Here is a 56,959-nt window from a genome sequence, read left to right as displayed (position 1 = left end):
CGTCTGACCCGCCCCGTACGGCGCCCGGGTGGGGTGGGGGGCGGATCCGGGAAACCGGCTCGCCCTGGTCCGCCCTGGTCCGCCCTGGTCCGCCCTGGTCCGCCCTGGTCCGCTCTGGTCCGCTCTGGTCCAGCTGGAGCCCTGCGGCGGCTTGCGGCGGCTTGCCGGCTCTGGTGTCGGATGGGGCGGCTAGGGTCTGGGGGTCAAGGGTCGGGGCGGTGGAGGGCGGGGGGACGTGGGGGGCATGGGGGACGCGGGGTGTGCGCGGGTGGCGGCGGACGGGTTGCCGAGTGGGGTGGTGCATCCGGGGAGCCGGGAGTTCCTGATCCGGGAGGGGCTGCCGCTCTCGGGGGCGTTCCTGGACTTCGGGGTGCTCGGCGGCGGGGCGTTGGCGGCACTGCCGGAGACGGAGCGGCTGTTCGTCCTGGGCGAGACGGAGTACTGCGCGCCGTTCGCCGCGGCCGGCGGCCTGGTGCTGCTCGACGGAACGACCGGCGAGGTGTTCCTCGGCGAACCCGGCCCGCGGCGGGACCTGCTGGCCTCCGGTCTGCCCGCGCTGGCCGGGCTGGTGCGGGAGGTGGAGGCGGTCGCCGAGTCGGCCCGGCGGGCGGACGCGCTGGACGGGCGGCGCGGCCCCGCGGTGGTCGCCGAGGTGACGGCCGGGGCCGAACGGCGGATGCGGGAGATCGACCCCGGGCTGTTCGGGCGGTCCGCGACGCCGCCCGCACACTGGGGCACGGCGCTGCTCGTGCGAGCACTGGGCTGGGGCGCGCTGCCGGGCGGTCCGGGCGGTCCGGCGTACGAGGTCGGCCCGGAGCTGGTGGCGGAGCTCGCCGCGCTGACGGGCGAGGAGGGCGGTGCGGGCCTGGTGCACCGCTACCGGGCGCAGGAACTGCCCGCCGGGCTGGTGCACGAGCCGACCCGGCGGCTGCTGACCGAGATCGGACTGCCGCTGGGCGGGGCGATGTTCGGGGTCTGCGAGGAACCGCTGGTCACGATGGCGGAGGCGTACCCGGAGTACTTCGACGGCGAGGAGGAGCGCCCGTACCAGCGGGAGTTCCTGGCCCTCGGGGACTGGCCGACGGATCTGACGATCGCCCTGGACGGTGTCACCGGCCGCCTGGAGCTGCCGGACTGGTACGACGACGGCCAGCCGGAGGCCTACCTCAACCGCGACCTGTCCGCCCTGCTGTACGCGCTGTGGACGTACGAGCGGCTGCGCGCCGAGTGGGAGCGCTGGGACTGCGGGCGGGCCCGGGACACCTGGGCGGTGTTCGACCCGCAGTCGCTGCTGAGCACCGTGGTGGACCGGCTCGTCGAGGCCGTCGACCCGGAGGCGTTCGCCTCGCCAGGGTGCTCGTGGCGGCTGCTCGCCGAGGACGCGCACATGGGCGGCCTGCTCGGGTGATCACGGGGCGCCCCGGCTGGGGCGCCGGTACGCTGCCCCGGTGACGAACATCCGTACGGCGACCGGGCGACGGCGGGCGGTGCTACTCACCTTCGGCGCCGTCCTGTCCCTCGCGGCGGCGGGCTCGCTGTACGGGCTGCTGTACGTGCGGTCACTGGACTTCGGCGAGCGCTGCGAGCAGGGCCTGGTACCCGGCGGCGGACGGCTGCTGGAGACGGGCGCGTCCTGGCTGCCGCCGGACGCGTGGTGCCGGTTCGAGGACGGGAGCATGTCCACCACGCCGTTCTGGGCGCTGCTGCTGTTCTACGCCCTGCTGACCCTGGTCGTCTGGTCGGTGACCGCGCTGCTGCGGATCCACCGCCCGCGCCCGCACCTGGGGCTGGACTGGCAGCCGGGGCACGGGCCGGGCTGGTAGGTCTCAGGCCTGTCGGGGCTGCGCGGGGAGCTGGGTGGGAGTCTGCGCGGGGACGGGGCCTTCGGAGGCTTCGGCTTCGGCTTCGGCTTCGGCTTCGGGGAGCCGGCGGCGGGTGCGGATCGGGGAGAGGAAGACCGGCAGGAAGGCCACCGCGAGGACGGCTCCGCCGCACCAGAGGGTGGCCCGCAGGCCGACGAGTTCGCCGAGCAGCCCGGACAGCGCGGAGCCGATCGCGAGCGCGCCGGTGAGCAGGAAGCGGAAGGTGGCGTTCATCCGGCCGAGGAGCGCGTCCGGGGTCATCCGCTGGCGCAGGCTCACCCCGAGGACGTTGTCCATCCCGGTCTTGAGCGAGACCAGCAGCCAGCCCGCCCCCGCCGCGAACAGCCAGGGGCCGTGCCCGATCAGCGGCACCAGCAGCCCGGCGGGCGCCACGCAGACGCCGGCCAGGCCAAGCGTACGTCCGTAGCCGAGTCGGGCGGCGATCGGGCGGGCGCAGCGCGAGCCGAGCAGGATGCCGACCCCGCCGACCGCCCAGAACAGGCCCAACGCCCCGGCGGAAAGGCCCAGTTCCCGCACGAACAGCACCGGGAGCAGCGTGTTGACGAGTTGGAAGCCCAGGTTGGTGAGGGCCGCGGTGAGGGCGAGCGCGCGCAGTTCCCGGTTGCCGAGGACGTGCCGCAGCCCCTCGGCGATCTGCGCTCCGAGCCCGCCGCCCTCGCCCCTGCCCTTGCCCTTGCCCTTGCCCCTGTCGGCGTCCCCGTCCCCGCCCTCGCCCCTGCCCCTGTCGGCGATCGGTTCGGAGGCGGGGGTGCGGCGCAGCCCGATCAGGCGAAGCGCCGAGCCGAGGTGGCTGAGCGCGGTCGCGACGATCGCGAACGGCGCGGTGAGCAGTTGGACCAGCAGGCCGCCCGCGCCGCGCCCGGCGACGTTGCCGACCGCCATCAGGCCGACGACGGCGGCGTTCGCCTGCACCAGGTGCCCGCGACCGACCAACCGGGGCAGCACGCTCTGCGAGCCGACGTCGAAGAAGACCGTCGCGCAGCCGGTGAGCAGCGCGACCGTGTACAGCTGCCAGAGGGTGAGCCCGCCCAGCCACCAGGCGAGCGGGATGGAGGCGTACAGCGCGGCCTTCACCAGGTCGGCGACGATCAGCACGCGGCGGTGGCGCATCCGGTCCACCCAGGCGCCGGCGGGCAGGCCGATGAGCAGGAAGGCGAGGGTGCTCAGGGTGGCGAGGACGCCGACCTGCCCCGGGCCCGCGTCGAGCGCCTCGACGGCGATCAGTGGGACGGCGACGTAGCCGACGTTGGTGCCGAGTTGGGCGAGGGCGGTCGCGGTGAAGAGGGTGCGGAAGTCGGCGGTTCGCCAGAGGGAGTGGGGGTGCATGGTCCGTTCAGTCGCGGGAAGCGGTGGGGGTCGACACGAGGGCGGGGGCCTGGGCCCTGTGATGTTTCGTCAGGAAAACACCGGCGAGTACGACGATCATTCCGGCAACGGTCCGGATCGTCAGCTCCTCGCCGAGGACGAGCGCGCCGAGCGCGGTGGAGACCACCGGCAGCAGATAGCCGACGGTGGCCGCACTGGTGGGGCCCTCCGTGGCGATGAGGCGGTAGTTGAGGTGGAACGTGAGCCCGGTGCAGGCGACGCCGAGGACGGCGACGGCGACGAGTCCGAGCGGATCGGCGCCCGCGACCGGGTCGAGCGAGCCGCCGACCGGGAGCGCGAGCGTGCTCAGCCCGGCCGCGGCGGTGAGCTGGGCGGCGGAGAGGGCCAACGGGGCCGCTCCCGTGCCGGTGAGGGCACGGGCCATGTAGGCGAAGGCGATGGCGTAGCTGGCCGCCGCACCGAGCAGGGCGAGTGCGGGCAGGGCGGGGAGGCCACCGCCGTCCCGCCACGGGGAGAAGATCAGCAGCACGCCCGCGAAGCCGAGCACCAGACCACCCGACCGCAGCGGGCCGCGGGCGCGTTCGGTGCCGAGGGCGAGACCGACCAGCAGGGACCAGAGCGGGGTGGTCGCGTGCAGCACCCCGGCCAGGCCGGAACCTACGCCGCGCTCGCCGTACGCGGTCAGGAGGAACGGCAGCGCGTTGCAGAGCAGCGCCGCCAGCGTGAGCCGGCGCCAGACGGCGGCACCGCGCGGCAGGCGCTGCCGGGCGGAACGGGCGAGCAGCAGCAGGACGGCGGCGCCGAGGACCGAGCGGAGCACGGTGATCTGCACGGGGGTGAGCCCGTGCTGGAGCGCGAGCCGGATCCAGAGGAAGCCCGAGCCCCAGAACAGGGCGAGAACGGCCATCCGCAGCACGGGCGGTGCTCCTTCTGTCGAGGTGACGGTGTCGGGTGTGTCGATGTCGGGTGTCGGGGGGCGGGTGTCGGGGGGCGGGTGTCAGGGGGCGGGTGTCAGGGGGCGGGTGTCAGGGGGTGTCGGGGCGTTCGACGACGGTCCCGCGACGGGATCCGGTAGCACAAGCGAAATGTTCTTCACCACCTTTAAGCTGAGCTACATGAATGAGGTGCTCGACGTCCGACGGATGCAGGTCCTGCGGGCCGTGGTCGACCACGGCTCGGTGAGCGCGGCGGCCGGCGCGCTCGGCTACACCCCGTCCGCCGTCAGCCAGCAGGTGGCGGCGCTGGAGCGGGAGACCGGGACGGCCCTGCTGGAACGCGTCGGGCGCGGCGTGCGGCCGACCGCCGCCGGACTGCTGCTCGCCGGGCACGCCGCCGTCATCGAGCGGCAGGTCGCGGAGGCCGGCGCGGCGCTGGCCGACCTACGGGCCGGGCGCAGCGGCAGCCTCACCGTGCGCTACTTCGCCACGGCCGGCGCCGCGTTGGTGGCCCCGGCGGTGGCCGCGTTCCGCCGGACGCACCCGGGCGTACGACTCGACCTCGGCATGACCGACCCGGAGGACCCGCTCACCGAGGTGCTGGACGGCCGGGCCGACCTCGCGGTGGTGGTCCGGTCCGACGGCGCCGCGCACCCGGGCCTGCGGCTGGTCCACCTGCGCGACGACCCGTACCGGGCGGTGCTGCCCAAGGGCCACCGGCTCGCCGCGAAACGCGTCCTGGACCTCGCCGAGCTCGCGGACGAGCCCTGGGTGGGGGCCGAGCCGCCCGGCCCGTGCCGGGAGGTCGTCCGGGGGGCCTGCGACGCGGCCGGGTTCGGGCCGTCCGTCGCGGTGGACAGCGCCGACTACGCGACGGCGCAGGGCTTCGTCGCGGCCGGACTGGGCGTCGCCCTGGTCCCCGCCCTCGGGCTCGCCCAGCGCCACCCGGGCGTCACCGTGCGCCGGCTCCGCGGCCCGGAGCCGGTCCGTGCGCTGCACGCCGCAGTGCGCGAGGGCGCCTGGGGACAGCCGGCGCTCGGCGCGCTGGTGTCCGCGCTGCGGGCGGCGGCGCAGCCGTAGGACCACCGGCCCGACCGGAAAGGCACGGACAAGGCTGTGCCAATTCGTTGAAGAGAGCTGAAGAGAGCTGAAGAGAGTCGAAGAGAAAGGAAGTACGGAACGTGGACAGTGCTATCGGGGACCTCTACCGGGCCTTCGCGGAGCGGGAGGCGCGCGGCAACTCGGCGAGCTACCAGGGCCTCGCCGAACGCGCCGCCGGGGACGATGAGTTGTGCGCCCTGCTGGACGGGCTGCCGGCCGCGAAGCGGCAGCCGAACCTGCTGTTCGGCTCGGTCCGCCACCTCGGCGGACCGGTGACGGCCGGCTATCCGGCCTTCCGCACCTGGGTGTCGGCGCACTGGGACGAGGTTGCGGCGACGATGCTGCGACGGCGGACGCAGACCAACGAGGCCGGCCGGTGCGCCACCCTGCTGCCGCTGCTGGCGGCGCTGCCGCAGCCGCTCGCGCTGATCGAGGTGGGGGCCTCGGCGGGGCTCTGCCTCTACCCGGACCGGTATCGGTACCGATACACGGTTGAGGTGGGCGAAGTAAGCGAAGCGGGCGAAGCAGGCGGCCCGGCGATCGAGTTCGGCGCCCAGGAGAGCCCGGTGACGCTGGAGTGCGCGGTGCGCGGGCCGGTACCGCTGTCGGCGTCGTTGCGGGAGCGGCTGCCCGAGGTGGTGTGGCGCGCCGGAATCGACCTCAACCCGCTGGACGTCCGGGACGAGGAGGACATGCGCTGGCTGGAGTCGCTGGTCTGGCCCGAGCAGGCCCACCGGCTGGAGCGGCTGCGCGGCGCCGTCCAGGTCGCCCGGGCCGAGCCGCCGCACCTGGTGCGCGGCGACCTCAACACGACGGTGAGGGAGTTGGTGGCACAGGTGCCCGCCGGTGCCACGCCGGTGGTGTTCCACAGCGCGGTGCTCGCCTACCTACCCCCGGAGGCGCGGGAGGAGTTCGCGGTGACCATGCGCGGCCTGCCCGGGCACTGGATCTCCAACGAGGCCGTCTCGGTGCTGCCGACCGTCGAGCGACGTCTCCCCCACCCCGCGCCCGTCGGATCCGGGCTGTTCGCGCTCGCCCTGGACGAGCGGCCGGTGGCCTTCACCGGACCGCACGGGCAGTCCCTCGACTGGTTCCAGCCCCGGGACGGTCTCGGGGCTTGAAGCTGCCGCAGCGTCAGCTTCTACCGTCGTGACCAGGGCCGGAGGAACCGGCCCTGGCCCAAGCGAACGTGAACGAGGGAGACGGCGCATGGCAGCGGCCTGGCCGATCGCGGAAGTCGTCCGGATGTCGGGCGTGACCGCCCGGACCCTGCGGCACTACGACGAGATCGGACTGCTGCCACCGGCCTGGATCGGCTCCAACGGCCACCGCTACTACGAGGAACGGCAGTTGCTCCAGCTGCAACAGATCCTCGTACTGCGGGCGCTGGGGGTCGGGCTGACCGAGATCGCCCGGATCCTGGGCGACCAGGTGGACGAGCTGGAGGCCCTGCGGGACCACCGGCACCGGCTGCTCGCCGAGCGCGACCGGCTGGACACCCTGGCCGCCACCGTCTCCCGCACGATCGCCGACCTGGAACGTTCCCGAGAGGACGGCACACCCATGACCAGCATCAACCGACCGGAGAACCTGTTCGAGGGCATCCAGCCCGGCGACGTCGAGGAGAGCCTGCGGGACTTCCCCGAGCACGCCGAGGCGGCGCGGCGCGCCACCGCCGCGATGAGCCAGGCCGACGTCGAGGCCGGACAGCGCGAGCGGACGGCGCGGATGATCCGCCTGGCGGAGCTGCTGACGGCCGGCCACCCGGCGGACGCCGAGCCCGTGCAGAACCACATCGACGCCGAGTACCGGGCGCTCAGCGCGCTCCGGACGGTCTCCGTCGAGGAGTTCCGCGCGATCGCGCGCTCCTGCACGGAGAACGCCCAGTGGAGCGCCGCGTACGAGGCCATCACCCCGGGCCTGGCCGCGTACCAGCGGGCCGCCTTGGAGGCGTACGCGGCGGCACGGCTGGTCTGAGTCACCGGCGGAGCGGGCCTTCCCTACCGCCCCGCCCCGCCGTCACTCGGTGCGCAGCGCCGTGACCGTCCGGGTGCGGGCGGTCCAGGCGGCGGGGAGGAGGGCGCCGAGCAGCGCCAGCACCAGGCCGCCGAGTATCAGCGGCCCCACCACCGAGGGGTGGAACACGGTGAGGTCCGCCTCCGGCACCCCGACCCCGGCGGCGCGGGCCATCGCCGGCATCACCTGGTGGTGCAGCAGGATCCCGATCGGTACCCCGATCAGCCCGGCCGTCAGCCCGCTGCCGCAGACCGAGGTGAGCACCATGCCGACCGTCTGCCGGGGCGACATCCCCAGCGCCTTGAGCACCCCGAGGTCGTGCACCCGCTCCCGGGTGTCCAGCAGCACCGTGTTGAGCACGCCCAGGCCGGCCACCACGGCCAGCAGCAGGGTGAGCGTCCCGGCGAGGGTGTTCATGGCCAGCATCACGATGCTGATCTGCTGCCCGCCCGCTTCGGCGCTCAGGCCCAGCGGCCGGACGGCGTCGTCGAGCCCGTCCGCGTACGCCTTCGCGTCCGTGCCCGGGGTGAGGTCGATCTGGAAGGCGACCGCGTCGGCCTGGACGGCGGTGCCGAGCGGGGCCAGTGCGGCCCGGTCGACGAACACCTGGTCGCTGGTGGTCAGGACCTCACCGCTGATCCGCACCGGGGTGCTGCGCCCGTGGTCGGTGAGGGTGACGGTGTCGCCGACGCGCACCTGGTTGGCGCGCAGGAAGGCGGTGGCGACGACCACTTCGCCGGGGCCCTGGAACCACCGGCCGGAGATCAGCTGGTAGCCGCCCCAGGAGGCGTCCCCGGTGAAGGCGATCACCGCGGTGCGCCCGGTGTTCCCGGCCACGGCGACCGGCGTCGGAGCGGTGCTGTACCAGGCCCGGGTACCGGGGCGGCCGGTGATCGCCCTGGTCGCGGCGGCCTCGTCCACGTGGTCGGGGGCCTTCGTCGAGCTCTCGATCGGGGTCTGGAGCACGACCTTGCCGGAGCGCCCGGCCTGGAGGCCGTCCTGGAAGGAGCCGAGCGAGAGCGTCAGGCCGACGCACAGGGTGACTCCGGCCGTGCCGAGCACCACCGCGGCGGCCGTGGTCGCCGAGCGGCCCGGCCGGGTGAGCGGGGTCGCCAGCCCGAGGCTCAGGGCGCGCGGCACCGGTAGGCGGCCGATGAGCTGCTGGATCCTGGCGGCCGGACCCGACGCCCCGGCCGGACCCGGGCCGCCGCGGGAGGCTGCCCGCCGGGCGCCCGGCGCCGTCCGGCCGACCGCGAGCGCCTCCACCGTGCGCAGCCGGCCGGCCCGCAGCGCGGGCACCAGGGCGGTGCCCGCCACGGCCGCCAGGGCCACCGCCGAAACGGCGACGTCCACCCAGAGCGGGATGCCGAGCAGGCCGCCGCGCAGGGCCTTGTGCGCCATCCCGAGGACGGGCACGGACAACAGGTTTCCGCCGAGCACGCCGAGCGCCGTGCCGACCCCGGCCGGGATCAGTGCCTGGCCGACGTAGGCGCGCGCCACCTGGGACGGGGTGAAGCCGAGGGATTTGAGGATGCCGATCCGCCGGGTGGCGGCGCTGACGGCGCCGCTGACCACGACGCCGATGATCAGCACCGACATGGCCAGGCCGAGCACCCCGAAGGCCGTCACGAACGGGACGAAGGTCGCGGCCGTCCGGTTGGCCTCCGCCTGGGCCGGCCGGTACGAGGTGGCCCTGGCGAGGGCGCCGCCCGGCACCGCGGCGGCGAGCGCGGCGCGGTCCGCCTCCACCTCGGCGTCGGTGTCGGCGTGGGCGAAGCGGTAGAGGTACTGGGCGGCGGGCGCCGCACCGGGCGCGGTGAGCCCGGCGACCTGTTCGGGGGCGATCCAGCCGTCCGCGCTCCAGGAGGGGGAGGCGGCCAGGCCGACGACCTTGAGGACCGGGTGCCCGGGGAGGTCGGGGAACTGCATGCTGTCGCCGACGCCCAGCGGCGAGTGGCCGTCCAGGAACACCACCTCGCCGGGGCCGGCGAGCCAGCGGCCCATGGTGATCCGCAGACCGTCCAGCGGGCCGTCCTTCGCCCGGCCGACCAGCGTCACGGGCGGGAGCAGGCTGCCGGCCGGCGGGATCCGCAGCTCGTCACCGGCGCGCGGCTGGACGGTGAGCGCCGGGTAGGGGCCGGCCGAGGCCGTCACGCCGGGGGCGTGCGCGGTCGCGGCGAGTTGGGCGGGGCTCGCCCTGGCCGGGTCGTACAGCGCGTTGAGGTGCGCGCCGCGCTGGTCGGCGAAGGTGCGCTGGTACGGGCCCTGGGAGGCGACCAGCAGGCCCGTGGCGAGGATGCACGCCGTCACGGCCGCCATCGTGGTGAGCACCATGACCAGGGTCTGCACCCGCTTGCGGCCGACGCCGGCGCGAACCACCTTGCCCAGTACGCTCATGCGCCCGCCTCCCTTCGCCCGGCGGGGGCGTTCGCCCGCACGCGCCCTCCCGTGATCCGCTCTCCCCCAGCCTCCGGCCGGGGGCACCCCCACCACTCGCTCATCGCGCACCGCTCGCTCATCGCGCACCGCCGGGGGCCGGCACGGCCGCCGTGTCCCGGACCAGCCGGCCGTCGAGCAGTTCGATGGTCCGGTCGGCGCAGGCCTCGGCGAGCGCGGTGTCGTGGGTGACCAGCAGGATCGTCTGGCCCTCCGCGTTGAGCCCCCGGAGCAGGTCGCGGACGTCGGCGGCCGAGGCGGTGTCCAGCGCCCCGGTCGGCTCGTCGGCGAGCAGCAGCGGCGGGCGGTTCATCAAGGCCCGCGCCACCGCGACGCGTTGGCGCTCGCCGCCGGAGAGCCGACCGGGGAAGGCCTTGGCGTGCCGGGCCACCCCGAGCCGCTCCAGCAGCTCGCCGGCCCGGACCCGGGCCGGCTCCCGCCGCATCCCGGCGAGCTGGGCCGGGAGCAGCACGTTGTCCTCGACGTTCAGGTCGTCCAGCAGGTTGAAGAACTGGAACACCATGCCGATCCGCTTCCGCCGGTACTCGGCCAGGGCGGCCTCGCCGAGCTCGTGGACGGCCACGCCGTCCACCTCGACGGCGCCCTCGCTCGGGCGGTCGAGGCCGGCGACCAGGTTCAGCAGGGTGGACTTGCCGCTGCCCGAGCGGCCGAGCACGGCCAGCGCCTCGCCGGCCCGGACCTCCAGGTCGAGCCCGGCCAGCGCGGGGTGGGCGGCGTCGGATCGGTCGTACGTCTTGCTGACGCCGCGGATCCGGATGATCGGCGCGTTCACGGGCCCTCCACGATTCGAGGTCCGGCGCCGGAAGTCCGGGCCGGCTGACGGGACATGACGCTACGAATCCGGGGCGGGGCGCGGACAGCCGTCTGGACGGCCTCTCGGGGGTGTATCCAGGTACACCCCGGATTGGGGGCGCAGACCTAGAGCGCCGCACGTCACGGCGCGGCAGACTGACGCCGGATGATCAACCGGGGCCGCGGGGCCACCGACCGGAGGGGAGGCGCGGGATGAGGACGAGCGCAGTGTCCAGGGCCGTCGCGCAGCTGGAGGGGGCCGTCGTGGCCGGCGTGCGGGCGCTCTACATGGTCACGTTGGCCGTCACGGGGCTGATGGCGCTGCTGGCCGGGCCGGTCCTGCTGGCCGCCGCCCTGCTCGGCCCCGACGACACCGAGCCATTCGCCCACGGTCCGGGCGGGCCGCTGATCCTGCTGGTGCCGCTGGCGCCGGTCGCCCTCTGGGCGCTCTGCTGGGCCACCGGGGGCGGCGGCCGGGCGGCCGGGGCCGTCCTGTTCGCGCCGGGCTCGCTCGCGCTGATGGCCACCGACCTCTACGGCGGCGCCCCGCCCGGCGGCCGGTCCGGATCCCTCTGCCTGGGGCCGGCGATGCTGGTGCTCGGCCTGCTCGGCACGCGCTGGATCGCGACGGAGAACCGGCGGATCGTCGGCCGGTGGAGCGGCCGGCCGATCCCGGTGCCGTACCACCGCGTCGACGCCGGGCCGTGGCAGCGACTGCGCGCCGGCGGCTGGCTGACCGATCCGGCGACGTGGCGGGACCTCCTCTGGGTGCTCGTCTCCGGCTGCGCCATCCCGATCACCGCCGTGATCGTCGTGCTGACCCCGATCGCCCTCCAGGTGCTCGGCCGGAACGGGCCGTTCCTCCCGCTGGGGCCCCTCTACCTGATGGGGCTCTACATCTCCCCGCTGGCCGCCCTGTGGGCCGCGCCGCCGGTCCTGCGGGTGCACGAGCGGGCCGCCCGCGCCCTGCTCGGCCCGTCCCGACGGAGCGAACTCGCCCGCCAGGTCAGTCATCTGGCCCGGACCAGGGCGGACACCATCGACGCCGGGGCGGCCGAACTGCGCCGGATCGAGCGGGACCTGCACGACGGGGCGCAGGCCCGGCTGGTCGCCCTGGGCATGCTGCTGACCGTGGCCGAGCAGGTGAAGGACGACCCGAAGGCCCTGCAACCCCTGCTGGTCGAGGCCCGGATGTCCTCGGTCAAGGCCCTGAGCGAGCTGCGCGACCTGGTCCGGGGCATCCATCCGCCGGTGCTCGCCGACCGAGGCCTGGCCGACGCGGTCGAGGCGACCGCGCTGGACCTCCCGCTGCCGGTCACCTTCACCGGCGGGTTGCCCGGCCGGGCGCCCGCTCCGGTGGAGTCCGCCGTCTACTTCGCGGTGAGCGAGCTGCTGGCCAACGTGGTGAAACACGCCGGCGCCTCGCACGTGTGGATCGAGATAGGGCACAGTGGCGGGCTGCTGCGGATATCGGTCACCGATGACGGGCGCGGTGGCGCCAACCCGTCCCGGGGGACCGGCCTCAGCGGAACCGAACGCCGACTGGCCGCCTTCGACGGGGTGCTCGCGATCAGCAGCCCATCCGGTGGCCCGACCATTGTGAACCTGGAGATCCCGTGCGCGTTGTCATCGCCGAAGACCTCTTCCTCCTCCGGGACGGCCTGACTCGGCTGCTGGAGGCCAGCGGCATGGAGGTCACCGCGGCGGTCGAGACCGGCGACGAACTGCTCGCCGCAGTGGCCGCCGACCGGCCGGACATCGCCGTGGTCGACGTCCGGCTGCCGCCCGGCTTCACCGACGAGGGGCTGCGGGCGGCGCTGGCCGCCCGCCAGGCGCACCCCGGGCTGCCCGTCCTGGTGCTGTCGCAGTTCGTGGAGCAGTTGTACGCGCGCGAGCTGCTGGCCGGCAGCACCGGCGGGATCGGCTACCTGCTGAAGGACCGGGTGCTGGACGGCGCCCAGTTCATCGACGCGGTGCAGCGGGTCTCCCGGGGCGGCACCGTGATGGACCCGGAGGTGATCACCCGGCTGCTCGCCCACAACTCCTCGGCCGGCCCGGTCTCCACCCTCTCCCCGCGCGAGCGGCAGGTGCTGGCGCTGATGGCCGAGGGGCGCTCCAACGCGGCGATCGCCCAGCAGTTGGTGATCACCGAGCGGGCCGTCGCCAAGCACACCGCGTCGATCTTCGTCCGGCTCGACCTCCAGCCCTCCGACGACGACAACCGCCGCGTCCTGGCCGTGCTGGCCTACCTCAACAACGGCTGAGAGGGGCGACACACGAAGGCTTTCCACCCTTGAAGGGCCACTGCCAAGTGAGAGGCAGCCCTCCGCCGCAGGGGGCTCGCCCGCTCCGGTCAAGGTCATCTACGCTGGTGACGTGCTCATCCTTGTTCGCCGTCGCCACGTGGACCTGCTCCGCGTGACAAGCATGTCCTGTCGACGCTCCAGCTGAACCTCGCGCCACCACCCTCAAGGGCAGCCTCCACCCGGCCGCCTCCGCCTCCCGGCTCCCGGAGCACCCGCCGCACCAGGCGGCCACTCCGGCCATCCCCCGGTCGATCACCGGGACCGGCCGGGACGAGACCAGCGGATGTCACACATGTCGCAGCAGTACACCCCCATATCCGACTCACTCCCGGTGATCGACCTCTCGCTCGCCGACGGCGGCCCGGACGACCGCCGCCGGCTGCACGACGAACTCCGTGCCGCGGCCACCGACGTCGGGTTCTTCCAGCTCGTCGGCCACGGCATCACCCCGGAGGAGACGGCCGCGCTCACCGACGCGATGCGCGCCTTCTTCGCCCTCCCCGAGGCCGACCGGCTCGCCGTGAGCAACCTCAACTCCCCCCACTACCGCGGCTACACCCGCACCGGCGACGAGCGCACCGGCGGCAGCCAGGACTGGCGCGACCAGCTGGACATCGGCGCCGAGCTGCCCCCGCACGTCCCCGGCACCGACGAGCCCCCGTACTGGTGGCTGGAGGGCCCCAACCAGTGGCCCGCTGCGCTCCCCGAGCTGCGCACCGCCGCGCTCGGCTGGATCGACCACCTCAGCGGCACCGCCCGCCGACTGCTGCACGAGCTCCTCACCGCGATCGGCGCCCGCCCCGACTTCTACGACGAGGCCTTCGCCGGCCACCCCCACCTGCGGCTCAAGCTGGTCCGCTACCCCGGTACCGCTCCGAACGGCGCCGGCCAGGGCGTCGGTGCCCACAAGGACTACGGCTTCATCACGCTGCTGCTCCAGGACACCGTCGGCGGCCTCCAGGTCGAGCGCCCGGACGGCACCTTCCTGGAGGTCCCGCCGATGCCGGGCGCCTTCGTCGTCAACCTCGGCGAGCTGCTGGAGGTGGCCACCGACGGCTACCTCAAGGCCACCAACCACCGCGTGGTCAGCCCGGTCGGCGCCCGCGAGCGCTTCTCCGTCCCGTTCTTCTACAACCCCCGTCTCGACGCCCACATCGAGCCGCTGGACTTCCCGTTCGCCCGGCACGCCCCCGGCGCCACCGAGGATCCGGACAACCCGCTGTTCGCCGAGTTCGGCCTCAACGAGTGGAAGGGCTACACGAGGGCCCATCCCGAGGTCACCCGCCGCCACCACGCCGACCTGGCCGACGCCGCCTCCCGGTAGCCCCACGCCGCGGAGGCCGGGACCAGTCGCGCCGCAGCGCAGGAGCAGCGCCGGTCAGAGCAGGCTCCGGCCAGAAGCGGCGCCGCCAGAGTCACCGGCACCCCGAGTCCGCCCCCGCCGCTCCCCAGCGGCGGGGGCGGACTCACGTGCGCGGCGGGCCGTCGTCGCCGGTGGAACAGCCGGTGGACCAGGGGGACGGGCACTGTCACACTGCTGCTGTCACAGTGGAAGTGTGCCAGTGCAGGAGGCGGCAGATGGGGGAGCGCGGGGCCGTGGGAGACGGGGGCGGTGTGCGGCTGACGGTCGACGAACTGGCGGCGCGGGCCGGGGTGACGGTCCGGACGGTGCGGTTCTACGGGACGAAGGGCCTGCTGCCACCACCGGAGTTGGGGCCGCGCCGGGTCGGGCTGTACGGGGCGGCGCACCTGGACCGGCTGGAGCTGATCGAGGAGTTGCAGCGCCAGGGGCTGACGTTGGCCGCGATCGAGCGGTACCTGTCCCGGCTGCCGGAGGACAGCACGCCGCTGGACCTGGCGATCCACCGGGCGCTGGTGGCGTCCTGGACGCCCGAGGCGGCGGAGGAACTGGGCCGGGCGCAGTTGGAGCGGCGGGCCGGGCGGGGGCTGTCGGAGGAACAGGTGCAACGCCTGGTCGCGATGGGGGCGTTGGAGCGGACGGCCGATCCGGAGCTGTTCCGGGTGGATCCGGGCCTGCTGCCGCTGGGGGTGCGGATCCTGGACGTGCCGATCCCGCTGGAGACGCTGCTGGCCGCGCGGGCGGTGGTGCTGGAGCACAGCCGGGCGACGGCCCGGGAGTTGCAGCGGCTGTTCCGGGAGACGGTGTGGCGGCCTTACCGGGAGAGCGAGCCGGCGCCGGACGAGCTCGCCCGGATGAGGGCGCTGACGGACCACATCCAGCCGATGGTGGCGCAGGCACTGGTCACGGCGTTCCAGCGCTCGCTGCGGGAGGAACTCGGCGAGGAACTGCGGGAGGACTCGGCGGGGAGCTGAGCGGGAAGCTGAGCAAGGAACTCGGCGAGGAGCTGGGCAGGGACCTGGGCGGGCAACCGCAGGAGGAGCCGGGTGGGGCCGTCCGGCACCCGGCCCCACCCGCTCAGGCCTGACGGTCAGTCGGTGAAGGTGCGCCCCTCCGCCGCGATCCGCTCCAGCAGCGCCGGCGGCGCGAACCGTTCGCCGTAGGCGGCGGCGAGTTCGCGGGCCCGGGCCGCGAAGCCGACCGGGCCGCCCTCGTACCCGTTGATGTACTGGAACACGCCGCCCGTCCAGGCCGGGAAGCCGATGCCCAGGATGGAGCCCACGTTGGCGTCGGCGACCGAGGTCAGCACGCCCTCCTCCAGGCAGCGCACCGAGTCCAGCGCCTCGCTGAACAGCATCCGCTCCTTGAGGTCCTCGAAGAGGAGGTCCTCGAAGGGGACGTCCGCGGCCGGCTCGCCGAAGTGCTCGCGCAGCCCCGGCCAGAGCCGCCCGCGCTTGCCGTCCTCGCCGTACTCGTAGAAGCCGGCGCCGCCGCTGCGCCCGGGGCGGCCGAACTCGTCGACCATCCGGTCGACCACCGCGTCGGCCGGGTGGGGCGTCCAGCCGCCGCCGGCGGCCTCGACCGCGCGCCGGTACTCGTCGCGGATCTTGCGCGGCAGGGTGAGGGTGAGCTCGTCCATCAGCGAGAGCACCTTGGCCGGGTAGCCGGCCTGGGCGGCGGCCTGCTCGATGCTGGCCGGGGGGACGCCCTCGCCGACCATGGCGACGCCCTCGTTGAGGAACTGGCCGATGACCCGTGAGGTGAAGAAGCCGCGCGAGTCGTTGACCACGATCGGGGTCCGGTCGATCTGCCGGACCAGGTCGAAGGCGCGGGCGAGGGCCTCGTCGCCGGTCTGCGGGCCGCGGATGATCTCGACCAGGCGCATCTTGTCGACCGGGGAGAAGAAGTGCAGCCCGATGAAGTCCGCGGTGCGCTCGACGCCTTCGGCGAGCAGCCCGATCGGCAGGGTGGAGGTGTTGGAGCAGAGCAGCGCGTCGGGGGCGAGGACGCCCTCGACCTCCTGGAACACCTTGTGCTTGAGCTCGGTGTTCTCGAAGACGGCCTCGATCACCGCGTCGCAGCCGGCCAGGTCCGCGGCCTCGGCGGTGGGGGTGATCCGGGCGAGCAGCGCGTCCCGCTTGGCCTCGGTGGAGCGGCCGCGGGCGATCGCCTTGTCCAGCAGCCCGGCGGAGTAGGCCTTGCCGCGTTCGGCGGCGGCCATGCTCACGTCCTTGAGCACGACCTCGATGCCGGCCTTGGCGCAGGTGTAGGCGATGCCCGCGCCCATCATCCCGGCGCCGAGCACGGCGACCTTGCGGACGAGTCGCTTCTCGACGCCCTGGGGGCGGCCGGCGCCGGAGTTGACCGCCTGGAGGTCGAAGAACAGCGCCTGGATCATGTTCTTGCTGGTCTGTCCGCAGGCGAGCTCGGTGAAGTAGCGGGCCTCGATCGCCATCGCGGTGTCGATGTCGACCTGGGCGCTCTCCACGGCGGCGGCCAGGATGTTGCGCGGGGCCGGGTAGGGCGCGCCGTTCAGCTGCTTGCGCAGGTTGGCCGGGAAGGCGGGCAGGTTGGCGGCGAACGCCGGGTTCGCCGGGGTGCCGCCGGGGATCTTGTGGCCCTTGACGTCCCAGGGCTGGACGGCGGTCGGGTTGGCCTCGATCCAGGCCCGCGCCCGGGCGGTCAACTCCTCCGGGGTGGCCACGAGTTCGTGGACCAGCCCGTGTTCCAGGGCCTGCGCCGGGCGGTACTGGCGGCCCTCCAGGAGGAACTTCAGCAGGGCGTCGGTGATGCCGAACAGCCGTACCGTGCGGACCACTCCGCCGCCGCCCGGCAGCAGGCCGAGGGTGACCTCGGGCAGGCCGAGCCGGCTGGCGGGGTTGTCCAGGGCGATCCGGTGGTGGCAGGCGAGGGCGATCTCCAGGCCGCCGCCGAGCGCGCTGCCGTTGACGGCGGCGACGACCGGCTTGCCGAGGGTCTCCAGCCTGCGCAGCGCGCGCTTGATCCGCTGGGACTTCTCGAAGACGGCGGCGGCGTCCTCGGGGCGGGCGGCGGAGAGCAGCCGGAGGTCTCCCCCGGCGAAGAAGGTCTTCTTCCCGGAGGTGACGACGACGCCGCGCAGCCCGTCGGCGGCGGCGAGGCCGGCCAGCCGGTCGACGACGGCATCGAGGTCGGCGGTGAAGGCCTCGTTCATGGTGTTGACGGACTGGGTCGGGTCGTCGAGGACGAGGGTGACCACGCCGTCCTGGTCCTGCTCCCAGCGGATGGTGGTGGTGTCGCTCATGAGTTCAGGGTCTCCGAGGGGATCCGAGGGACAGTGGGTCAGATGCGCTCGACGATGGTGGCGACGCCCATGCCGCCGCCCACGCAGAGGGTGATCAGGCCGTAGCGCAGGTCGCGCCGCTCCAACTCGTCGATCACGGTGCCGAGCAGCATCGCGCCGGTGGCGCCGAGCGGGTGGCCGAGGGCGATCGCGCCGCCGTTGACGTTGACCTGCTCGGGCCGGAAGCCCAGTTCGCGGATGAAGCGCAGGGCGACCGCCGCGAAGGCCTCGTTGATCTCGACCAGGTCGATGTCGGCGGCGGTGAGCCCGGCCTTGGCGAGCGCCTTGCGGGTGGCCGGGGCGGGGCCGGTGAGCATGATGGTGGGCTCGGAGCCGGAGACGGCGGCGGAGACGATCCGGGCGCGCGGGCGCAGCCCGTACCGCTCGCCGATCTCCCGGCTGCCGATGGCGACGAGCGCGGCGCCGTCGACGATGCCGGAGGAGTTGCCGGCGTGGTGGACGTGGTCGATGGCCTCGACCCAGTGGTACTTCTGCAGGGCGACGGCGTCGAAGCCGCCGGCCTCGCCGATGCCGGCGAAGGAGGGCTTGAGGCCGGCCAGGGTCTCGACGGTGGTGCCGGGACGGATGAACTCGTCGCGCTCCAGCACGACCAGGCCGTTGCGGTCGCGGACCGGGACCACCGAGCGGTCGAACAGGCCGTCCGCCTGCGCCTTGGCGGCGCGGGCCTGGGATTCGGCGGCGAAGGCGTCCACGTCGGTGCGGGAGAAGCCCTCGATGGTGGCGATCAGGTCGGCGCCGATGCCCTGCGGGACGAAGTTGGTCTCGTACGCGGTCATCGGGTCCGCGAACCAGGCGCCACCGTCGGAGGCCATCTTGACCCGGGACATCGACTCGACGCCGCCGGCCAGGATGAGGTCCTCCCAGCCCGAACGGACCTTGGCGGCGGCCAGGTTGACGGCCTCCAGGCCAGAGGCGCAGAAGCGGTTCTCCTGGACGCCGGCCACCGTGTCGGGCAGGCCGGCCGCGATGGCCGCGATCCGGGCGATGTCGGAGCCCTGGTCACCGACCGGGCTGACCACGCCGAGCACGATGTCGTCGATCGCCGCCGGGTCCAACTCCGGGTGCCGGTTGCGCAGTTCGTGGATCAGGCCGACGACGAGGTCGATCGGCTTGGTGCCGTGCAGCGAGCCGGTGGCCTTGCCCCGGCCGCGCGGGGTGCGGATCGCGTCGTAGACGTACGCTTCGGTGGTCACGGTCAAACGCCTTTCGGGGCAGGGGGTTTCGCGGGAGGTCTCAGCCGAGGACGGACCGGCCGACGATCTCCTTCATGATCTCGGTGGTGCCGCCGTAGATGGTCTGGATCCGGCCGTCGGTGAACGCCCGGGCGACCGGGAACTCGCTCATGTACCCGTACCCGCCGTGCAGCTGGAGGCAGCGGTCGGCGGTGCGCTTCTGCAGTTCGGTGGCCCACCACTTGGCCATCGAGGCGTCCACCGGGGTGAGCGCGTAGCGGTTGTGCTCGGTGATGCAGCGGTCGACGAAGGCCCGGGTGACGGCGCACTCGGTGGCGAGTTCGGCGATCTCGAAACGCACGTGCTGGAGCTTGGCCAGCGGGCGGCCGAAGGCCTCGCGCTGCTTGACGTAGTCGGTGGTGATCTCGACCAGGTACTCGGCGCCGGCGATCGCCGCGGCCGCGATGGTCAGCCGCTCCTGGGCGAGGTTCTGCATCAGGTGGACGAAGCCGCCGTTGAGCTCGCCGAGCAGGTTCGCCTTCGGCACCCTGACGTCCTCGAAGAACAACTCGGCGGTGTCCTGGGCCTTCTGGCCGATCTTGTCCAGGTTGCGGCCGCGCTCGAAGCCGGGCGTGCCGCGCTCGACCACCAGCAGGCTCAGCCCGTGCGCGCCGCCCTCGGGGGTGGTGCGGGCGACCACGACCACCAGGTCGGCGAGGATGCCGTTGGAGATGAAGGTCTTGGCGCCGTTGAGCAGGTAGTGGTCGCCCCGGTCGACGGCCTGGGTGCGGATGCCCTGGAGGTCGGAGCCGGTGCCGGGCTCGGTCATCGCGATCGCGGTGATCAGCTCGCCGCTGCAGAAGCCGGGCAGCCAGCGGCGCTTCTGCTCCTCGGTGGCGAGCGAGGTGAGGTAGGGGCCGATGATGTCGTTGTGCAGGCCGACGGCCAGCCCGGAGGCGCCGGCCCGGGCGAACTCCTCGGCCAACACGGCGGCGTAGCGGAAGTCCGGGGCGCCCCCGCCGCCGTACTCCTCGGGGACGGCCATCCCGAGCAGGCCCTGGCGGCCGGCCGCCAGCCAGGCGGAGCGGTCGACGATGCCGGCCTTCTCCCAGCGGTCGTAGTGCGGCAGCACCTCCTTGGCGAGGAAGGCCCGCACGGCGGCCCGGAAGTCCTCGTGCTGCTCGGTGAAGATCTCGCGCTGCAACGCTACGCTCCTTGTCCTGCATCGGAGTTGAGGGATGGGACGGCCCAGTCGCGGGCCACTTCGGCGGTGTCCGCGCCCGGCCGGGCCGGCGGGCGGCGCAGCGTGCCGGGGGTGGCGGAGAAGCGCGGGGCCGGGGCGGGCTGGGTGACGCCGCCCGCCTCGACATAGGTGCCGCGCGCCAACAGGTGTTCCTCCCGGGCTGCCTGACGCAGCGTCAACACCGGTTCCACGCAGGCGTCGGACCCGGCGAAGACGGCCTCCCACTCGGCCCTGGTCCGGGTGGCGAAGCGGTCGGCGATCAGGGCCCGCAGTTCGGGCCAGCGGGCCAGGTCGTACTGCCCGGGTGCCTGCGGGCCGAGGTCCAGCAGGCGGGCGAACTCGGCGTAGAACTGCGGTTCCAGCGCCCCCACGGCCAGGTGTCCGCCGTCGGCCGCCCGGTAGACCGCGTAGAACGGCGCGCCGCCGTCCAGCAGGTTGGCGCCCCGGCGGTCCTGCCAGTGGCCGGCCGCGAGCAGCCCCCACAGCATGCTGGACAGGTGCGCCGCGCCGTCCACGATCGCGGCGTCGACGACCTGGCCGGCGCCGGTGCTCCTGGCGTGCTGCAGCCCGGCGAGCAGGCCGACGACCAGGTAGAGCGAGCCGCCCGCGTAGTCGCCCAGCAGGTTGGCCGGGATGCCGGGCGCCTCCTCGGGCCCGCCCGGCCCCGCGACCAGGCCGAGTACCCCGGCCACCGCCGCGTACCCGAGGTCGTGCCCGGCGCTGGCGGCGCGCGGGCCCTGCTGCCCCCACCCGGTCATCCGCCCGTACACCAGCGCCGGGTTGCGGGCCAGGCAGTCCTGCGGCCCGACCCCGAGCCGCTCCGCGACCCCGGGCCGGTAGCCCTCGATCAGCAGGTCCGCCCGCTCGACCAGGTCCAGCACCAGGCCGGGCCCCGCCGGGGACTTGAGGTCGACCAGCACCGACCGCTTGTTCCGGTTGGTCACGTCGTACGCCGGGTCGATGCCCAGCGGCGACGGATCCGGCCGGTCCACCCGCACCACGTCGGCGCCCAGGTCGGCCAGCAGCATCGCCGCGAACGGCCCCGGCCCGATCCCCGCGAGCTCGACCACCCGCACCCCCGCCAACGGGCCGGGGCCGGCGGCCGTGGCGCCCGGCGGACTGCTCGTGTCACGCACTGGCTGCAGAACCCTTCTGGGTTTGACAGTAAAGCTGTAACACCCGTGATGATAGGGAAGCGACCCGCCGGTAACAAGACCTCCTCCCCCATCCACCCGCCGTGCGACCGCGAACACGGAGGGTGCGTCAGTGCACTGACGGAGGGCCCCTGTACCGTCGTCATGCCACAGGGGGGATTGACCCCTTCTCGACGAGAAGGAGTTGCACACACATGGTTAGCCCGTACTTCACCACCGGGCCGGTCTCGCCGGCCTCGGCTCCGGCACCCGGCTCGGCCAGGACCGCGCCGTACGCCCCACCCGTCCAGTCCGGTGGCGGCAACGTGCCCGCGCCCGTCCTCGCCCCGGGTCTGGTGACCACCCGGCTGGACGTCCCGCACGAACTCAACGCCTCGGCCGGGATGGCCCGACAGATCGCCACCGACCTCGACAACGCGAACGGCAAGGCCGGGCCCGGCGCACACGGCCTCACCGAGTACGCGAGCACCGCGGCGACCAGGATCCGCGGCTTCTCCTTCGGCGGCGCCCTCACCGGCTGCACCGAGCGCTGGATGCAGCAGTGCAAGGCCCTGCACGACACGCTCGGCAAGGCCGCCGGCAACCTCGACAGGACCGAGCAGTCCTACAGCGCCAACGAAGCCGCGACCGCCGCCGACCTCCGCGCGGGCCGCTAGGCCCTGTTTGGCCCTGTTTGGCCCCAGAAGAACAGCAGTTGGAAGACCAGAAGGGGGAGCCCGGACACATGGTGTCCTTCAAGGAACTGCACGAGGCCGACTTCTCCGGGATCACCGACGCCGCCGAAGCCTGGGCCGGCGTCGCCAAGGCCCTCACCGCCCTGGACGGCCGGGTCGCCAAGGACCTCACCAGCACCGCGCAGCGGGCCGGTTGGAAGGGCGCGGCGGCCGACGACGCGACCAAGGTGCTCCAGACCGTCGACGGCGACTTCAAGCAGGCCTCGACCGTCGCCACCGCCCTCGCCGCGATCATGAAGACCGCCGCCGAGGACTTCGCCGCCGCCCGCCGCGACCTCGACACGGCGATCCACGACGCCCAGAGCGACAACATGACCGTCGCCGCGGACGGCCAGGTCAACTGGACCCTGCCGAAGGAGACGCGGAACGACCCCGACGGCGAGAAGCTGGCTCAGACGCTCGCGGCCAAGGCCGAGGCCATCGCGGCCCGGCTGACGAAGGCCGTCGAGAAGGCCGACTCCGCCGACCAGCGGGCCACCGCCGCACTCCAGGGCGACATCGGCACCAGCACCACGGCCTTCAACCCCACGCCCTACGGCGGCGGCCCGATCGCCGACGCCAACCGGGCCAAGGACCTGATGGCCAAGGCCGGCAGCCTCAGCGATCCGCAGCTGAAGCAGTTGCAGGACATCATGGCCGCCAACGCGGGCAACAAGGACTTCTCCACCACGCTGCTCAACGGCCTCGACTACGGCGGGAAGACCGGCCCGGACGCCCTGCTGGAGTACAGCAAGGTCTACGACGGCCTCGCCCACGGCAACCACAACGCCAAGGGCTACCAGGACGTCTACGGCAACCTGTCGGTGGTGCTCGCCACGGCCACCCATGACGGAGGAATGGGCAAGGCCTGGGAGGACGGCCTGCTGGCCGCCGCCCGCCGCCCGGGAGGCTCTGCGGCGGGGTTCAACGACAACTACCCGGCGCTGACGGCGCTGATGGGGGCGAAGGGGACGTACGACAAGGCGTTCCTGCTCAAGGTCGGCAACGACCTGGTCGACTACGAGCGCACCAGCAAGACCAAGGGCGAGGACCTCTGGGGCCGCAACTGGGAGACCCTGGCCGACCAGACCGACCCCATGGGCGGTCTGATGAAGGCTCTGAGCCGCACCCCCGATGCCTCGAAGGACTTCTTCGACCCCGGGAAGAGCAAGAACCTGGACTACCTCCTGCACGACCGGAAGTGGCCCTTCCAGGGAAACGAGCAGAACGTTCCCGCCGACTTCACTCCCTCCCGTAGCGCATTCGGCTATGCCCTGGAGGCGGCCACGACCGGTCGGGACCCACACAGCGACCAACCGGTCGTCCGCCCGCACGACAAGGTCATGTCGCAGATCATGGACGAGACGATGAAGTCGTTCGCGGGCGCCGGCCCCGGGGACAAGACGTCCCTTCCGGCCGGACTCCGTCGGCCGATGGCCGACATGATCGCCGACTACGCTGCGGACACGCACGAGATCCTCGGCAAGGACCTGTACGGCGCGTCCCAGCCGGACGGGCTCACCGTCAACCGCGAGCAGCTGTTGCGCCTGATCCGAGGCACCGTCGAGGACCCGGCGGCATTCGCCGTCATCCAGCACGCCGAGACCCAGGAGATCGCCCGCCGCCTGGACGGGTACGGCCCCGACGCGGTGAAGCCCGATGCGACGGGTGGTGTGAACCACGGACTGGATGCCCTCGTCCACGAGTCCGGCAGGACGCTCGGCGCGCTCGACGCGGTGTACGCCGACTCCGTCGTCGACCACGCGGACTCCGCCAAGTCTGCCCAGGACTGGCAGGCGAAGATGAATTACCACCTGCTCGGCACACCCCTGAACTTGATTCCGGGTGTGGGCGACATCGCGCAGCGCTACGCCGATATCGGGACGGCCACCTACGCCGACGCCGCCAAGGCCAAGATCGACAGCAAGCTCCAGGACAACCTGAGCTCCCACTTCTCGGCAGGACAGCAGCAGCTGAAGGCGATGATCGACTACAAGCTGATCATGTCCGGAGTCGACCATCAGACCATGGACCTCGACGGGGGCGTGCCACAGCAGCTCCAGAGGACCGCGGGATCCGCCTACAACAACGGAATCGACACCACCTATCGCACCGTGTTCGGCAGGGCGTGAGGACTATGGAGACCAAGAGCAAGAGCAAGAGCGGGCGTCCCGACGACGCCGTAGGGCTGGCCGGCAGGGTCGACGCGGCACTCAATCGGCGCGGGTTCACCACGCGCGCCCTGCGGGTGCGGTTGACGGCGGTGCTGTTGGCATTCTCCCTCGCCCTGGCAGGGGCGGCGGGCTTCGCGCTGTACCGGCTGACGAACATCGGCGGGCCCGACAGCGTGTGCGACGGAGCGGCCACAGCGGAGCAGGTGCACGACCTGCTGGGGTCCGGACCGATGAGTGAGAACAAGAAGGGCTACTCGGCGACGAAGAACTCCACCGGGAACAGCTGCTCCGCCACGGTCAGCTCCGGCTTGTTCGAGACCTCCAAGAAGGTCGTGCGGTTCACCATCGTCCTCAACACCGCTGACGGCCCGGGCGCATTGGCCGCGTCGGATGCCCGGCTGTTCTCCGGCGAATCGGCCGGCTCGGTCACCCCGGGCGCCGCGTGGGCCGTGCTCCCCGAGGCGTGCCAGAAGGGCGTACGTGCCGAGGTGAGCACCAGCGAGGCGGGCCATGACGAGGCCAGGGCCCGCCTGGCCGTGGCCTTCGCCAACAGTGTGGCCAAGGCCCGCTCGTGCGCGGACCGGACACTTCCGGCACCGAAGAGCCTGTCGGCGAAGGCGGCCCAGACGGAACCGGACTGGGCCAACCTCTGCGGCCTGCCCGGGTTCGCACCCGCGAAGAACCCCGAGGCCCAGTGGCCCATGCCGCAGCAGGTCACCACCGCGTCCAACCCGATCTGGTCCTGCACGATCGGCGAGGACCCGAGACACGACAGTCGGTCACAGGAATTCACGATCACCACCGAGCCGCGGGTCACCGCCCTAGCCCAGAAGGACGGCAAGGAGCCGTCCGAGTTCGGGCGAGCCAGCTGGGTCGCCGGCGGGACGCTCGTCGCCACCTGTCAGGGCAAGGACGTCTTCTTCACCGTCGGCGGCGGGTACGAACACAGCCTCGAAAGGCCCTTCCTGTTCCCCGACCAGAAGGACCTGATGCGCCAGTTCCTGACCGCCGGGGGCAAGGCCATCGGGTGTGAGCCGATCCTGTAGCCGGGGCGGGTGGACGGAAATGGTCGGGCGACTGTCGGGGTAATGGCCTATGGTGCGGTAGACCTATTACGCATGACACGGGGGAAGCGCCATGACCACCACCGGACCCGCCACCGGACCCGCCACCCGCACGATCGTCACCGCCTCCGAGCGGCTGGTCCTCGGCCGGCCCCAGGAGGGGGACGTGGAGGCGGTGTTCGCGATCCACGGGGATCCGGAGACCAACCGCTACAACCCCAACGGACCCCACCGCGACCGGGCGGCGAGCCGGGAGATGCTGGACGGCTTCGTCGCCGACTGGGCGCGGGACGGGGTGGGGTACTGCACCGTGTCCACCCGGGAGGAGCCGGAGGCGGTCATCGGGTTCGCCGGGCTCTACCTGCACACGCTGGACGGCGAGCGGGTGTTCAACCTCTACTACCGCTTCCGGCCGTCCGCCTGGGGCCTGGGCTACGCCGCCGAGGCGGCCCGGGCGGCGATGGCGGAGGCGCTGCCGCGCTTCCCCGGCGTGCCGGTGGTCGCCCTGATCCACCCGGACAACGTGCCGTCCCGCCGGCTCGCCGAGCGGCTCGGGCTGCTGCCGGACCCGGACGGCCGCACCGACGACGAGGACCGGCTGATCCACCGGACGGCCTGAGCCCAGGGGCCGGGCCGGGAGGCCGGGGGGCCGGGCGAGCGGGCGAGCGGGCGAGCGAGAGGCCAGAGGGCGGCCCTCAGAACCAGGGGGCGGCGGCCGAGGTCAGGGCCCGCAGGGCCTCGGTGAGGGCCGCCGCGGCCCCGAGGGCGCCGGTGAGCGTGAAGACGGCGCGCCTGACTCGGCCGCCGTCCGGCTGCCGGCCCTCAGGGGCGGCAGCCGCCAGCTCGTCGAGCGCCTGCCCGGCCACCTCCGCGGCGGCGGGCGGCAGTTCGTCCGGGGCGAGCGCCCGCAGCCGCTCGCGCAGCGCGTCCGCCGCCGCGAGCAGGGCGCGCAGTTCGGGTGCCTCGCCCGGGGTGGGGGCGGTCTGCTGGTGGGTGTACTCGGCGCGGGCGTGGCTGCCGCTCTGCACGATGCCCGTGACGTTCCCGGTGATGCTGATCCCGTGGCCGTCGTCGTTCACGCTGTTCCCCTGTTCCTGGTGCCGTTCAGTCCTGCCGGGTGCCGCCGACGCGCGGCGCCGGGGTGGTGAGCGTCCGGTACGAGGCGTTGGCCGCGTCCCCGGTCTGCACGACGCCGTGGACGTCGCCGTGCACCTGCACGCCGTTGTTGATCACCACGTGCTGCAACTGCTCCGCCCCGTCCGTCCGGTAGCCGTGGTCCCGCAGGCAGTCGTGGACGGCCGACACGATCCGGGCCCTGACGCACTTCACGTACCGCTGGACGTCCATCTCCTGGAACAGCTGCTGGTACGCGCGCTCCGCTCCCAGCTCCCGGACGGACAGCGTGGGGCCGTGGTCGACCAGCCGGTTCTCCCGGCACATCCGGGCGTAGCGGAGCGCGTTGCGCCCGACGGCGCGCCGGCTGCGCGCGGCGCGGCGCAGCACGCCGACCGAGCCCGCCACCAGAGCGGGCAGCGCCGCGAGGGACGCCGCGCAGAGGCCGAGCCAGTCGCCGAGATCGGCGGGCGGGGCCGCGGTGTCGATCGCGTGGTAGGCCCGCGCGATCGGCGGCAGCACGAAGGCCCTGCTCTCCAGGAACAGCTGCCCGCCCTGGAGTTGGGCCCGCACGAACACGGTGACGACGATCTCCTCGCGCCAGCCCGCGACCCGCACCGCCAGGTAGTGCCGCAGCCGTTCCTCGGCGGCGAGGTCGACGCTCTCCACCCACCAGTGCTCCGGGTCCGGCCCGCCCCCGTTCAGCGCGGCGGCGCAGTGGGCCGCGTACGGGGCGAGGGCGGCGAACGCGGTGCCGGGGCCGTGGCCGCACCAGTCGGCGGCGGGGCCGAGGCGTTTGCCGCTCTTGAACACGAGGTCGTGCACGGCGATCCCGTGCAGGCGGTCGCCCGGGTAGGCGGGTGTGTCGGCGGCGCCGAGGCGGGCGAGTTCGGTGCGCAGCCGGGCGTGGACGGCCGGAACGGTCAACGCCTGTGCGGTGGCCGCTGGTTCGGCCTGGGCCTCGGGCAGCGGGTCGTCGGGCAGCAGGTCGTCGGCGAAGGACCAGTGGTCGATCTCGATCCCGGCGCCGACGAAGGGCGCGTAGTCGCTGTAGACGACGTCGGGGTCGGCCTGCTGCCGCGCGAGCCGCCGGTACAGGTTCTTGCGGAGGGGGTCCTCGGGGGCGGCGGCCCGGCCGGTGCCGAGCTCGTACAGCGTCTGTTCGAGCCGCCGCCGGCCGGCCAGGGACACCGCGAACCAGACGGCCAGCAGGGCGGCGATCCAGTGCCACCCGAGCACCTCGACCGCGCCGAGCAGGCAGCCGACGGCCAGCCAGTTGCCGGTCCGGCGGCGCCGGGGCCGGTCGGACCGGATCAGCCAGGCCGCCACGAACACCAGGGGGACGGTCAGTTGCAGCAGCCAGAACCGCAGCAGCACATCGAGCGCGTGCGGCACGTCGGCCTGACCGGACGCCATGAGGGAGACGGCGCCGCACACCGCGAGCACGGGCAGCACGGCCGCGGTCAGCAGGACCAGCACCGCCCGCCCCACCGCCTGCCGCCGCGCCGCGTAGCACTCCTTGAGCACCGCCGCCAGGTCGACCCCGGGGGTCGGCGGCGGTACCCGGTACGGGTGTTCGGCGAGTTCCTCGATCACCGCGTCCCGGAAGGCCGGGTCGAGGTGCGCTCCCGCCCGCAGGTAGGCGGTGGCGTCGCCGCGCGGCGCGCCGGTCTGGGCCTGGATGAGCTGCTGCAGCGGGTCGGGCACCGTCGGGGCGACCGGTGGCAGGGGCGGGTGCGGGTGCGGGTACCGGGGCGGCGGTACCGGTACGGACGGTTCGGCCATGGCGGTGTCCTCTCCCGTCCACCTGCGTGTCTCGTGAGGCGTGTGTCCGGGTCAACGACGCTCCCCCGGCCCGGGAGGAGGGTCGCAGGGCAAGATCCCCCTGGAGGGGGAGGGGGACCGTTCGCCGGGTTGACGCGTCGGCCCGGGGGGCGGCGGGACCGTGGACGGCATGAGGATCAGGGAGGACGCGCGGCGCCGGCCCGGGCTACTGCCGGCCCCGTCGGCGGGCGCGGTGGCGCCGACCGGACGGACGGCCGCGGGCCGCGCACCCGCTGACGTAGGGTCACCCGGGTGAACACGGGGGCGGGCGGCCGGATGCGGCGGGCGGCGGGGGCGCTGCTGGGGCGGCGGGCCCGGCTGCCCTGGGTGCACCTGGTGCTGGGCGGCGCGCTGCTGATGCCGTACTGGCTGCTCTCGGTGGTGATGCTCGGGGCGCTCGACCCGGACCAGGGGCAACTGCGCCAGACGCTCCTACAGCTCACCGCGCTGTTCACCTCCCTGCCGATGGCCGCCGCCACCGCGCTGGTGCCGACCGTACGGGCGCTGGAGGGGGCCGCGGCCCGGGCGCTGTGCGGGGATCTCGCGAGGTACCGGGAGGGCCGCTTCCCCGGCTGGATGCTCACCGGCCCGGCGCTGGGCCTCGCCCTCCTGCTGCTGATCGTCGCCACCAGCGCCGGCTGCGGCGCCCTGCTGGCCCGCTGGGCGCCGGCCCTGCTCGGCCCGACCCCGGAGGAGCGGCTGGCCGCCGCCGAACGCCGGACCACCGTGCTCGCCCAGCGCAACCGGCTGGCCCGCGAACTGCACGACTCGGTCGGGCACGCGCTCAGCGCGGTCGGCATCCAGGCCTCGGCGGCCGCCCGGGTGCTGCGCACCGACCCGGACTTCGCCGCCGAGGCACTCCAGGCGATCGAGCGGACCACGCGAGCGGCCGTCGCCGAACTGGACGCCGTGCTCGGGCTGTTGCGCGAGGAGGAGGCCGACGCCGACCGGCCCGCCGGGCCGACGCTCGGCGGGCTGGACGACCTGCTGCGCCAACTCGCCCGCACCGGTGTGACGGTGGACGCCGAGCTGGCCCCGGGCCTGGCCCGGCTGCCCGCCGGGGTCTCCCGGGAGGCGTACCGGATCGTGCAGGAGGGCCTGGCCAACGTGCTGCGGTACGCCGGGCCCGCGCCGGCCGGACTGCGGGTCGTCCTGGCCGGGGGCCGGTTGGAGATCGAACTCACCAACCCGCTGGGCCCCGCCCGCCCGAGCCGCCCTGGCGGCGGGCGCGGGCTGCGCGGGATCGGGGAGCGCGCGACCGCCCTGCGCGGCGGGAGCACGGCGGGGCCGAGCGAGGACGGGACGACGTGGCGGCTGGCCGTCTGGCTGCCGGGGGGGGAGGGACACGATGAACGAGGACGACCACGGCGGGAGCGCGCACGGCGAAAGCGTGCACGGCGAGAGCCGCGACGGGGCCCGCGACGGCATCCGCGTGGTGATCGCGGCGTACGAGTCGGGCTTCGTCCTGCCGAGTTGAGCCGAGGGGGGCTCAGGGACCGACGGGGCCGTTGGAGTCCAGCCGGGCTGCGGAGTCCGGCGGGTCCAGTCCCGAGCAGGACCGTTTCTTCCGTCCCCCCGCTACCTGCGAGTAGAGTGCGGCGTTCCCCCTTAGCCGTCCGATACCTCCCGTATCGCCTGAAACGAACTGGTGGCCGCATGACAGTCCGGACCCGCCCCGCGCTGTGGTGGCGCATGGGCATCGTGCTCTCGGCGGGCCTCGGCCTGACCCTCGGAACCGCGCCGCTGGTGTTCTTCACCGTGCAGAGCAACGTCATCGTGCTCGGCTACTTCATCGGCGCCGTGTACTGGATGCTCAAGCGCGACACCGTGGACGCGCCCGCGCCCCGGCTGCGCGGCGCCGCCACCCTGTACATACTGATCACCGGGCTGGTCTCGCACGTCCTGCTCCAGCACGGCGCCAACCCGCTGCCCGGGCTGGTCAGCGGGCCGGACAAGCTCGCGCACTGGTCGTCGTTCTTCCTGCACTACGTGACGCCGGTGATGGTGATCGCCGACTGGCTGGTGCTGAAGCCGCGCAACGCGGCGGCCTGGAAGGACATCCCGCTCTGGCTGGCCTTCCCACTCGGCTACGCGGCGATCGTGCTCGCCCGGAACGCGCTGTTCGACGACTACCCGACGCCCTACCCCTACTTCTTCTTCGACCCCACCACCAAGGGCTACGGCTACGTCTGGGGCCAGATAGCCCTGCTGACGGTCGAGTTCGTGGTGCTGGCCGCCGCCGTGGTCGGCCTGGACCGGCTGGGAACGCTGGTCGCGGGCAAGCTGAGGTCCGCCAAGTCCTGAATGCCCGGGCGCAGATGGCGCCCTTCCCGGGGTCGCCCTCTCCCGGGGGCTCCCTTCCCGGGTGACCGTCCGCGCGGCGGCCGGCCTCAGATCCGCCAGGAGCGGATCCGGTCGGCCGCCGCGAACACGTCCGCCCCGCCCGCCGCGATGTCGCGGGCCAGCTCGACCAGCGCCCCGTACGGCGGGTCGATGCCCTCCTTGGCCGCGTGCATGTACGCGGCCGTCGTCATGCAGGCGTACAGGTTGTTGCGCACCGGCAAGGGGCGCAGCAGCACGATGGTGTGCATCAGGGTGGCCGCGCACCAGGCGGCGTCGGCGTCGTGGCCGAGTTGCGCGGTGTTCACCCGGTGCCGGGCGACGGCGGCCTGGAGCGCGGAGTAGTCCCGCACGCTGAGGTCCTCCGGCGAGGCCAGCTCCTGCACGTCGAGCAGCCAGCGCAGGTCGACGTGGAGCGGCATCATCCCCGCACCCCCGCCGCGCCGTTCACGCCGCCGGCGCGTCCTCCGGGAACGCGGCGTCGAACTCCGCCCGGTGCGACTTCCAGAACGCCACCGCGTGGTCCACGAACACCCGCCGCTGCTGCTCCCGCACGCTCAGGTCGTGGATGTACGCCTTGATGCTCTTGCCGTCCGCGGCGGCGGCCTCGCGGATCGCGGCGAGCTCGTGCTCCGTGTACTCGATGTTGAGCGCAGGCATGGCGCCGATGGTACTGGAGCGCACCGGAGTTGGGACCACCGACGGAGGATTTTCACCCACCGTCAAAAGGGTTTGCTGTCGATACCCCCACGGAGTGGTTTCGGCGGAGCCGCGGGTAGCCCCGAAGTCGGGCGGGGGTCGGGCGCGCGGGATGACGCCGGGGCGGTGGGGGCCGCCGTAGCGTCGGGGGCAAGGCGGCGGAGCGGTTCCGCGGGGGAGGCCGGGCGGTTCGACGGAGGCCGGAGATGACGCGCAGGGCAGTGGGCAGGGCCGCAGCGAGCAGGACGACGCCGAGCCGGGCGACGGCGAGCGGGGCGGCAGTGGGCAGAGCGGCGGTCGGCAGGGCGGTGGCGGCCACGGCGGTGGCGCTCGCGACGACGGTCACGGTGGCGGCGCCGGGGGTGGCCGCGACGCGGGCCGACGGCCAGGACAGGCGGGGCGGGTCCCTCCAGGGGGTCTGGCAGATGGACGGGTACGGCCTGGTGGCCGTGGTCTCCGGGAGCAGCCTGGCCACCTACGACGTGACGACGCACAGCTGCGTGCCGGGGTGGGTCACCGGGACGCAGGACGGCGCCCCCGGCCGGGACGGCACCGTCCGGTACGTCCTGGGCGACAACGCCCTCACCCTCACCCCGCAGCCGGGCGGGCGCCGGGCGATCGACGTCGAGGAGGGCGGGACGGGCACCAAGACACTGCGTCGTCTGGACGCGCTGCCGGCGCTGTGCACCCGGCCCGCCCCCAACGACCCGCTCGCGGTCTTCGACCGGTTCTGGGAGACCTTCGAGGAGAACTACCCCTTCTTCGCCGCCAAGGGGATCGACTGGCACGCGGCCCGCGACGAGCAGCGCGCGAAGATCACTCCGGCGACCACCACCGACCAGCTCCAGCAGATCTTCATCGACCTGCTGACCCCGCTCAAGGACGCGCACACCAGTCTGGCCCGGGTGACCGGCACCGGCCCGACCGGCGTCTACTCCGGCCGGCGCGACGGCTCGCTGAAGTCGACGCCCGCCCTGCGGGACGCGGCCCGCAGGGCCGTCGACGCACAACTGACCGGCCCCGAACAGGAGTTCGCCGTCAACGCGCAGGGGGTGAGTCGGCTGGGCGTGGGCCGGCTCCCGGACGGCGTCGGCTACCTGCGGGTGAGCGGCTTCGACGGTTACGCGACCGGCGGATTCGCCGCCCAGGCCAAGGAGCTCGACCGGGCCCTGGACGCCCTGCTCGCCGACCCCGACCGGCTCAACGGCCTGGTGATCGACGTCCGGCTGAACGGCGGCGGCTCGGACGCGCTCGGGCAGCAGATCGCCGCCCGGCTCACCGACCGCCCGTACGTCGCCTACCGCAAGGTGGCCCGCGACGACCCGGCCGACCCCACGAAGTTCACCCGGCCGCAGCCGGTCGTGGTGCGGCCCGCGCGCACCGAGCACTTCACCGGCCCCGTCGCCCTGCTCACCTCCTCGCTGTCGATCAGCGCCGCCGAGACCTTCACCCAGACCCTGATGGGCCGCTCCCCGCACGTCGTCCGGATCGGCGAGAACACCCAGGGCGTCTTCTCCGACGTGCTGATCAAGACCCTCTCGCCGGACTTCATGGTGGTGCTGCCGAACGAGAAGTACCTCACGCCCGACGGCAGCACCTTCGACGGCCCCGGCATCCCGCCGGACATCCGCACACCGGTGTTCACCGATGAGGAGTTGGCCGGGCTCAAGGACTCCGCCCTGAGCACGGCCCGCCGCGTCCTCGGCGAGCAGTAGCGGCCGCGTCGCGGGCGGGGCCGCCCGCGCCGTACCGGTCCCCCTACATCGGATCCACCCCCCGCAGTTCGCCGTCCAGCTCCAGCCACCGGGTGAGGCCCAGGCCGCGCAGGAACGGCACGTCGTGGCTGGCCACGATCAGCGCGCCCTGGTAGGCGGCGAGCGCCTGGGTGAGCTGGCGGACGCTGGCGAGGTCCAGATTGTTGGTCGGCTCGTCGAGCAGCAGCAACTGCGGCGGCGGGTCGGCCAGCAGCAGCGCGGCCAGGGTGGCCCGGAACCGCTCGCCGCCGGAGAGGGTGGCGGCGGGCTGGTCGGCCCGGCCGCCGCGGAACAGGAAGCGGGCCAGCCGGGCACGGATCGCGTTGTCCCCGGCGGCGGGGGCGAACAGCTTGACGTTCTCCGCCACGGTCAGCTTGTCGTCCAGCAGGTCGAGCCGCTGCGGCAGGTGGCGCAACGGCACCGGCGTGCTGACCTCGCCCTCCAGCGGGGCGAGTTCGCCCGCGATGGTGCGCAGCAGGGTGGTCTTGCCGGAGCCGTTGCGGCCGACCAGGGCGATCCGCTCGGGGCCGCGCAGGTCGAGGTCGGCGGTGGTGCCGTAGGGCAGCCGGACCTTCTGCAGGGTGAGCACGGTGCGCCCGACCGGGACGGCCGTGCGCGGCAGGTCGATCCGGATCTCGGCGTCGTCGCGCACCGCCTCCTCGGCGGCGGTGAGCCGCTGCCGGGCCTCCTCCAGCCGCTCGGTGTGCATGCCCTGGAGCCGCCCGGCCGTCTCCTGGCCCTGGCGTTTGAGCTTGCCCGCGAAGATGTGCGGGTCGTTGCGGGTGACCGAGCGCTTCTTGCCGTAGCTGGCGCTGCGGTCCAGCCGGGTGCGGGCCTCGGTCAAGTCCCGTTTCTGGCGCTCGACGTCGGCCTCGGCGTTGCGCAGCAGCCGCTCGGCGGTCTCCTGCTGGGCGGCGAGGGTGCGCTCGTACTCGGCGAAGTTGCCGCCGTACCAGGTGACCGCGCCGTCCCGCAGGTCGGCGATCTGGTCGACGTGCTGGAGCAGTTCGCGGTCGTGGCTGACGATCAGCATGACGCCGTGCCAGCCTGCGACCGTCTCGTAGAGCCGCTCCCGGGCCGTCCGGTCCAGGTTGTTGGTGGGCTCGTCGAGCAGCAGGACGTCGGGGCGGCGCAGTAGCAGGGCGGCGAGGCGCAGCAGGACGGCCTCGCCGCCGGAGAGCTCCCCGGTGGTGCGGTCGAGGCCGAGGCGGTGCAGGCCGAGCCGGTCGAGGGTGGCGCGGGCGCGCTCCTCGACGTCCCAGTCGTCGCCGACGGCGTCGAAGTGGCGCTGGTCGGAGTCCCCGGACTCGATGGCGTGCAGGGCCTCACGGGTGGCCCGGATGCCGAGCGCCTCGTCCACCCGCACGGTGGTGTCCAGCGTCAACCCCTGGGGCAGGTAGCCGAGTTCGCCGTCGACCCGGACGGTGCCGCCGGTCGGGGTCAGCTCGCCGGCGATCAGCCGCAGCAGGGTGGACTTGCCGGCGCCGTTGAGCCCGATCAGGCCGGTGCGGCCGGGGCCGACGGCGAGGTGGAAGCCGTCCAGGACGGGCTTGCCGTCGGGCCACTCGAAGGTGAGATCGGTGCAGAGGACGGCGGTGGTGGGTTGTGCCATGGAGGGCCTCCCGGGTGGTTGCCGAAGGAAACGATGAGCAACACGGGGAGACACCGCGGGTGCGGGCCGGTACGGCCGGGGGAGGGCGGGGCGGATCCGGATCAGCCGGATCGGGCTCGCCACGGGGCCGTGACTGAGGTCGCACACTCGCACACCGCGCGGCGAAGGGCCTGCGCGGCGGGGGCGGTGTCTCGGGACCTCAGTAGAGCAACGGCCTTCTCCTTGTCTGGCGGGTGACTCCGTCCACGCTACGCACGGCGCCGGACCCGGGCAACCGAATTTCGGCGCGCCGGGAAGCACCCCTGGACACGCGTCGGGAAGCGGCTCGCCCGACCGGATTCCGGGCGCCCGGAGGAGGGCGGGTGCCGGTCCGGTGCCGATCCGGTGACGGCCCCGCCCCAGTCCGGGGGCGTGCGTAAGAGGCCTTTATCCGCATGGCAGACTCCTCCCCTGCCACGCCTGCGGCTCCCCGGAGCCGTACCCGAGGAAGGGGTCGCGTGGCGGTTATTCACAGGGGGATTTGAACTCATGTCACCGATGTACCGGCCGAACCGTGCCGTCCTGGGCGCCTCCGTCGCCGCGCTGACCGTGCTGGCCGCGACCGCGTGCGGCCCGGACAACAGCGACCCGGTCACGGCCCGGACCACGGCTCCGACGGTCGCGGCCGGCGCCACCGGCAAGCCGGGCGCGGCGCCGATCAAGCTGCCGACCGCCGAAGAGCTGAAGACCTGGAAGTTCGAGGACTGGGACAAGTGGGCCCAGCAGAACGTGATCACTCCGGCGGTCAAGGGCTACTGGACCCTGCAGCGGATCCTGAACGCCAAGCCCAAGCCGATGCCGCAGCCGCAGCCCGACCCGACGCAGCCGCCGGCCCAGCCGACCTCGAAGCCGGCCGCCCCGGCCCCGGCGCAGCCCACCACCGCCCAGCCCCCGAGCACCGGCGACGCACTGCCCACCGTCATCGAGGCCAAGCCGACCCAGCACCCGTTCGCGAAGAACCTGCACGTCAACGGCAAGCTCTTCTTCAAGGACGGGAACGAGGACTACGTGTGCTCCGGCACCGTCGTCTCCGACCCGGCCAACCCCGGCAAGAGCAACCTGGTCTGGACCGCCAGCCACTGCCTGAACGGCGGCAAGGGCGGCACGTACTACACCAACATCTCCTTCGCCCCGGCCTACAACAGCAACGGCCTGCTGAGCGGCGGCAAGCAGGCCAACGAGACCGCCGCCGAGCCGTACGGCGAGTGGGGCGCGACCGCCGGCATGGTCTCGCCGCAGTGGTCGGCCGAGGCCGACCCGGAGCACGGCGGCCCGTGGAGCCAGTACGACTTCGGGATCATCAAGGTCGCCAACCCGAGCGGCGACGGCAAGTCGCTGGAGGAGACCGTCGGCGGCTCCGTGCCGATCTGGTTCAACGCCCCGCGTGAGCAGCTCAGCAGCGTCAGCGCCTACGGCTACCCGGCCGGCAAGCCGTTCGACGGCGTCGAGCTGGACCACTGCGACAGCGGGAAGCCGGTGAAGAAGACCGGCGACCCGAGCCGCCCGGCGATGCTGATGATCGGCTGCAACATGACCGGCGGCAGCAGCGGCGGCGGCTGGGTCGCCGCCAAGGACGGCAAGCCGGCCCTGGTCAGCGACACCTCGATCGGCAACGGCGCCAGCACCTGGGAAGCCGGCCCGTACCTGGACGACGTGGCGGCCCGGATGTTCGACTACTTCTCGAAGAAGTCCAAGTGACCTCCTGACCAGCCTGCGCGGCCGGTCCCCGGGGTCGCGGCAGCCGCGCCGCGGCCCCGGGCTTTTCCGCCACCCGGCCCGCTCCTCCTACAATCGGGCTCATCATGAGCGCCACACTCGTAGTCAAGGACCTCGCCGCCGGTCACGGCGAACGCACCCTCTTCTCCGGCCTGGACCTGGTCGTCGCCCCCGGTGACGTGATCGGCCTGGTCGGCGTGAACGGCGCCGGCAAGTCGACGCTGCTGCGGCTGCTGGCCGGGCTGGACACCCCCGAGGGCGGTTCGCTGCGGCTCAGCCCGGCGACCGCCAACATCGGCCACCTGCCACAGGAGCCGGAGCGGCGCGAGGGCGAGTCGGTGCGCGACTTCCTGGCCCGTCGCACCGGCGTGGCGGCCGCGCAGACCGCGCTGGACGAGGCCACCGAGGGCCTGGTCGAGGGCCGCCCGGGCGCCGACGACGCGTACGCGGCGAGCCTGGACCGCTGGCTGGAGCTGGGCGGCGCCGACCTGGAGGAGCGCGCCGAGGAGGTCGCCGACTCGCTCGGCCTGAAGGTCTCGCTCGACCTGCCGATGACGGCGCTGTCCGGCGGCCAGGCCGCCCGGGCCGGCCTCGCCTCGCTGCTGCTCTCCCGCTACGACGTCTTCCTGCTGGACGAGCCCACCAACGACCTCGACCTCGACGGCCTGGAGCGGCTGGAGGCCTTCGTCAAGGGCCTGCGCGCGGGCACCGTGCTGATCAGCCACGACCGCGAGTTCCTGGCCCGCACCGTCACCAAGGTGCTGGAGCTGGACCTGCACCAGCAGCAGGTCAACCTGTACGGCGGCGGCTACGAGGCGTACCTGGAGGAGCGCGCGGTGGCCCGCCGGCACGCCCGCGAGGAGTACGACGAGTACGCCGACACCAAGGCCGGGCTGGAGGCCCGGGCCCGGATGCAGCGCGGCTGGATGGAGCACGGCGTGCGCAACGCCCGCCGCAAGTCCTCCGACAACGACAAGATCGGAAAGGCGCAGCGCGCCGAGTCGACCGAGAAGCAGGCCTCCAAGGCCCGGCAGACCCAGCGGATGATCGAGCGGCTGGACGTGGTCGAGGAGCCGCGCAAGGAGTGGGAGCTGCGGATGGAGATCGCCACCGCCCCGCGCTCCGGCTCGGTGGTCGCCACCCTGCGCGCGGCCGTCGCCCGCCGCGGCGACTTCGCCTTCGGCCCGGTGGACCTCCAGATCGACTGGGCGGACCGGGTCGCCATCACCGGCGCCAACGGCGCGGGCAAGTCGACGCTGCTGGCCGCCCTGCTCGGCCGGCTCGAACTCGACGGCGGCAGCGCCTCGTTGGGCTCCGGCGTGGTGGTCGGCGAGGTGGACCAGGCGCGCGGGCTGTTCCTCGGCGGCGAGCCGCTGGCGGACGCCTTCGCCGCCGCCGTCCCGGAGTTCACGCCGGAGGAGGTGCGCACCCTGCTGGCCAAGTTCGGCCTCAAGGCGGTGCACGTGAAGCGCCCGGCCGGCACCCTCTCCCCCGGCGAGCGCACCAGGGCCGCGCTGGCGCTGCTCCAGGCGCGCGGGGTCAACCTGCTGGTGCTGGACGAGCCCACCAACCACCTGGACCTGCCCGCGATCGAGCAGTTGGAGGCGGCGCTCGGCTCGTACACCGGGACCCTGCTGCTGGTCACCCACGACCGGCGGATGCTGGACACCGTCACGGTGAACCGGCGGATCGAGGTCCGGGACGGGCGGGTGCACGAGCTGTAGTCCCGCCCGGCAGGGCGGCCCCGCCGGGCGGCCCTGCCGGATGAACCTGCCGGATGGACCCGCCGGATGGACCTGATCTGCGGATTGGTCTCGACCTCTTCCCGGCGCGGCCGTCATGTGCTGTGCTGTCGACCATGGTTGACAGTGCAGTGGCAGGGACGCCCTATCCGACCGTCCCCCTCACCCCGATGACGGTGCCGGCCCACGAGGCCGAGGCCCGCAGCAAGTCCTTCCACGACGTGATGGCGCAGCGCCGGACCGTCCGCGACTACGCGACCCACCCGATCCCGGACGGGGTCGTCGAGTGGGCGATCCGGACCGCCAACACCGCGCCCAGCGGTGCGCACATCCAGCCCTGGCGGTTCGTGGTGATCACCGACCCGGAGCGCAAGCGGCGTCTGCGCGAGGCCGCCGAGGCCGAGGAGCGCGAGTTCTACGCGCACCGGGCGTCGGAGGAGTGGCTGGCCGCGCTGGCGCCGATCGGCACCGACTGGCGCAAGCCGTTCCTGGAGGACGCGCCGGCGGTGATCGTGGTGTTCGAGGTGCACAAGGGGCCCGATTCGCCGCGGCCTTACTACACCAAGGAGTCGGTGGGGATCGCGGTCGGACTGCTGCTGGCCTCGCTGCACCAGGCCGGGCTGGCGACGCTGACCCACACGCCGAGCCCGATGAAGTTCCTCAACGAGGTCTGCGAGCGTCCGCTGGAGGAGCGCGCCGCGTACGTCATCCCGGTCGGCTACCCGGCCGAGGGGGCGCGGGTGCCGGATCTGCGGCGCAAGGAGCTGGACGAGGTGCTGATCCGGCTCTGACCGCCGGGCGTGTGCGCGCCCCGGTGCGCCGGGGGTGCGGCCGGGCGCGCCGGGGTGTGGCGGGGACCGGTGAGAGGCCTGGTGGGAGGCCGTCTGGAATTCATTGGTGACAGGTCCCGGCCAAGGACATAATCGCGGCCATGAGCCACCCGCAGTCACGGTCCTGCAAGTACCCGCCCGCCCCGCTCCACGTGCCCGCTCCCGCCGCCGTCACCGCCGGGCGGCCGCCCGAGGAACTGCGGCTGCCCGGCGGGATCTCGCTGCTGCGCCGCCGCAGCACGCACGCGGTGGCGCTCAACAAGGCCGTCCGCGCCAACCTGGACCACCTGCGGCCCTGGATGGAGTGGGCGGCCGAGCCCCCCACCCGGGCGCAGACCGCCGAGCTGGCCCGGGCCGGCTCCCTCGCCTGGGAGGCCGGCACCGACTTCATGTACCTGGTCGGCCTGGACGCCGAACCCGGCGGCGTGGTCGGCGCCCTCGGCCTGCACGGCCGGATCGGCCCCGGCGCACTGGAGATCGGCTACTGGGTCGCCGCCCGGCACGCCGGCCGCGGCATCGCCACCACCACGGCCGGGGCGCTGACCGAGGCCGCCCTGGCGCTGCCCGGCATCGCGCGGGTGGAGATCCACTGCGACGAGGCGAACGGCGCCAGCGCGGCCGTCCCGCGCAAGCTCGGCTACCGGCTCGACCGGGTCGCCGAGGCCGCCGTCCGGGCTCCCGCCGAGACCGGGCGGCAGCTGATCTGGGTCCGGGAGGCCTGACGGCGTTCCGAGGCGGGGCCGGCCACCCGGACGGCCCATGCCGCTCGGTACCGCTCGCCGCTCAACACCGCTCGCCGTTCAGTACCGCTCGCCGCTCAGCTCAGTACCGCTCGCCGGTCGGAGTCGGCAGCGCGTCCAGGTCGGCCAGGTCCGCAGCCGAGAGCACGACCTCGGCCGCGCCCGCGTTGTCCACCAGGTAGCGCGGCGTCTTGGTACCCGGGATCGGGAAGACGTACCGGCCCTGCGCCAGCACCCAGGCCAGCGCGACCTGCGCGGGCGTCGCGCCGATCCGCTCGGCGACCTCCTTGACCCTGCCGACCAGTGCCAGGTTCTCCTTCAGCGCGTCCTGCTGGAAGCGCGGCAGCCGGCGGCGGAAGTCGTCGGCGGGCAGTTCGTCGAAGGAGGCGATGCTGCCGGTCAGGAAGCCCCGGCCGAGCGGCGAGAACGGCAGGAAGGCGATGCCCTGCTCCTCGGTGTACGGCAGCACCTCGGCCAGCACGTCCCGGGTCCAGAGCGAGAGCTCGGACTGCACGGACGCCACCGGGTGCACCGACTGGGCCCGCTTGATCTCCTCGACGGTCACCTCGGAGAGCCCGATCCGGCGGGCCTTGCCGGCCGCGACGGTCTCGGCGAGGGCGCCCCAGGTCTCCTCGATCGGGACGGCCGGGTCGACCCGGTGCAGCTGGTAGAGGTCGACGTGGTCGGTGCCGAGGCGGCGCAGGCTGTCGTCGATCGAGCGGCGCACGTGCTCGGGGCTGCCGTCGCGGGCCGACTGGCCGGACCCGCCCGGGACGATGCCGACCTTGGTGGCGAGGAAGGCGCGTTCCCGGTACGGGCCGGCCAGCGCGGCGCCGACCACCTCCTCGTTGGTGTAGGGGCCGTACATGTCGGCGGTGTCGATCAGGGTGACACCGAGGTCCAGCGCCTGCCGGATCACCCGGACGGAGTTCTCGTCGTCCCGGTTCTGCACGTCGTAGGCCCAGGTCATCCCCATGCAGCCGAGGCCGATGACGCCGGTCTCCGGGCCGTTGGTACCGAACGTGGCGTTGCGCATGACGGTGCTCCGATCGTGGTGGTGTGCTTGGCCGCTCGCGGGGTGCTGCGGTGGATCAACGCGTCCAGCTTTCACCTTGGAGTGCACTCAAGGTCAAGCCCGTCCGGACGCGCCTCGGATCCGCCTCGGATCCACTTCCGATCCGCCGACCGCCAGAGGGGCCGTTGATCATATGAGCGGCCCTCGGCTCACCCGGGGGTGCGATGCGCCCGAGGCGCAGGCGGAGCGCGTGCGACGGACTTCACCACCATGCGAGCGGACACGACCATCCGAACCGTGCGTTCGCACCACGGCCCGCCGCCGGGCGGGCGCAGGCCGGCCGCCCGGCCGACACCAGGTGATCACCCGTCAAACCGGCGCGCGGGAGCCCGTCGGCGGAACCTCCGCACCACCGGGCGCCATCCGCCCGGTCTTGGCAGGGCTCACGGCGACGGCGGACCCTCTGGGCACAGCCGATCATCGGCTCATCCAGTCGTATCCCGTTGGGGAGGAACCCATGACGTTCTCGCGCACCCGCCTCGCCGCCGTCGCCGTGATCGTGGCCGCCGCCACCGCCGTGACCGTCCCGGCGCAGGCCGCCGGCGGCCACCGCGCCCTCAGCCGCTTCGACGACGGCAGCTTCGAGTCGCCCAAGGCCCCGGCGAACAGCTTCGCCGAGTTCAGCGCCGGACAGACCATCGGCCCGTGGACGGTCACCACCGGCAGCGTCGACCTGATCGGCGCCGGGTTCTGGCAGGCTGCCGAGGGCGACCAGTCGGTGGACCTCAACGGCGCCACCACCGGCGCCGTCGCCCAGTCCTTCACCACCGTCCCGGGCGCCACCTACTCCGTGACGTACGCGCTGGCCGGCAACACGTCGGCCGCACCGACCGTGAAGACCGGCCGGGTGCTCGTCGACGGCCAGGACTTCCAGGACTTCTCCTTCGACATCACCGGCAAGACGCCGACCAACATGGGTTACGTGGGGCGCCAGTTCAGCTTCGTCGCGCGGAACGCCTCCACCACGCTGACCTTCGCCAGCACCAACGCGGGCTCGGCCGGCCCGGTCGTGGACGACGTCCAGGTCAAGGAGTGCAAGCCGTGCTGCGGGTGATCCACTGAACCGCCCGCCCGCCCGCCGGTTCGAGACCAGCGGGCGGGCCTTCTCCTCCTTGCCGACCGTTGTTTCCCCCTCGCTTAAAGTGCTTCACCCCGCACGGCGAGCCCTGACAGGGTCAGTTACCGGAAGAGCTACGCCGAAGCCGAATGGGACGCTCAGGGTTCGCTGACCCGGACCATCGGCGCGGGCGCCATCACGGCAAGTGCCATCGGCGGCAACGGAATCGTGGGCGGCACGAAGTTCGTCGGGTCGACTCCGCGGCCCGGCCTTCACCGCCGTCGCTTTCGCGGCCGCCTCCTGCCGGGAGCCGAAAATCCTCCTGCCAGGGCGCCGGAGGTCGACAGGGGTGCCGTCCGAGGGCGCGGAGCGGTGTTCCAGGAGCGGGATCCCAGAGCCTTAAACCGTTCCTAAAACCTTCCCACAGCGGGCTTCCGATGCCCCGGAAGTGCTTGACGTGCACAGCTGGTCTAGTCCAGTTTGATGCTCAGCACCGCGCTCCTCCCCCGCACCGGACCAGCCCCCATGCTGCCGCCCGCCCCGCGTATCCCCCTTCGCGGCGCGGGCGGCCCCACGTCCCGAGAGGCACCCCCATGCCCAGCGCGCCCCAGCCCGCCCCCACGCACCGCCGCACCGCCGGTCGCACCAAGCTGCTGAGCCTCGCCGCCGCCACCGCGCTCGCCGCCGGCGGCCTCGCCACGCTCGCCGGGAACGCCGGCGCCGCCGACGGCAACCTGCTGGCCAACCCCGGCCTGGAGAGCGGCACGCTCAGCCCGTGGAGCTGTTCCGGCGGGACCGGCAGCGTCGTCAACTCCGGTGCGCACAGCGGCAGCTACGCACTGAAGGGGGCGGTCGGCGCGAGCGACACCGCACAGTGCGGCCAGACCGTCACCGTCCAGCCCAACACCACGTACAACCTCAGCGCCTGGGTGCAGGGCCAGTACGTCTACCTGGGTGCCACCGGCAGCGGCGTCACCGACCCGGCCATCTGGACGCCGGGCGGCGCCAACTGGCAGCAGCTGTCCACCAGTTTCACCACCGGCCCGGCCACCACCAGCGTCACCGTCTACCTGCACGGCTGGTACGGGCAGGGCGCCTACCTCGCCGACGACATCACGCTCACCGGCCCCGGCGGCGGCAACCCCACCACCCCGCCGCCCACTTCGGGCACCCCGACCGGCGGCCCCACCGGCACGCCCACCGGCGGCCCGAGCACCCCGCCGCCGAACGTCGCCGTCCCCGTCGCGCCCTACATCGACATGGGCGCCTGGCCCACCCCGTCCATGCCCGACATGGCCAAGTCCGGCAACCTCAAGGCCTACACCATGGGCTTCGTCACCGGCGTCGGCTGCAAGGCCAGCTGGTTCAACGCCTACGACCCGCGCACCGGCTGGGCCAAGGACCAGATCGACGCGCTGCGCGCGTCCGGCGGCGACGTCAAGCTCTCCTTCGGCGGCGCCAGCGGCACCGAACTCGCCGCCGCCTGCACCACCGTGGACTCGCTGTTCGCCGAGTACGACGCCGTGGTCAACGCTTACAACCTGCGCTACGTCGACTTCGACATCGAGGGCGCGGCCATCGCCGACACCGCCTCCAACGACCGCCGCTCCGCCGCGCTCGCCAAGCTCCAGCAGGCCCACCCCGGCCTCAAGGTCTCCTTCACCCTGCCCGTCCTGCCCGAGGGCCTGACCGCCGAAGGCGTCGCCATCGTCAAGTCCGCCCGCGACGCCGGGGTCGCCGTCGACCTGGTGAACATCATGGCGATGGACTACTACCGGACCGGCACCGACTACGGCAACGCCGCCGTGCAGGCCGCCCAGGCCCTGTTCGGCCAGCTCAAGGCGCTCTACCCGGCGAAGACCGACGCCCAGCTGTGGGCCATGGTCGGCGTCACCCCGATGATCGGCGAGAACGACGACCACCAGATCTACAACCAGGCCGCCGCCCAGCAGTTGGTGACCTTCGCCCGGCAGAACCACCTCGGCCTGCTGGCCTTCTGGGACGCCACCCGCGACGCCAACGCCTGCACCGGCGGCTCGCTCTCCAAGTGCACCAACATCGCGCAGCAGCCGTACGAGTTCGCGATGATCTTCGCCCAGTACGCGGGCTGACCGCACCTCACGGGCCGACCCCCGCCTCGGCAGGGGTCGGCCCGGTGCCAGGGGTGTTCCTCAAGGGCCGCCAGGAGGCGAAGCGGTGACGGTGGCCGCGGCTCAGGTGTCGTAGCAGCCGTCCCACGGGGCGTGGAAGCCGAGGCCGTCGGGGTAGAGCTCGGCCCAGACCCCGCCCTCGCCGTCCTCGCCCTCTTCTTCCTCGCCCTCTTCTTCCTTGTCCTCGTCCGTCTCGTCCTCCTCGTCCGTCTCGATGACCAGCCCGAACAGCGACCCCTCGACCCGGACGGCGAACGGCGCGATGGCGATGTCCCCGTACGCGCGGCCGGGGAGGGCGTCGAGCCAGTCGGCGAGGAGTACGCGGGCGGCCTCGACGGCCGCCTTCTCGCCGTCCGCCGTCGTGCCGGTCGAGTGGATGCGCGAGTCGAGGTGCCGGCCGGCGTCGTCGAAGCGGTGGAGCACCGCGAACCAGCGCTTCTGCGCCTGCCAGTTCCCGACGTCGGTCCCGACCTCCGGGAAGGCCGCCGTGACGGAGGCGAGGAACTGACCGCCCTCGCACCGGCCGATGGTGCGGGTGCGGTAGTCGGGCTCGTACCGGATGGGGATCAGGTCGGGAACGCTCATGACCGAACCGTACGGCTGAGCTGTGACAACCCCCGGCCCGGAGACGGCTCCGGGCCGGGCACTGCTGCGGGCCGGAGCCGGCTACGGGCCGGGCCCGGTCGGCCGACGGTTCGTTCAGCGCCCGGTGGGCAGGTTGGCCCCTCCCGTGCAGTCGAACACCACGCCCGTCACGAAGGTGTTGGCGGCCAGCAGGTGGATCGCCTGCGCGACGTCCTCGGCCCGGCCGACGCGGCCGACCGGGGTGGTGGCGGCGAGACCGTCGAACAGCGCCGTCCGCTGCCCGGCCGGGACGCGGTCCCACCACGGGGTGTCGATGACGCCGGGCGAGACGGCGTTGATCCGCAGCGGGGCGAGTTCGACGGCCAGCGGCGGGACCATCGCCTCCAGCGCGCCGTTGATGGCGGCGAGTCCGGCGGTGCCGGGGAACGCGGCGCGGGCGGAGGCCGCGGTGATCAGCGTGACGGATCCGTCCGACCGCAGGTGCGGCAGCGCCGCCTGGAGAACGCGGACCTGCGGCCAGAACTTGGCGTCGAACCCGGTGGCGAGGTCGGCCAGGTCGAGCTGGGCGAACGGACCGCTGCCGGCCGCGCCGCTGACCGCGACGACCAGGTGGTCGACGGTGCCGGACTGGGCGAAGAAGGCCGCGACGGCCTCGGGGTCGGCCGCGTCCAGCTGGTGGCCGGTGGCCCTGCCGCCGATCCGGGCGACGGCGGCGTCCAGCCGGTCCCGGCCGCGGCCGGTGATCACGACCTCGGCGCCGTCCGCGGCGAAGGCGGTGGCCGCGGCCTCGCCGATGCCCGAGCTGCCGCCCATCACGACGACGCGCTGTCCGGTGAAGAGGTTTGACGTGGTGCTCATGGTGGCGTGTCCTTCATATTGTCGAGACCGCTAGTTCCGTCAATAATGTTATCGAGACTGATAGTCTTGTCAAGCGGGGGAAGAGGAAAGGGAACACGATGACCGAAGCCCGCCCGCACACCGGACGCCGCCGCAACGAGGCCGCCCACCAGGCGATCCTCGACGCGGCCCTGCACCTGCTCGCCGAGTCCGACGGCACCCCCGTCACCATCGACGCCATCGCCCGCAGCGCCGGCGTCGGCAAGCAGACCGTCTACCGCTGGTGGCCTTCCAAGGGCGCCGTCCTGCTCGACGCCCTCACCGACCGCGCCGCCCAGGACGTCCCCGGCCCCGACACCGGCACCCTGCGCACCGACCTCCGCGCCTTCATCGCCACCACCTTCGACGGCTCCCAGCGCGACACCACCGCCCCCGCCCTGCGCACCCTCGTCCGCGAAGCCGCCCGCGACCCCCACCTCGCCGACCTCATGCAGACCTTCACCGCCACCCGCCGCACCACCCTGCGCGACCTCCTCGCCCGCGGCCGCGAACGCGGCGAACTCGCCGACGACACCGACCTCGACCTGATCGTCGACCAGGTCTACGGCGTCTTCTGGTACCGCTTCATCCTCGGCCACGCCCCCCTCGACGCCACCGTCGCCGACCGGCTCACCAACTCCCTGGTCGCCGGGAACAGTTAGGCCCCCTCCGGCGGATCCTGCCGGGCGCCCACGCCAGTTGTTCATCCGATCCGCCTTCGGTACCGTCCCGTGGGGCCCTCCCTGCGGGACGGCACCCGTCCGGGGAGGGGACATTCATGCAAGGGCGAGGCGCAGCAAGGCCGTTCACATCCCGCCCGGCGCGACGTTCGGCCGCGCTGGTTGCGGCCGCGACCGCCGCCGTCGCCCTGGCGGCCGGCTGCGCGGCCGGGGACCCGGATCCGGATCCGAGGGCGTACCCGGGCAGCCCGAAGGGGCAGACCCTCGAAAAGGTGACGAAGGCGTTCGGGCTGGACCTGCCCGCGTGCGACCTTCAGGGCGTCGGGTTCCACGGATCGGCGAAGTACCCCGGGGAGGTCCTGAACCTGAGCTTCCGGGCACCGAAGGACTGCGTGGACCGCTTCCTCGCCGACCACTCGGTGGACCTGGCCCGCCCCGTCCCCTGGAGCCCCGGGCAGGGGGCCGGGACGGGCTTCGACTCCGACACCGAGACCCGGACCTTCGGCTGGTCCTTCGACAAGAACGTGACCTACGACCTCTTCGTCGACTTCACGACCTCCACCGGAAGCCGCTTCAGCGTGCTGGCCGACCCCGGGCAGACCGAGCGGACGGTGTACCTGGAGGCCCGCCACCTCGGCGGTTCCTGAACCCGGAGGCCCGCGCCCGCCCTCGGCCCGCCCTCAGCCCGCCCTCAGCCCGACCGACGAGTCCCGCTGGGCGCCGCTCCAGGGCCGTGTCCGTTCAGACGTCCGACGGCCCGCGGCGCCGGATCAGCGGCAGGTAGACCTCGTCCACGATCTCGATCAGGACGTCGTCGGGCGCGGTCGGCACGCCCCGCACCACGAACTCGTTGCGCAGCAGCACCACCGCCACCGTGGCGACCCTGGGGTGGAGCACCTCGGGGGCCGCTTCGCCACGAGCGACCGCGCGCCCCAGGACGGTGAGCCAGGGGGCGGCCGCGGCCTCGCCGGACTGGTCCTGGAGCTGCGCCAGGAACTCCGCCGCGCCACCGGCGGCGGCCAGGAGTTCGCGCAGGATCGCGCCGAGCGGGGAGCTCCAGTGCCGGTTTGCCTGGCGGAGCAACTCCAGGGCGTCCCCGCGTAGTTCACCGGTGTCGGGGGGCACGGCGGCGGTGGCCAGCTGCTTGTAGGCGGCGATGCCGAGGGCCAGGCGGTTGGGCCAGCGGCGGTAGAGGGCGTTCTTGTTGGTGCTGGCGCGGGCGGCGACCTTGTCCATGGTCAGCCCGGCGAATCCGGACTCGGTGAGCTCCGCCACCGCCGCCCGGAGGATCGCCTCCTCCAGCGCCGCCCCGCGCCGCCGCGTCTGCCCGGCCATGGCCCTCGTCCCGTCCGATCCAGTCCGACCCCGTCGCCGGTACCGCCGTCGATACCGCCCCCTACCCTCCCATCCTTCTTGTCCTCTCCGTCCCACACCAACTAGGGTACTGGCCGTACCGTATTTGCCTGCTCCCCGTCCCACCCCCAGGAAGGCAGGACACCGTGCGCGCCAAAGGCATCAGCTACGACACCGGATTCGTCAGGAACGGGTCGTACTCCCGCAGCCGGTTCGACCCGAAGGAGGTCGAACGCGAACTGCGCATCATCCGCGACGACCTGCACTGCAACGCGGTCCGCATCATGGGCGGCGACCCCGACCGGATCGAACTCGCCGCCGGACTCGCCGCCGACCTCGGACTGGAGGTCTGGTACTCCCCGTACCCGCTGGAACTCGCCGCCGACGAACTCCTGGCCCTGTTCGCCGACTGCGCCGAGCGCGCGGAACGGCTGCGGCGGCGCGGGGCCGAGGTGGTGTTCGTCACCGGGGCCGAACTCAGCCTGATGAACCCGGGGTTCCTGCCCGGCGACACCACGGACGAACGCATCGCCCTGCTCAGCCGACCCGAGCTCGTCCGCGAACACCTCGGACCGGTCAGCGGCCGGGTCAACGCGTTCCTCGACCAGGCCGTGACCACCGTCCGCGAACACTTCGGCGGACGCGTCACCTACGCCGCCGTACCACTGGAGCGCGTCGACTGGACGCCCTTCGACCTCATCTCCCTCGACCTCTACCGCTCCGCCGAGACCGCCGACCGGTTCGCCGACGGCGTCCACGGCCTGGCCTCGCAGGGAAAGCCCGTCGCCATCACCGAGTTCGGCTCCGCCGGCTACCGCGGCGCGGGCGACCGGGGCGCGCTCGGCCTGGACATCGTCGAGTACGACGCCGAGGGCCCCGTCCGCCTGAAGGCCGCGCACGAGCGCGACGAGGCCGGCCAGGCCGCCTACCTGCGCGAACTGCTGGAGGCCTTCGACGCCGGCGGCATCGACGCCACCTTCGTCTTCACCTTCGCCCTCTACGACCACGTGCACCGCCCCGACGCCGACCCCCGCGACGACCTCGACCTCGCCAGCTACGGCATCGTCAAGGTCTACGAGGACCGCCCCGGCACCACCTACCCCGACCTCCCCTGGGACCCCAAGGCCGCCTTCACCACCCTCGCCACCTACCACCACACCCACTGACCAGGCCCCGCCCGCGCACCGCCCGCGGGAAATTATGCAGACCGGTCTACTGATCCCCACCCTCGCGCGCTGCCCACCCACCCCACCTCGCGCAGGAAGTCGGCCAGGCCGACTTCCTGCGCGACACCCACCCAGCAGCGAACCAAATATGACGACCGGTCTACCTAGTTGGGCTCGCGGCAAGCATGAGCACCCCCCGCTCGCGCACAGGAAGTCGATCTGGCCGACTTCCTGCGCAGCACCCCAAGCCGGACTGGGGGCCGGAGAATATGAAGACCGGTCTACATAGCTACGCGCCCGGCGAGCGCGGCCTCCACCTCCGGTGCGCACAGGAAGTCGGCCTGATCGACTTCCTGTGCGGAATCCACCGTGGGCAGCGCAGGATATGACGGTCGGTCTACATATTCGGCTCACGGCAGGCGCGAGCCCCCCTGCGCGCAGGAAGTCGGCCGGGCCGACTTCCTGCGCAGCGCCCCAGGTGGGCCGGGGCTAGGAATATGACGGTCGGTCTACATAATTCTCTGAGGCGGAAACGGCGCCGGGCGTGGGGAGGCGGGCGGGGCGGCGTGTGACGTCCAGCGGGCGGGGGCGAGGGCCTGTCCGATGGGTCGTGTGAGCTGGTCAGGGCCGCGATCTAGTGTTTGCAGTTGAACGAAGGGGGTCGCTTGTCACGCAATACAGCCGAAGCAGAGGCGGGGATGAAGGGGATCACGTTTCCTGCCTGGTACGGAGAGCACTACGTGACGCTGGCTGAGCTACTGGTCCGCCTGGGCAGCTTCGGCCTGGACCTGAAGTGGCGCGTCGAGTTCGACGAAATCGTCGATCCTCGTTGCGCCGAGATGGAGAGACGGTCTGCCGACGGCGGCGTGGACACGTTGACGCTGTTGTCGCTGACGACCCCCTTCCTCCAACTGATCGACGCCGAAGCACTTGGGTTCGCCGGGGACGGGGTGATGATCGCCCTGACCGAAGTAGACAGCTCGCTGTGGGACGTCAGGGCTGTCGACGAGCGCGTACTCGGCGAACTTCGCCGCCACTATCCGGGTGCACGGGAATCATCTGCGGCGCCCCTGGCCGGGCGTGATCACAAATCCGAGCGGGCGACACCCACCCTCCCCAGCAAGGTGAATCTTGCAGGTGAGACCGCCTCGCGAGCACCCTAGGTCCTCATCAGAACGGTGACGTGCCGGCCTCCTTCCGCTGACCCGGAACCCTCGGGGGGGGGTGAAGGCGCCAGCCGCGTGCCGATGAGCGCGGAATCGACGCTGACCATGCCCCAGTCGATTCGGCTCTCGGCATCGGCGTCGGCCAGGACGGCCCGCAGAATTCTCTCCCCCGTGCCGTCCGCCGACCACCTTCGGTGACGGTCGGTCTACATATTCGGCTCACGGCAGGCGCGAGCCCCCCTGCGCGCAGGAAGTCGGCCGGGCCGACTTCCTGCGCAGCGCCCCAGATGGGCCGGGGCTAGGAATATGACGGTCGGTCTACATAATTCTCTGAGGCGGAAACGGCGCCGGGCGTGGGGAGGCGGGCGGGGGACTAGTCGGCGAAGCGGGCTGACAGGTGGGGGAGGAGGGTGGGGAGGTCTTCGTCCTCCCAGGGTTCGCCGGTCGGGGGGCCGGAGGCGATGCCGTTGTCAGGGAGGTCGTTGCCGGCGAGTTGGCGGTATGCATGGGTGGCCGCGTAGGCGAGGTCTTCGGCCTCCAGATCCTCCTGGTCGGGGGCGAGGAGTCCGGCGAGGCTGTCCGGGTCGGCGAGGGCCTGTTCGAAGAGGGTGCGGCCGGCGCCTATCAGCCAGTCGCGGAAGTAGTCGAAGCCGTCGTCGCTGCATCCGTCGTTGATGAGGTAGCCCGCGCCCCAGAGCAGCCAGGTGCAGGAGCGGGCCTTCTGCTGCGCGTAGTGCCGGTCGAAGTCGGCGATCTGGTCGGGCGCCAGACCAGCGAGGTGTTCGGTGAGCGCGTCGGCGTGTTCGCTCTCGTCGGCGGCGCCGGCGCGGGTGTCGTCGATGATCTGCCAGAAGGTGTCGAGGTCCATGCCCGTCACCCTGACAGCCGGGACTGACACTCTCTCGCGCAAACAGCAGGACGGCTTCAGCCGCTTCAACGGGGCGTCTGGGTGCGGAAGCTGTGGCCGAGCTCGGGGCCGAGTCCGTAGTAGTGGCGGAAGTTGTAGATCAGCGGGCTCCACCGGGCCGGGTCGACGTGCTGGGAGCCGGGGACGACGATGCCCGGATCGGCGTGGACCTTGAGCACGTGGGCTTCGACGATGAGGAACCCGCCGGAGGCGTCGGGCTGGATCCGGGCGGCACGGGCCTCCAGTTGCAGGGGGCATTCGGCGACCCGGGGCGGCCGGACGAGTTCGGAGGGCTCGGCCCGCAGGCCTGCGGCCGCGAACTTGTCCCGCTCGAACCGGAAGGTGTCCTGCTTGTTCGCGGGTACGGGGGTGCGCCCGGTGAGCGGCGCGAGTCGTTCGACCGCCGGCCACTGGGTCGGCTCGGGCAGGTTGATCACCAGCTCGGGTCGGCTGCGGAGGTTGTGCGCGGTCTGCGCCTCGGCCCCCATGCCGAGGACGATCACCTGGCCAAGGGCCCAGGCCGAGGACATCGGCGCGAGGTTGGGGGTGCCGTCCCCGTTCTCCGTTGAGAGCAGGACGACGGGCGTGCCGAAGTAGAGGATGCTCGGCGCGATGGCCACGTGGTCCGCGCTCACCGAGCCATCGGTGAGCGCGTCAGTGAGCGCGTCAGTGAGCGCGTCAGTGCGTGTGCTGTCAGGCGTCATGGTGTTCACGGGAATCGACGGTAGGTCGGGGATTCCTCGGCGCGGACCGAAGGATCGTCGGCAGCCGGGGCGCCGCGCGAGGGGCCGCGATGCGGCCAGGTGGCCGACATCCGGCGGACGCAGCCAGTTCGGGTACGGATGGCGGGCCGGGCCAACCCATGTCAAGTTACTCAAAGTGTTCACAAAAACACTTCGTGTTATCAAAATTCTGTGGCGTGGGGCCCTGTGGTGATCACGCCCGACTGGAACGGAGACGGTATGGCAGGGATCAGACGCGGCCGGTCGCGCGGCAGGCTCGCCGCGGCGATCGGGCTGGCGGTCATCGGCATGACGGCGGGTTGGGGAGGCGGTTCGGCGCAGGCCTTCCCGGCGCACGCCTTCCCGGCACGAGGTGCGACGTCCGTCAGCCCTGCCGTCGCCTCGCCGGGGGACGACGCCGACAGGAAGTCCCCGGACGGCGCAGACCGCGCGAACGGCGCGGACGGGAAGTCAGGGACCCGGGCGCTGACCTGTCCGCCGACGCCGCTGTGGGTGAACACCGGCGGTGGCGGTGACCAGCTGTACTCGTACAGCCCGACCGGTACGCAGTTGTCCGACGTGCCGCTGGTGCGGGACTACGGGGACATCGCGTGGAGTGCGGACGGCACGACGCTGTACGGGGTGTCCTGGCAGGAAACCCCGGCGACGCTGTACACGATCAACCCAGCCACCGGCGCGGAGACCAGCTCGGTGGTGATCACCGGTCCGGCCGCGGTCGACGGATTCGACTTCAACGCGTTGAGCGCCCGCCCGGACGGCACCCTGCTGGTCGCGTCGTTCTTCTCGAACCAGATCTGGACGATCAACCCGGCCACCGGGGTGAGCACGCTGTTCCCCGTCGCCTACCCCGCCACGCTCGTCTCCTCGGGCGACTTCGTCACCCTGTCCGACGGCGACATCCTCGGGGTCGCGTTCGATTCGTTCTTCCAGAACCCCACCAGCTACTTCCGCATCCACCCGGACAACACGATCACCGAGATCGGCACCACCCCGAACTCCATCTACGGTCTGGCGCAGTCCGGCGGCAACGTCTACATCTTCCGCGCGAACGGCACCATCGAGGAGCTGAACGGCGTTCCGACCGCCAGCTCGACCGCGACGCTGCCCACCACCGTCATCGCCAACACCGGGCACCGCTTCTACGGCGCCTCCGCCACCCAGGACAGCGGGAACTGCAACCTGCCGGCCGGCACCTCCTACACCGTCACGAAGTCGGTCTCCCCGACCGGCCCGGTGGACCAGGGCGACACCCTCACCTACACCGAGACCGTCACCAACACCGGCACCAACCCGGCCACCTTCGCGGGTTTCAGTGACGACCTCTCCGCCGTACTGACGGACGGCACGCTGGTGCCGGGCTCCGTCACCGCCAGCTCCGGAACGGCCGCCGTCACCGGGAACACCCTGACCTGGTCGGGCACGCTGACGGCGCCGCCCGCCGCCGGCTCCACCGTGACGGTGACGTACCAGGTCAAGGTCAACAACCCGGACATCGGCAACTTCGCGCTGACCAACAACCTCGCGCCGACCATCGCCGGCGGCACCTGCGCCACCACCGGCGGCTGCACCACCACCGTGCTGGTCAACGTCCCCGCCCCCACGATCACCAAGGCGGCGACCGAGGCCTCGTTCGTCGCGGGGCAGACCATCCACTACACCTACACGGTGACCAACAACGCCCCGGTGGCGCTGACGAACGTCGCGGTCACCGACACCGGCCCCGGCACCCCGACGGTCACCTGCCCGCCCGGCCCGCTCGCGGCCGGCGCCACGGAGAACTGCACCGCCACCTACACCGCGACCGCCGCCGACGCGACGACGGGCACGATCACCGACACGGCGAACCTCACCGCCACCGTCGGCACCCAGACGGTGACCGGGACGAGCAACCAGGTCGTCGTGCCGCTGCGGGCGCTGACCATCACCAAGTCCGCCGTCCAGCCGGACTTCACAGCCCCGGGCGAGACCCTCAACTACACGTACACCGTCACCAACACCGGCCAGATCGCACTGACCAACGTGACGGTGACCGACCTGACGCCCGGCGTCACCGTCTCCGGCTGCGGAACCAACCAGCTCGCGCCCGGCCAGTCCACCACCTGCCAGGCCACGTACGTCACCACCGCCGCCGACGTCGCCGCCCAGAACGTGCCCGACCAGGGCCAGGTCACCGGCACCGACACCGGCGGCCAGACCGTCACCACGACCAGCAACAAGGTCAACACCCCCCTGGTCGCCATCAGCGTGGTGAAGAAGGCCGCCGAGGCGCAGTACACCGCCGCCGGGCAGACCATCCACTACACCTACACGGTCACCAACACCGGCGCCCAGCCGCTGACCAACATCGGCGTGGTCGACAACGGCCCCGGCACGCCGACCGTCACCTGCCCCACCGGGCCGCTCGCGCCGGGCGCCTCGGAGAACTGCACCGCGACCTACGTCACGACCGACGCGGACGTCGCCGCGGGCAAGGTCGTCGACACCGCGCAGGTGACCGGCACCACCCCCAGTGGCCAGAACATCACCTCCACCAGCAACAAGGTGACCGTCCCCTACGCCGGGCTGAAGATCGTCAAGGCCGTCCAGGAGACCTCGTTCTCCGCCGCCGGACAGGCCCTGCACTACACCTTCACCGTCACCAACACCGGTGACACGACGATCAGTTCGCTCGCCGTGACGGACTCCGGCCCGGGCACGCCGGCCGTCTCCTGCCCGGTGACCACCCTGGCCCCGGGCGCGTCCACGACCTGCACCGCGACGTACTCCACCGCCGAGTCCGACGTGCAGGCCGGGAAGATCACCGACACCTCTACCGTCACCGGCACCACCCCCGACGGCACCCCGGTGACGGCGACCAGCAACACCGTCACCATCGTCGCCTGCACCCCCTGCGAGGACCAGGACCACGGCGGCTGCGACGGCCACAACTCCGGCGGCCACGGCGGCTGGGGCGACCACCACCCCGGGCCCGGCCAGTGGGACAACCACCCCGACGGCACCGCCCCTGGTGACACGTCGGCCGCCGAACACCCCGCCGGCACCCACCCCGCGCCCGTTCCCCCGCGCGACACCGCCGTGCAGGCACCCGCCGTGCAGGAACCCGCCCTGATGCTCGCGAGCGCCGGAGCCCCGGTGGCCACGGTCGGCCTCGGCGGCGGCGCGCTGCTGGGCCTCGGCTGGCTCATCGCCGCCTTCGCCTCGGCCCGCCTGCGCCAGGACCGCTCGGGAGAGTGACCACCCTCCACCACCCGGGCCGGCCCCGGCGACGCGCGCAACGCACACGGCACGCACGCCGGGCGTAGCGGCCGGGAGGGCAGAGTGCGCCACCACCGGTGGCGCACTCTGCCTGCTTTCTAGCCGAGGACGGCGTCCACGGCGGCCGTCAGCGCCTCGCGCACCGCCGCGGGGGCGGTGAAGCGGCTCTGGTTCATCGCGCCGTGCCGCAGGATCAGCAGGGTGTCGGCCGCCCGGTCGGGGTCGGGGTGGCCGGCGTCGGCGAGCAGGCCGGTCAGCAGGGCGCGGAACCAGTCCATGTGTTCCTGGATGGCCTGGCTGACGGGATGGTGCGGGTCGGGGTAGTCGGCGGCGGCGTTGATGAACGGGCAACCGCGGAAGCCGGGTGCGCAGAACTCGTCGGCGATGCCGGTGAACAGGGCCGCCACGGCCTCGCGCGGAGGAAGGTCCGCCACTGTGGCGGCGGCCGCGCGGAAGAGGCGGTCGTGCTCGCGGACATAGGCGAGCACGACGTCGTCCTTGGACGGGAAGTGCCGGTAGAAGGTCGCGTTGGCGACCGCCGACTCGCGGATCAGCTGGTCGATGCCCACCCCGCGCACGCCCTGCGCGTAGAAGAGCCGCATCGCCGCGGCCAGGATGCGAGCGCGCGGTGGCGCGGAATCTCTCGTCGTCATGGCTTGACGCTAGCAGAAGGATCGTTCTACCTTGGAGGAGTAGAGAGAACGCTCTTTCTACTTCTTGGATCGAACGACCGCGCCCCGACCGGCCACCGATCCGATCCCCAGCCCTCACGCACCAGGAGAGACCCCGCCATGCCCAGCAACCGCACCCCGGTCATGTTCATCCACGGCCTCTGGCTGCACTCCACGAGCTGGCAGGGCTGGGCCGACCGGTTCCGCGACGCCGGCTACGAACCGATCCTCCCCGAATGGCCCGGCGTCCCCGCCACCATCGCCCAGGCCCGCAGGAACCCCGACCCCCAGGGCGGAATCGGCCTCGCCGAGATCTCCGCCCACCACGCCCGGATCATCCGCGACCTCGACACCCCGCCCGTCCTCGTCGGCCACTCCGTCGGCGGCTTCATCGCCCAACACCTCCTCGGCCAGAACCTCGCCCAGGCCGCCGTCGCGATCTGCCCCGGCCAGATCAAGGGCGTCAAGGCCGTCGGCCCCGCCCAGGCCAAGTCCGCCTTCGCCTTCCTGCGCAACCCCGGCAACACCAAGCGCGCCGTCTCACTCAACCCCGAGCAGTTCCGCTACGCGTTCGCCAACGCCGTCTCCCAGCAGGAATCCGACCAGCTCTTCGACGAATGGACCATCCCCAGCCCCGCCCGCCCCCTCTTCCAACTCGCCCTGAGCAACTTCGCCCCACACTCCCCCGCCAAGGTCGACACCCACAACCAGAACCGCGGACCGCTCCTCCTCCTCTCCGGCAAACTCGACCACACCGTGCCCGACGTCCTCACCCGCTCCACCCACAAGCAGTACCGCAAGTCCCCCGCCGTCACCGACTACCACCGCTTCGACGACCGCGGCCACTCCCTCACCGTCGACCACGGCTGGACCGAACTCGCCGACCACACCCTCACCTGGCTCAACCAGCACCACATCGGCTGAACGGGCGGCACCGCCCCCGGCGCCATCCGCCGGTGGCGGTCAGGAATCGGCGCCCTCGTTCACGGGCTCCGCCTCAGCCTCGACCTCGGTCTCAGCCTCGGTCTCGATCTCAGCCTCGGTCTCGATCTCGATCTCGAACGGAGCCCGCCCGGTGCCGGGCGGCCAGCGATGGCCGGCCTCATGCAGCTGCTGCAGAGTGATCGGCCGGACAGTTCCAGGTCGCACGTGGTCAGGTCGGGGCCGGCCGGGCGGGGTCGGCCGACCGCCTCGCGGTTATGGTGTGGTGGGTCCACGGAGGCCATGGACAGGAGGGCCTCATGACGGTCGGGCATCGGTGGCCGGTGGACGAGACTCCCTGGCCCGAGCAGGCCACGCTGGCCTACGGCGAGCTGGTGGAACTGGCGACGCCGCACCCGCCCCTTCCGGAACTGGGCCGGCTCGGGCCGGAGATCGTGGGCACCCGCGGGGTGATCGTCGCGTGTGTCGTCGAGCAGGACGAGCGCGATGACCACGTCGGACCTCTCTACACGGTGGAGGCCGAGGACGGCAGCCCCTGGCGGCTACGGCCGGAGTTCCTGGCCTCCCGGGGAGGACTCCACCCCGGCATGCCGCCTCGCCACCGCAGCGACCTGCCCGAAGGAACCCGCGTCCGGATCCGCACGGAGTCGGACACGCCGGGCGCGACGACGGACGCTGTCGGGGAGGTCACCGGGATCTGGTGGACGACGTCCCTGGAGCCGCCGAAGGGCTACGTCGTGCAGGTCGGCGAGGAATCCCACTGCGTGGCCCCACAGCAGACCGAAGTCCTCTAGTGTGATGCGCCACAAATCATGAGGGTAAGTTGATACCCTTTTATGGTGTCGCATCCTGGGCCTTCTGCCGTGGTGATCTCGCTGTCTGAGG

The 56,959-nt window shown here is 72.9% G+C and carries 49 protein-coding genes and 1 pseudogene (1 of these 50 cut by a window edge); 29 read left to right on the top strand and 21 right to left on the bottom strand.

The genetic code is table 11. The features are described from left to right. The 3 genes from ACIP37_RS30120 to ACIP37_RS30110 all read left to right on the top strand — a co-directional run. Positions 1-7, top strand: the 3' portion of a protein-coding gene (locus ACIP37_RS30120; protein WP_363631416.1) for a DinB family protein. 596 nt of this gene lie to the left of the window's left edge; 7 of the gene's 603 nt are visible here — the last part of the coding sequence; its start codon lies off the left edge, out of view; it ends in the stop codon at positions 5-7. A 291-nt stretch (positions 8-298) separates the two neighbouring features. Further along, positions 299-1,408, top strand: a complete 1,110-nt coding sequence (locus ACIP37_RS30115) for an SUKH-4 family immunity protein (protein WP_400811407.1) — start codon at positions 299-301, stop codon at positions 1,406-1,408. 40 nt (positions 1,409-1,448) lie between these two features. Next, positions 1,449-1,823 (top strand): hypothetical protein, encoded by a 375-nt coding sequence (locus ACIP37_RS30110; protein ID WP_159398386.1) that lies wholly within the window; start codon positions 1,449-1,451, stop codon positions 1,821-1,823. A gap of 3 nt (positions 1,824-1,826) precedes the next feature. On the opposite strand, the gene ACIP37_RS30105 is transcribed toward ACIP37_RS30110, so the two are convergent. Further along, positions 1,827-3,209: an MFS transporter gene (locus ACIP37_RS30105; RefSeq protein WP_400811405.1), complete on the bottom strand. Its 1,383-nt coding sequence runs from the start codon at positions 3,207-3,209 to the stop codon at positions 1,827-1,829. A gap of 7 nt (positions 3,210-3,216) precedes the next feature. Next, the gene (locus ACIP37_RS30100) at positions 3,217-4,116 is read right to left on the bottom strand and encodes a DMT family transporter (protein ID WP_400811453.1); all 900 of its coding nucleotides are present in this window, start codon (positions 4,114-4,116) and stop codon (positions 3,217-3,219) included. Between the two features lie 235 nt (positions 4,117-4,351). Between ACIP37_RS30100 and ACIP37_RS30095 the strand changes: the two genes are divergently transcribed. The 3 genes from ACIP37_RS30095 to ACIP37_RS30085 all read left to right on the top strand — a co-directional run bounded on the left by ACIP37_RS30095 (position 4,352) and on the right by ACIP37_RS30085 (position 7,222). Further along, the gene (locus tag ACIP37_RS30095; RefSeq protein WP_363585710.1) at positions 4,352-5,224 is read left to right on the top strand and encodes a LysR family transcriptional regulator; all 873 of its coding nucleotides are present in this window, start codon (positions 4,352-4,354) and stop codon (positions 5,222-5,224) included. Positions 5,225-5,325: 101 nt separating this feature from the next. Continuing rightward, positions 5,326-6,366, top strand: coding sequence for a DUF2332 domain-containing protein (locus ACIP37_RS30090; protein ID WP_400811403.1), 1,041 nt, complete (start codon positions 5,326-5,328; stop codon positions 6,364-6,366). Between the two features lie 88 nt (positions 6,367-6,454). Next, positions 6,455-7,222, top strand: a complete 768-nt coding sequence (locus tag ACIP37_RS30085) for a MerR family transcriptional regulator (protein WP_400811401.1) — start codon at positions 6,455-6,457, stop codon at positions 7,220-7,222. Between the two features lie 42 nt (positions 7,223-7,264). On the opposite strand, the gene ACIP37_RS30080 is transcribed toward ACIP37_RS30085, so the two are convergent. Both ACIP37_RS30080 and ACIP37_RS30075 read right to left on the bottom strand, forming a co-directional pair. Further along, on the bottom strand, positions 7,265-9,658 hold the full coding sequence (locus tag ACIP37_RS30080) for an FtsX-like permease family protein (RefSeq protein ID WP_400811399.1): 2,394 nt from the start codon (positions 9,656-9,658) through the stop codon (positions 7,265-7,267). A 118-nt stretch (positions 9,659-9,776) separates the two neighbouring features. Beyond that, a complete protein-coding gene (locus ACIP37_RS30075; protein ID WP_363585671.1) occupies positions 9,777-10,490 on the bottom strand; it encodes an ABC transporter ATP-binding protein in 714 nt (237 codons plus the stop codon). Between the two features lie 233 nt (positions 10,491-10,723). Between ACIP37_RS30075 and ACIP37_RS30070 the strand changes: the two genes are divergently transcribed. The 4 genes from ACIP37_RS30070 (at position 10,724) to ACIP37_RS30055 (ending at position 15,150) form a co-directional block, all read left to right on the top strand. Further along, positions 10,724-12,175, top strand: coding sequence for a sensor domain-containing protein (locus ACIP37_RS30070; RefSeq protein WP_363631426.1), 1,452 nt, complete (start codon positions 10,724-10,726; stop codon positions 12,173-12,175). Then, a complete protein-coding gene (locus ACIP37_RS30065; RefSeq protein WP_363585673.1) occupies positions 12,127-12,774 on the top strand; it encodes a response regulator transcription factor in 648 nt (215 codons plus the stop codon). Before ACIP37_RS30070 ends, ACIP37_RS30065 begins: the two co-directional genes overlap by 49 nt. Positions 12,775-13,108: 334 nt before the next feature. Further along, complete coding sequence (locus tag ACIP37_RS30060) at positions 13,109-14,140, top strand: isopenicillin N synthase family dioxygenase (protein WP_400811396.1); 1,032 nt, start codon at positions 13,109-13,111, stop codon at positions 14,138-14,140. 254 nt (positions 14,141-14,394) lie between these two features. After that, the gene (locus tag ACIP37_RS30055) at positions 14,395-15,150 is read left to right on the top strand and encodes a MerR family transcriptional regulator (protein ID WP_363625264.1); all 756 of its coding nucleotides are present in this window, start codon (positions 14,395-14,397) and stop codon (positions 15,148-15,150) included. 116 nt (positions 15,151-15,266) lie between these two features. Here ACIP37_RS30055 and ACIP37_RS30050 read toward each other — a convergent pair whose 3' ends face one another. From ACIP37_RS30050 to ACIP37_RS30035, 4 genes are read right to left on the bottom strand one after another with little or no spacing between them, the layout of a single operon-like run. Next, positions 15,267-17,459: a 3-hydroxyacyl-CoA dehydrogenase NAD-binding domain-containing protein gene (locus ACIP37_RS30050; protein ID WP_400844796.1), complete on the bottom strand. Its 2,193-nt coding sequence runs from the start codon at positions 17,457-17,459 to the stop codon at positions 15,267-15,269. Positions 17,460-17,497: 38 nt separating this feature from the next. Next, positions 17,498-18,712, bottom strand: coding sequence for an acetyl-CoA C-acetyltransferase (locus tag ACIP37_RS30045; protein WP_363585677.1), 1,215 nt, complete (start codon positions 18,710-18,712; stop codon positions 17,498-17,500). 40 nt (positions 18,713-18,752) lie between these two features. Beyond that, the gene (locus tag ACIP37_RS30040; RefSeq protein WP_363585678.1) at positions 18,753-19,895 is read right to left on the bottom strand and encodes an acyl-CoA dehydrogenase family protein; all 1,143 of its coding nucleotides are present in this window, start codon (positions 19,893-19,895) and stop codon (positions 18,753-18,755) included. 2 nt (positions 19,896-19,897) lie between these two features. Continuing rightward, on the bottom strand, positions 19,898-21,070 hold the full coding sequence (locus ACIP37_RS30035) for a CaiB/BaiF CoA-transferase family protein (protein WP_363585679.1): 1,173 nt from the start codon (positions 21,068-21,070) through the stop codon (positions 19,898-19,900). A gap of 212 nt (positions 21,071-21,282) precedes the next feature. Here ACIP37_RS30035 and ACIP37_RS30030 point away from each other — a divergent pair, with 212 nt between their 5' ends. From ACIP37_RS30030 to ACIP37_RS30015, 4 genes are all read left to right on the top strand, one after another. Continuing rightward, complete coding sequence (locus tag ACIP37_RS30030; protein ID WP_400811392.1) at positions 21,283-21,744, top strand: hypothetical protein; 462 nt, start codon at positions 21,283-21,285, stop codon at positions 21,742-21,744. Positions 21,745-21,782: 38 nt separating this feature from the next. Further along, complete coding sequence (locus ACIP37_RS30025; protein ID WP_400811391.1) at positions 21,783-23,933, top strand: hypothetical protein; 2,151 nt, start codon at positions 21,783-21,785, stop codon at positions 23,931-23,933. 5 nt (positions 23,934-23,938) lie between these two features. Continuing rightward, the gene (locus ACIP37_RS30020; RefSeq protein WP_400811389.1) at positions 23,939-25,021 is read left to right on the top strand and encodes a hypothetical protein; all 1,083 of its coding nucleotides are present in this window, start codon (positions 23,939-23,941) and stop codon (positions 25,019-25,021) included. Between the two features lie 91 nt (positions 25,022-25,112). After that, complete coding sequence (locus tag ACIP37_RS30015) at positions 25,113-25,658, top strand: GNAT family N-acetyltransferase (protein WP_363585683.1); 546 nt, start codon at positions 25,113-25,115, stop codon at positions 25,656-25,658. Positions 25,659-25,734: 76 nt separating this feature from the next. Here ACIP37_RS30015 and ACIP37_RS30010 read toward each other — a convergent pair whose 3' ends face one another. Further along, positions 25,735-26,118, bottom strand: coding sequence for a DUF5955 family protein (locus ACIP37_RS30010; RefSeq protein ID WP_400811388.1), 384 nt, complete (start codon positions 26,116-26,118; stop codon positions 25,735-25,737). Positions 26,119-26,143: 25 nt separating this feature from the next. Continuing rightward, positions 26,144-27,937, bottom strand: a complete 1,794-nt coding sequence (locus tag ACIP37_RS30005) for a hypothetical protein (RefSeq protein ID WP_400811386.1) — start codon at positions 27,935-27,937, stop codon at positions 26,144-26,146. 291 nt (positions 27,938-28,228) lie between these two features. Here ACIP37_RS30005 and ACIP37_RS30000 point away from each other — a divergent pair, with 291 nt between their 5' ends. Next, entirely contained in the window at positions 28,229-30,280 is a 2,052-nt protein-coding gene (locus tag ACIP37_RS30000; protein ID WP_400844792.1) for a Pr6Pr family membrane protein, read from the top strand. Between the two features lie 86 nt (positions 30,281-30,366). On the opposite strand, the gene ACIP37_RS29995 is transcribed toward ACIP37_RS30000, so the two are convergent. Beyond that, on the bottom strand, positions 30,367-30,738 hold the full coding sequence (locus tag ACIP37_RS29995) for a toxin Doc (protein ID WP_400334957.1): 372 nt from the start codon (positions 30,736-30,738) through the stop codon (positions 30,367-30,369). A gap of 25 nt (positions 30,739-30,763) precedes the next feature. Beyond that, the gene (locus ACIP37_RS29990) at positions 30,764-30,976 is read right to left on the bottom strand and encodes a hypothetical protein (RefSeq protein WP_063351004.1); all 213 of its coding nucleotides are present in this window, start codon (positions 30,974-30,976) and stop codon (positions 30,764-30,766) included. A 245-nt stretch (positions 30,977-31,221) separates the two neighbouring features. On the opposite strand from ACIP37_RS29990, the gene ACIP37_RS29985 reads away from it, so the two are divergent. Further along, a complete protein-coding gene (locus ACIP37_RS29985) occupies positions 31,222-32,730 on the top strand; it encodes a S41 family peptidase (protein ID WP_400811383.1) in 1,509 nt (502 codons plus the stop codon). A gap of 43 nt (positions 32,731-32,773) precedes the next feature. Here ACIP37_RS29985 and ACIP37_RS29980 read toward each other — a convergent pair whose 3' ends face one another. Next, positions 32,774-34,381, bottom strand: coding sequence for an ABC-F family ATP-binding cassette domain-containing protein (locus ACIP37_RS29980; protein WP_363585689.1), 1,608 nt, complete (start codon positions 34,379-34,381; stop codon positions 32,774-32,776). Between the two features lie 528 nt (positions 34,382-34,909). Between ACIP37_RS29980 and ACIP37_RS29975 the strand changes: the two genes are divergently transcribed. From ACIP37_RS29975 to ACIP37_RS29960, 4 genes are all read left to right on the top strand, one after another. After that, complete coding sequence (locus tag ACIP37_RS29975) at positions 34,910-36,118, top strand: trypsin-like serine peptidase (RefSeq protein WP_400811381.1); 1,209 nt, start codon at positions 34,910-34,912, stop codon at positions 36,116-36,118. Positions 36,119-36,222: 104 nt separating this feature from the next. Continuing rightward, positions 36,223-37,860, top strand: a complete 1,638-nt coding sequence (locus ACIP37_RS29970; protein WP_063347012.1) for an ABC-F family ATP-binding cassette domain-containing protein — start codon at positions 36,223-36,225, stop codon at positions 37,858-37,860. Between the two features lie 134 nt (positions 37,861-37,994). Continuing rightward, entirely contained in the window at positions 37,995-38,669 is a 675-nt protein-coding gene (locus ACIP37_RS29965) for a nitroreductase family protein (protein WP_363631451.1), read from the top strand. Between the two features lie 140 nt (positions 38,670-38,809). Then, on the top strand, positions 38,810-39,430 hold the full coding sequence (locus tag ACIP37_RS29960) for a GNAT family N-acetyltransferase (RefSeq protein ID WP_363585693.1): 621 nt from the start codon (positions 38,810-38,812) through the stop codon (positions 39,428-39,430). A gap of 100 nt (positions 39,431-39,530) precedes the next feature. On the opposite strand, the gene ACIP37_RS29955 is transcribed toward ACIP37_RS29960, so the two are convergent. Then, complete coding sequence (locus ACIP37_RS29955) at positions 39,531-40,484, bottom strand: aldo/keto reductase (RefSeq protein ID WP_363585694.1); 954 nt, start codon at positions 40,482-40,484, stop codon at positions 39,531-39,533. Positions 40,485-40,980: 496 nt separating this feature from the next. On the opposite strand from ACIP37_RS29955, the gene ACIP37_RS29950 reads away from it, so the two are divergent. Together ACIP37_RS29950 and ACIP37_RS29945 are read left to right on the top strand one after the other, a co-directional pair. Beyond that, complete coding sequence (locus ACIP37_RS29950) at positions 40,981-41,577, top strand: choice-of-anchor C family protein (RefSeq protein WP_363585695.1); 597 nt, start codon at positions 40,981-40,983, stop codon at positions 41,575-41,577. A gap of 596 nt (positions 41,578-42,173) precedes the next feature. Continuing rightward, positions 42,174-43,691, top strand: coding sequence for a carbohydrate binding domain-containing protein (locus ACIP37_RS29945; RefSeq protein ID WP_400811377.1), 1,518 nt, complete (start codon positions 42,174-42,176; stop codon positions 43,689-43,691). Between the two features lie 102 nt (positions 43,692-43,793). On the opposite strand, the gene ACIP37_RS29940 is transcribed toward ACIP37_RS29945, so the two are convergent. Beyond that, the gene (locus tag ACIP37_RS29940; RefSeq protein ID WP_400811376.1) at positions 43,794-44,315 is read right to left on the bottom strand and encodes a hypothetical protein; all 522 of its coding nucleotides are present in this window, start codon (positions 44,313-44,315) and stop codon (positions 43,794-43,796) included. A 114-nt stretch (positions 44,316-44,429) separates the two neighbouring features. After that, positions 44,430-45,173, bottom strand: coding sequence for an SDR family oxidoreductase (locus ACIP37_RS29935; RefSeq protein ID WP_363585698.1), 744 nt, complete (start codon positions 45,171-45,173; stop codon positions 44,430-44,432). A 98-nt stretch (positions 45,174-45,271) separates the two neighbouring features. On the opposite strand from ACIP37_RS29935, the gene ACIP37_RS29930 reads away from it, so the two are divergent. Continuing rightward, complete coding sequence (locus ACIP37_RS29930) at positions 45,272-45,853, top strand: TetR/AcrR family transcriptional regulator (RefSeq protein WP_400811374.1); 582 nt, start codon at positions 45,272-45,274, stop codon at positions 45,851-45,853. Between the two features lie 290 nt (positions 45,854-46,143). Further along, positions 46,144-46,518, top strand: coding sequence for a hypothetical protein (locus tag ACIP37_RS29925; protein WP_400811372.1), 375 nt, complete (start codon positions 46,144-46,146; stop codon positions 46,516-46,518). Positions 46,519-46,612: 94 nt separating this feature from the next. On the opposite strand, the gene ACIP37_RS29920 is transcribed toward ACIP37_RS29925, so the two are convergent. After that, positions 46,613-47,206 (bottom strand): TetR-like C-terminal domain-containing protein, encoded by a 594-nt coding sequence (locus ACIP37_RS29920; protein ID WP_400811370.1) that lies wholly within the window; start codon positions 47,204-47,206, stop codon positions 46,613-46,615. Positions 47,207-47,370: 164 nt separating this feature from the next. Between ACIP37_RS29920 and ACIP37_RS29915 the strand changes: the two genes are divergently transcribed. After that, positions 47,371-48,390, top strand: coding sequence for a hypothetical protein (locus ACIP37_RS29915; protein ID WP_400811368.1), 1,020 nt, complete (start codon positions 47,371-47,373; stop codon positions 48,388-48,390). A gap of 698 nt (positions 48,391-49,088) precedes the next feature. After that, positions 49,089-49,553, top strand: coding sequence for a hypothetical protein (locus ACIP37_RS29910; RefSeq protein WP_400811366.1), 465 nt, complete (start codon positions 49,089-49,091; stop codon positions 49,551-49,553). On the opposite strand, the pseudogene ACIP37_RS29905 reads toward ACIP37_RS29910, so the two are convergent. The 3 genes and pseudogenes from ACIP37_RS29905 to ACIP37_RS29895 form a co-directional block, all read right to left on the bottom strand. After that, positions 49,461-49,759, bottom strand: a pseudogene (locus ACIP37_RS29905) (IS5/IS1182 family transposase); the annotation flags it as partial. The gene ACIP37_RS29910 and the pseudogene ACIP37_RS29905 sit on opposite strands and share 93 nt — an antisense overlap. 170 nt (positions 49,760-49,929) lie before the next feature. After that, positions 49,930-50,424 (bottom strand): DUF4240 domain-containing protein, encoded by a 495-nt coding sequence (locus tag ACIP37_RS29900; RefSeq protein WP_400811364.1) that lies wholly within the window; start codon positions 50,422-50,424, stop codon positions 49,930-49,932. Positions 50,425-50,489: 65 nt separating this feature from the next. Next, complete coding sequence (locus ACIP37_RS29895; protein ID WP_400811362.1) at positions 50,490-51,176, bottom strand: flavin reductase family protein; 687 nt, start codon at positions 51,174-51,176, stop codon at positions 50,490-50,492. Positions 51,177-51,425: 249 nt separating this feature from the next. On the opposite strand from ACIP37_RS29895, the gene ACIP37_RS29890 reads away from it, so the two are divergent. Next, entirely contained in the window at positions 51,426-54,440 is a 3,015-nt protein-coding gene (locus ACIP37_RS29890) for a CARDB domain-containing protein (RefSeq protein WP_400844788.1), read from the top strand. A gap of 119 nt (positions 54,441-54,559) precedes the next feature. Here ACIP37_RS29890 and ACIP37_RS29885 read toward each other — a convergent pair whose 3' ends face one another. Next, a complete protein-coding gene (locus tag ACIP37_RS29885; RefSeq protein ID WP_363585706.1) occupies positions 54,560-55,114 on the bottom strand; it encodes a TetR/AcrR family transcriptional regulator in 555 nt (184 codons plus the stop codon). Between the two features lie 138 nt (positions 55,115-55,252). Between ACIP37_RS29885 and ACIP37_RS29880 the strand changes: the two genes are divergently transcribed. Both ACIP37_RS29880 and ACIP37_RS29875 read left to right on the top strand, forming a co-directional pair. Continuing rightward, positions 55,253-56,056, top strand: coding sequence for an alpha/beta hydrolase (locus ACIP37_RS29880; protein WP_400811359.1), 804 nt, complete (start codon positions 55,253-55,255; stop codon positions 56,054-56,056). Positions 56,057-56,373: 317 nt separating this feature from the next. Beyond that, positions 56,374-56,868, top strand: a complete 495-nt coding sequence (locus ACIP37_RS29875) for a hypothetical protein (protein ID WP_400811357.1) — start codon at positions 56,374-56,376, stop codon at positions 56,866-56,868. Positions 56,869-56,959: the final 91 nt, after the last annotated feature.

It is taken from the genome of Kitasatospora sp. NPDC088861 (assembly GCF_044750105.1).
Taxonomy (GTDB): Bacteria; Actinomycetota; Actinomycetes; order Streptomycetales; family Streptomycetaceae; genus Kitasatospora.
Note: the sequence above shows the minus strand (reverse complement) of the source record. Positions and strands in the feature narration are given on the sequence as shown.

Coding starts and splice junctions, on each gene's coding strand:
- ACIP37_RS30105 (WP_400811405.1), bottom strand. CDS start 3,209: ATGCACCCCCACTCCCTCTGGCGAACCGCCGACTTCCGCACCCTCTTC.
- ACIP37_RS30100 (WP_400811453.1), bottom strand. CDS start 4,116: ATGGCCGTTCTCGCCCTGTTCTGGGGCTCGGGCTTCCTCTGGATCCGG.
- ACIP37_RS30095 (WP_363585710.1), top strand. CDS start 4,352: ATGCAGGTCCTGCGGGCCGTGGTCGACCACGGCTCGGTGAGCGCGGCG.
- ACIP37_RS30085 (WP_400811401.1), top strand. CDS start 6,455: ATGGCAGCGGCCTGGCCGATCGCGGAAGTCGTCCGGATGTCGGGCGTG.
- ACIP37_RS30080 (WP_400811399.1), bottom strand. CDS start 9,658: ATGAGCGTACTGGGCAAGGTGGTTCGCGCCGGCGTCGGCCGCAAGCGG.
- ACIP37_RS30070 (WP_363631426.1), top strand. CDS start 10,724: ATGAGGACGAGCGCAGTGTCCAGGGCCGTCGCGCAGCTGGAGGGGGCC.
- ACIP37_RS30060 (WP_400811396.1), top strand. CDS start 13,109: ATGTCGCAGCAGTACACCCCCATATCCGACTCACTCCCGGTGATCGAC.
- ACIP37_RS30055 (WP_363625264.1), top strand. CDS start 14,395: ATGGGGGAGCGCGGGGCCGTGGGAGACGGGGGCGGTGTGCGGCTGACG.
- ACIP37_RS30050 (WP_400844796.1), bottom strand. CDS start 17,459: ATGAGCGACACCACCACCATCCGCTGGGAGCAGGACCAGGACGGCGTG.
- ACIP37_RS30030 (WP_400811392.1), top strand. CDS start 21,283: ATGGTTAGCCCGTACTTCACCACCGGGCCGGTCTCGCCGGCCTCGGCT.
- ACIP37_RS30020 (WP_400811389.1), top strand. CDS start 23,939: ATGGAGACCAAGAGCAAGAGCAAGAGCGGGCGTCCCGACGACGCCGTA.
- ACIP37_RS30015 (WP_363585683.1), top strand. CDS start 25,113: ATGACCACCACCGGACCCGCCACCGGACCCGCCACCCGCACGATCGTC.
- ACIP37_RS30005 (WP_400811386.1), bottom strand. CDS start 27,937: ATGGCCGAACCGTCCGTACCGGTACCGCCGCCCCGGTACCCGCACCCG.
- ACIP37_RS29995 (WP_400334957.1), bottom strand. CDS start 30,738: ATGCCGCTCCACGTCGACCTGCGCTGGCTGCTCGACGTGCAGGAGCTG.
- ACIP37_RS29990 (WP_063351004.1), bottom strand. CDS start 30,976: ATGCCTGCGCTCAACATCGAGTACACGGAGCACGAGCTCGCCGCGATC.
- ACIP37_RS29985 (WP_400811383.1), top strand. CDS start 31,222: ATGACGCGCAGGGCAGTGGGCAGGGCCGCAGCGAGCAGGACGACGCCG.
- ACIP37_RS29980 (WP_363585689.1), bottom strand. CDS start 34,381: ATGGCACAACCCACCACCGCCGTCCTCTGCACCGATCTCACCTTCGAG.
- ACIP37_RS29975 (WP_400811381.1), top strand. CDS start 34,910: ATGTCACCGATGTACCGGCCGAACCGTGCCGTCCTGGGCGCCTCCGTC.
- ACIP37_RS29970 (WP_063347012.1), top strand. CDS start 36,223: ATGAGCGCCACACTCGTAGTCAAGGACCTCGCCGCCGGTCACGGCGAA.
- ACIP37_RS29965 (WP_363631451.1), top strand. CDS start 37,995: ATGGTTGACAGTGCAGTGGCAGGGACGCCCTATCCGACCGTCCCCCTC.
- ACIP37_RS29960 (WP_363585693.1), top strand. CDS start 38,810: ATGAGCCACCCGCAGTCACGGTCCTGCAAGTACCCGCCCGCCCCGCTC.
- ACIP37_RS29955 (WP_363585694.1), bottom strand. CDS start 40,484: ATGCGCAACGCCACGTTCGGTACCAACGGCCCGGAGACCGGCGTCATC.
- ACIP37_RS29950 (WP_363585695.1), top strand. CDS start 40,981: ATGACGTTCTCGCGCACCCGCCTCGCCGCCGTCGCCGTGATCGTGGCC.
- ACIP37_RS29945 (WP_400811377.1), top strand. CDS start 42,174: ATGCCCAGCGCGCCCCAGCCCGCCCCCACGCACCGCCGCACCGCCGGT.
- ACIP37_RS29940 (WP_400811376.1), bottom strand. CDS start 44,315: ATGAGCGTTCCCGACCTGATCCCCATCCGGTACGAGCCCGACTACCGC.
- ACIP37_RS29935 (WP_363585698.1), bottom strand. CDS start 45,173: ATGAGCACCACGTCAAACCTCTTCACCGGACAGCGCGTCGTCGTGATG.
- ACIP37_RS29930 (WP_400811374.1), top strand. CDS start 45,272: ATGACCGAAGCCCGCCCGCACACCGGACGCCGCCGCAACGAGGCCGCC.
- ACIP37_RS29920 (WP_400811370.1), bottom strand. CDS start 47,206: ATGGCCGGGCAGACGCGGCGGCGCGGGGCGGCGCTGGAGGAGGCGATC.
- ACIP37_RS29910 (WP_400811366.1), top strand. CDS start 49,089: ATGAAGGGGATCACGTTTCCTGCCTGGTACGGAGAGCACTACGTGACG.
- ACIP37_RS29900 (WP_400811364.1), bottom strand. CDS start 50,424: ATGGACCTCGACACCTTCTGGCAGATCATCGACGACACCCGCGCCGGC.
- ACIP37_RS29890 (WP_400844788.1), top strand. CDS start 51,426: ATGGCAGGGATCAGACGCGGCCGGTCGCGCGGCAGGCTCGCCGCGGCG.
- ACIP37_RS29885 (WP_363585706.1), bottom strand. CDS start 55,114: ATGACGACGAGAGATTCCGCGCCACCGCGCGCTCGCATCCTGGCCGCG.
- ACIP37_RS29880 (WP_400811359.1), top strand. CDS start 55,253: ATGCCCAGCAACCGCACCCCGGTCATGTTCATCCACGGCCTCTGGCTG.
- ACIP37_RS29875 (WP_400811357.1), top strand. CDS start 56,374: ATGACGGTCGGGCATCGGTGGCCGGTGGACGAGACTCCCTGGCCCGAG.